General features: G+C 74.0%; 49 protein-coding genes (2 of these 49 only partly in view). 18 read left to right on the forward strand and 31 right to left on the reverse strand.

Annotated elements, in window-relative coordinates; genetic code table 11:
* Positions 1–375, forward strand: the 3' portion of a protein-coding gene (locus ACI8AP_RS07385; RefSeq protein ID WP_456588694.1) for an SSI family serine proteinase inhibitor. 108 nt of this gene lie to the left of the window's left edge; only the last 375 of its 483 coding nucleotides appear in the window; its start codon lies off the left edge, out of view; it ends in the stop codon at positions 373–375.
* Positions 376–381: 6 nt separating this feature from the next.
* On the opposite strand, the gene ACI8AP_RS07390 is transcribed toward ACI8AP_RS07385, so the two are convergent.
* Positions 382–1374 (reverse strand): DUF2877 domain-containing protein, encoded by a 993-nt coding sequence (locus ACI8AP_RS07390; RefSeq protein WP_456588695.1) that lies wholly within the window; start codon positions 1372–1374, stop codon positions 382–384.
* Between the two features lie 393 nt (positions 1375–1767).
* Here ACI8AP_RS07390 and ACI8AP_RS07395 point away from each other — a divergent pair, with 393 nt between their 5' ends.
* Positions 1768–3573 (forward strand): PucR family transcriptional regulator, encoded by a 1806-nt coding sequence (locus ACI8AP_RS07395; RefSeq protein WP_456588696.1) that lies wholly within the window; start codon positions 1768–1770, stop codon positions 3571–3573.
* 57 nt (positions 3574–3630) lie between these two features.
* Positions 3631–4389 carry an SDR family NAD(P)-dependent oxidoreductase gene (locus ACI8AP_RS07400; RefSeq protein WP_456588697.1) on the forward strand — a complete coding sequence of 253 codons (759 nt, stop codon included), beginning with the start codon at positions 3631–3633 and terminating at the stop codon, positions 4387–4389.
* 59 nt (positions 4390–4448) lie between these two features.
* Here ACI8AP_RS07400 and ACI8AP_RS07405 read toward each other — a convergent pair whose 3' ends face one another.
* Positions 4449–5993: a helix-turn-helix domain-containing protein gene (locus ACI8AP_RS07405; RefSeq protein ID WP_456588698.1), complete on the reverse strand. Its 1545-nt coding sequence runs from the start codon at positions 5991–5993 to the stop codon at positions 4449–4451.
* Positions 5994–6068: 75 nt separating this feature from the next.
* Between ACI8AP_RS07405 and ACI8AP_RS07410 the strand changes: the two genes are divergently transcribed.
* From ACI8AP_RS07410 to ACI8AP_RS07420, 3 genes are all read left to right on the forward strand, one after another.
* Complete coding sequence (locus tag ACI8AP_RS07410) at positions 6069–6815, forward strand: SDR family oxidoreductase (RefSeq protein WP_456588699.1); 747 nt, start codon at positions 6069–6071, stop codon at positions 6813–6815.
* 103 nt (positions 6816–6918) lie between these two features.
* Positions 6919–7854, forward strand: coding sequence for a DMT family transporter (locus ACI8AP_RS07415; protein WP_456588700.1), 936 nt, complete (start codon positions 6919–6921; stop codon positions 7852–7854).
* Positions 7855–7935: 81 nt separating this feature from the next.
* Positions 7936–8457 (forward strand): hypothetical protein, encoded by a 522-nt coding sequence (locus tag ACI8AP_RS07420; RefSeq protein ID WP_456588701.1) that lies wholly within the window; start codon positions 7936–7938, stop codon positions 8455–8457.
* Between the two features lie 8 nt (positions 8458–8465).
* On the opposite strand, the gene ACI8AP_RS07425 is transcribed toward ACI8AP_RS07420, so the two are convergent.
* The 4 genes from ACI8AP_RS07425 to ACI8AP_RS07440 all read right to left on the reverse strand — a co-directional run bounded on the left by ACI8AP_RS07425 (position 8466) and on the right by ACI8AP_RS07440 (position 10335).
* Positions 8466–9281, reverse strand: a complete 816-nt coding sequence (locus ACI8AP_RS07425; protein WP_456588702.1) for a DUF998 domain-containing protein — start codon at positions 9279–9281, stop codon at positions 8466–8468.
* Positions 9269–9595, reverse strand: a complete 327-nt coding sequence (locus ACI8AP_RS07430) for a hypothetical protein (protein WP_456588703.1) — start codon at positions 9593–9595, stop codon at positions 9269–9271. The genes ACI8AP_RS07425 and ACI8AP_RS07430 overlap by 13 nt, the downstream gene beginning before the upstream one ends.
* Before the next feature lie 140 nt (positions 9596–9735).
* Positions 9736–9936 (reverse strand): hypothetical protein, encoded by a 201-nt coding sequence (locus ACI8AP_RS07435; protein WP_456588704.1) that lies wholly within the window; start codon positions 9934–9936, stop codon positions 9736–9738.
* A 78-nt stretch (positions 9937–10014) separates the two neighbouring features.
* Positions 10015–10335: a hypothetical protein gene (locus ACI8AP_RS07440; RefSeq protein WP_456588705.1), complete on the reverse strand. Its 321-nt coding sequence runs from the start codon at positions 10333–10335 to the stop codon at positions 10015–10017.
* Positions 10336–10656: 321 nt separating this feature from the next.
* Here ACI8AP_RS07440 and ACI8AP_RS07445 point away from each other — a divergent pair, with 321 nt between their 5' ends.
* Positions 10657–15162, forward strand: a complete 4506-nt coding sequence (locus ACI8AP_RS07445) for an ExeM/NucH family extracellular endonuclease (RefSeq protein WP_456588706.1) — start codon at positions 10657–10659, stop codon at positions 15160–15162.
* A 112-nt stretch (positions 15163–15274) separates the two neighbouring features.
* On the opposite strand, the gene malQ is transcribed toward ACI8AP_RS07445, so the two are convergent.
* On the reverse strand, positions 15275–17113 hold the full coding sequence (malQ, locus tag ACI8AP_RS07450) for a 4-alpha-glucanotransferase (protein WP_456588707.1): 1839 nt from the start codon (positions 17111–17113) through the stop codon (positions 15275–15277).
* 136 nt (positions 17114–17249) lie between these two features.
* Between malQ and ACI8AP_RS07455 the strand changes: the two genes are divergently transcribed.
* From ACI8AP_RS07455 to ACI8AP_RS07465, 3 genes are all read left to right on the forward strand, one after another.
* Positions 17250–18242: a TIGR03885 family FMN-dependent LLM class oxidoreductase gene (locus ACI8AP_RS07455; protein WP_456588708.1), complete on the forward strand. Its 993-nt coding sequence runs from the start codon at positions 17250–17252 to the stop codon at positions 18240–18242.
* Positions 18239–19906: an alpha-amylase family protein gene (locus ACI8AP_RS07460; RefSeq protein ID WP_456588709.1), complete on the forward strand. Its 1668-nt coding sequence runs from the start codon at positions 18239–18241 to the stop codon at positions 19904–19906. The genes ACI8AP_RS07455 and ACI8AP_RS07460 overlap by 4 nt, the downstream gene beginning before the upstream one ends.
* Before the next feature lie 152 nt (positions 19907–20058).
* Positions 20059–20598, forward strand: coding sequence for a hypothetical protein (locus ACI8AP_RS07465; RefSeq protein ID WP_456588710.1), 540 nt, complete (start codon positions 20059–20061; stop codon positions 20596–20598).
* Positions 20599–20676: 78 nt separating this feature from the next.
* Here ACI8AP_RS07465 and ACI8AP_RS07470 read toward each other — a convergent pair whose 3' ends face one another.
* Both ACI8AP_RS07470 and ACI8AP_RS07475 read right to left on the reverse strand, forming a co-directional pair.
* A complete protein-coding gene (locus ACI8AP_RS07470; RefSeq protein WP_456588711.1) occupies positions 20677–21444 on the reverse strand; it encodes a sulfite exporter TauE/SafE family protein in 768 nt (255 codons plus the stop codon).
* Positions 21441–22220 (reverse strand): sulfite exporter TauE/SafE family protein, encoded by a 780-nt coding sequence (locus tag ACI8AP_RS07475; RefSeq protein WP_456588712.1) that lies wholly within the window; start codon positions 22218–22220, stop codon positions 21441–21443. The genes ACI8AP_RS07470 and ACI8AP_RS07475 overlap by 4 nt, the downstream gene beginning before the upstream one ends.
* Before the next feature lie 153 nt (positions 22221–22373).
* On the opposite strand from ACI8AP_RS07475, the gene mgtE reads away from it, so the two are divergent.
* Entirely contained in the window at positions 22374–23705 is a 1332-nt protein-coding gene (mgtE, locus tag ACI8AP_RS07480) for a magnesium transporter (protein WP_456588713.1), read from the forward strand.
* 15 nt (positions 23706–23720) lie between these two features.
* Here the strand turns inward: mgtE and ACI8AP_RS07485 are convergent, their stop codons facing one another.
* Positions 23721–24110: a universal stress protein gene (locus ACI8AP_RS07485; protein ID WP_456588714.1), complete on the reverse strand. Its 390-nt coding sequence runs from the start codon at positions 24108–24110 to the stop codon at positions 23721–23723.
* Between the two features lie 140 nt (positions 24111–24250).
* Here ACI8AP_RS07485 and ACI8AP_RS07490 point away from each other — a divergent pair, with 140 nt between their 5' ends.
* From ACI8AP_RS07490 to ACI8AP_RS07500, 3 genes are all read left to right on the forward strand, one after another.
* Complete coding sequence (locus tag ACI8AP_RS07490) at positions 24251–25141, forward strand: LysR substrate-binding domain-containing protein (protein ID WP_456588715.1); 891 nt, start codon at positions 24251–24253, stop codon at positions 25139–25141.
* A 153-nt stretch (positions 25142–25294) separates the two neighbouring features.
* Entirely contained in the window at positions 25295–26209 is a 915-nt protein-coding gene (gene kdgD / locus ACI8AP_RS07495) for a 5-dehydro-4-deoxyglucarate dehydratase (RefSeq protein ID WP_456588716.1), read from the forward strand.
* A 55-nt stretch (positions 26210–26264) separates the two neighbouring features.
* The gene (locus ACI8AP_RS07500; protein ID WP_456588717.1) at positions 26265–27779 is read left to right on the forward strand and encodes an aldehyde dehydrogenase (NADP(+)); all 1515 of its coding nucleotides are present in this window, start codon (positions 26265–26267) and stop codon (positions 27777–27779) included.
* A gap of 47 nt (positions 27780–27826) precedes the next feature.
* On the opposite strand, the gene ACI8AP_RS07505 is transcribed toward ACI8AP_RS07500, so the two are convergent.
* Positions 27827–30382: a DEAD/DEAH box helicase gene (locus tag ACI8AP_RS07505; protein WP_456588718.1), complete on the reverse strand. Its 2556-nt coding sequence runs from the start codon at positions 30380–30382 to the stop codon at positions 27827–27829.
* 171 nt (positions 30383–30553) lie between these two features.
* On the opposite strand from ACI8AP_RS07505, the gene ACI8AP_RS07510 reads away from it, so the two are divergent.
* Complete coding sequence (locus ACI8AP_RS07510; protein WP_456588719.1) at positions 30554–30685, forward strand: hypothetical protein; 132 nt, start codon at positions 30554–30556, stop codon at positions 30683–30685.
* Positions 30686–30902: 217 nt separating this feature from the next.
* A complete protein-coding gene (locus ACI8AP_RS07515) occupies positions 30903–31760 on the forward strand; it encodes an SDR family oxidoreductase (protein WP_456588720.1) in 858 nt (285 codons plus the stop codon).
* A gap of 67 nt (positions 31761–31827) precedes the next feature.
* On the opposite strand, the gene ACI8AP_RS07520 is transcribed toward ACI8AP_RS07515, so the two are convergent.
* Together ACI8AP_RS07520 and ACI8AP_RS07525 are read right to left on the reverse strand one after the other, a co-directional pair.
* Complete coding sequence (locus ACI8AP_RS07520; protein WP_456588721.1) at positions 31828–32187, reverse strand: homocysteine S-methyltransferase family protein; 360 nt, start codon at positions 32185–32187, stop codon at positions 31828–31830.
* Positions 32188–32322: 135 nt separating this feature from the next.
* A complete protein-coding gene (locus tag ACI8AP_RS07525) occupies positions 32323–34656 on the reverse strand; it encodes a M28 family peptidase (protein ID WP_456588722.1) in 2334 nt (777 codons plus the stop codon).
* A gap of 102 nt (positions 34657–34758) precedes the next feature.
* Between ACI8AP_RS07525 and ACI8AP_RS07530 the strand changes: the two genes are divergently transcribed.
* Complete coding sequence (locus ACI8AP_RS07530; protein ID WP_456588723.1) at positions 34759–35523, forward strand: SDR family NAD(P)-dependent oxidoreductase; 765 nt, start codon at positions 34759–34761, stop codon at positions 35521–35523.
* A gap of 10 nt (positions 35524–35533) precedes the next feature.
* Here the strand turns inward: ACI8AP_RS07530 and hisH are convergent, their stop codons facing one another.
* The 5 genes from hisH to hisD are packed head-to-tail and all read right to left on the reverse strand — an operon-like array spanning position 35534 to position 39440.
* Entirely contained in the window at positions 35534–36172 is a 639-nt protein-coding gene (gene hisH, locus ACI8AP_RS07535; protein WP_456588724.1) for an imidazole glycerol phosphate synthase subunit HisH, read from the reverse strand.
* A 59-nt stretch (positions 36173–36231) separates the two neighbouring features.
* The gene (locus ACI8AP_RS07540) at positions 36232–36408 is read right to left on the reverse strand and encodes a hypothetical protein (RefSeq protein WP_456588725.1); all 177 of its coding nucleotides are present in this window, start codon (positions 36406–36408) and stop codon (positions 36232–36234) included.
* Positions 36409–36424: 16 nt separating this feature from the next.
* Positions 36425–37021 (reverse strand): imidazoleglycerol-phosphate dehydratase HisB, encoded by a 597-nt coding sequence (gene hisB / locus ACI8AP_RS07545; RefSeq protein WP_456588726.1) that lies wholly within the window; start codon positions 37019–37021, stop codon positions 36425–36427.
* Between the two features lie 5 nt (positions 37022–37026).
* Entirely contained in the window at positions 37027–38139 is a 1113-nt protein-coding gene (locus ACI8AP_RS07550) for a histidinol-phosphate transaminase (RefSeq protein WP_456588727.1), read from the reverse strand.
* On the reverse strand, positions 38136–39440 hold the full coding sequence (hisD, locus tag ACI8AP_RS07555; protein WP_456588728.1) for a histidinol dehydrogenase: 1305 nt from the start codon (positions 39438–39440) through the stop codon (positions 38136–38138). Before hisD ends, ACI8AP_RS07550 begins: the two co-directional genes overlap by 4 nt.
* Positions 39441–39557: 117 nt before the next feature.
* Between hisD and ACI8AP_RS07560 the strand changes: the two genes are divergently transcribed.
* Positions 39558–40358 (forward strand): LON peptidase substrate-binding domain-containing protein, encoded by an 801-nt coding sequence (locus ACI8AP_RS07560; protein ID WP_456588729.1) that lies wholly within the window; start codon positions 39558–39560, stop codon positions 40356–40358.
* Positions 40359–40362: 4 nt separating this feature from the next.
* Here the strand turns inward: ACI8AP_RS07560 and ACI8AP_RS07565 are convergent, their stop codons facing one another.
* The 13 genes from ACI8AP_RS07565 to ACI8AP_RS07625 all read right to left on the reverse strand — a co-directional run.
* Positions 40363–41685 (reverse strand): PucR family transcriptional regulator, encoded by a 1323-nt coding sequence (locus ACI8AP_RS07565; protein WP_456588730.1) that lies wholly within the window; start codon positions 41683–41685, stop codon positions 40363–40365.
* A 50-nt stretch (positions 41686–41735) separates the two neighbouring features.
* Positions 41736–43151, reverse strand: a complete 1416-nt coding sequence (locus ACI8AP_RS07570) for a phytoene desaturase family protein (protein ID WP_456588731.1) — start codon at positions 43149–43151, stop codon at positions 41736–41738.
* Complete coding sequence (locus ACI8AP_RS07575; RefSeq protein ID WP_456588732.1) at positions 43148–44953, reverse strand: DUF3556 domain-containing protein; 1806 nt, start codon at positions 44951–44953, stop codon at positions 43148–43150. Before ACI8AP_RS07575 ends, ACI8AP_RS07570 begins: the two co-directional genes overlap by 4 nt.
* 89 nt (positions 44954–45042) lie before the next feature.
* Positions 45043–46509 carry a class I adenylate-forming enzyme family protein gene (locus ACI8AP_RS07580; protein ID WP_456588733.1) on the reverse strand — a complete coding sequence of 489 codons (1467 nt, stop codon included), beginning with the start codon at positions 46507–46509 and terminating at the stop codon, positions 45043–45045.
* A 149-nt stretch (positions 46510–46658) separates the two neighbouring features.
* Positions 46659–47264 (reverse strand): DUF2567 domain-containing protein, encoded by a 606-nt coding sequence (locus ACI8AP_RS07585; RefSeq protein WP_456588734.1) that lies wholly within the window; start codon positions 47262–47264, stop codon positions 46659–46661.
* 85 nt (positions 47265–47349) lie between these two features.
* A complete protein-coding gene (dnaE, locus tag ACI8AP_RS07590) occupies positions 47350–50910 on the reverse strand; it encodes a DNA polymerase III subunit alpha (protein ID WP_456588735.1) in 3561 nt (1186 codons plus the stop codon).
* A 185-nt stretch (positions 50911–51095) separates the two neighbouring features.
* Positions 51096–51551: a GNAT family N-acetyltransferase gene (locus ACI8AP_RS07595; RefSeq protein ID WP_456588736.1), complete on the reverse strand. Its 456-nt coding sequence runs from the start codon at positions 51549–51551 to the stop codon at positions 51096–51098.
* Between the two features lie 35 nt (positions 51552–51586).
* A complete protein-coding gene (locus tag ACI8AP_RS07600; protein ID WP_456588737.1) occupies positions 51587–52405 on the reverse strand; it encodes a CPBP family intramembrane glutamic endopeptidase in 819 nt (272 codons plus the stop codon).
* 10 nt (positions 52406–52415) lie between these two features.
* A complete protein-coding gene (locus ACI8AP_RS07605) occupies positions 52416–53363 on the reverse strand; it encodes an RluA family pseudouridine synthase (protein WP_456588738.1) in 948 nt (315 codons plus the stop codon).
* 38 nt (positions 53364–53401) lie between these two features.
* Positions 53402–53932, reverse strand: a complete 531-nt coding sequence (lspA, locus tag ACI8AP_RS07610; protein ID WP_456588739.1) for a signal peptidase II — start codon at positions 53930–53932, stop codon at positions 53402–53404.
* A gap of 196 nt (positions 53933–54128) precedes the next feature.
* Positions 54129–55781: a glycoside hydrolase family 13 protein gene (locus ACI8AP_RS07615; protein ID WP_456588740.1), complete on the reverse strand. Its 1653-nt coding sequence runs from the start codon at positions 55779–55781 to the stop codon at positions 54129–54131.
* Positions 55782–55867: 86 nt separating this feature from the next.
* The gene (locus ACI8AP_RS07620) at positions 55868–57175 is read right to left on the reverse strand and encodes an ABC transporter ATP-binding protein (protein ID WP_456588741.1); all 1308 of its coding nucleotides are present in this window, start codon (positions 57173–57175) and stop codon (positions 55868–55870) included.
* A 55-nt stretch (positions 57176–57230) separates the two neighbouring features.
* Positions 57231–57535, reverse strand: partial view of a carbohydrate ABC transporter permease gene (locus tag ACI8AP_RS07625; RefSeq protein ID WP_456588742.1) — the final stretch only. 529 nt of this gene lie beyond the right edge of the window; only the last 305 of its 834 coding nucleotides appear in the window; the start codon falls outside the window, past its right edge; its stop codon occupies positions 57231–57233.

The following is a 57535-nucleotide window of genomic DNA, read 5'->3' on the forward strand; positions in this document are numbered from 1 at the left end:
GCGACCGGCGGTGGCCCGTCGGGCATCGCGCAGGCGGCGAACGACCTGCGGATCGTGGTCGACCGCGGGGACGGGACGCCGCCGGAGACCTGGACGCTGACCTGCGCCGGCGTCGCGGAGGGCACCCACCCGCGGGCGGAGGAGGCCTGCGCCCACCTCGAGGACATGGCCGAGCCGTTCGCGCCGCTGCCGGACGACCGGGTCTGCACCGAGCAGTACGGCGGTCCGCAGACGGCCCGCATCACCGGGCGCTGGAACGGCGCGCCGGTCGACCTGGAGCTGTCCCGCGTCGACGGCTGCCGCATCGCGCAGTGGGACGCCCTGGGTCCCGTCCTGCCCGTACCGGTGGGGGAGGCGGCGACGCCGCTCGGCTGACGCCGGTCAGCGGACGCGCGCGGTGCGATCCACCAGGTCGATGGCGGTGCACAGACCCAGTGCCATGGCCCGGCCGCTGGTGGCCCCGGTGGCCAGCAGGCGGCCGATCGCCGGCCCGAGCGGGCGCTCGCCGACCAGCCCGCGGAGCACGGCGGCGTACTCACCGCTGACCTGTCCCGCTGCCGCGTGCCGCAGGAGCGCGCGGGACAGCTCGGTGGTGCGGCCACCGGCCAGCGAGCACACGCCCGCGGCGAAGCGCTCCGCCGCCGGGTGCCCGAGGAGCACCAGGCCCGCGATCGTCCCGGCCACGACGTCGTCACCGGCCGGCGTCAGCCCGGGGCCGAGGCCGATGAGCCGGGTGGCGGTGCGCAGCGCGGCCTCGAGGTCGGCGCGACGCACCGCGCCGCGCAGGGCGGCCAGCGGGCCACCGGGCCCCGTGGGCAGCCCGGGCAGGGTGAAGGCGCTGTGCGGGACGCCCTCGCCGTAGAGGGCGGTGCGCAGCTGCCGGACCCCCTCGGGCAGGAGCGCGGGCCGTCCACCGGGCAGCCGCGGCCGCGGGTCCCACCAGGCCGACGCGCTGACCGCGAGGTCCCCGACGACGATCCGCCCGGCCCCCACCTCGGCGGGGGCGCCCGCCGGGAGCCCGGTCAGCGGGCGCCCGTTGCTCGGGCGGAAGAGGACGCAGCCCAGCGGCAGCCGGGCCGCATCGCTGGTCAGGACGCCGACGACCTCACCGAGGCCGCGCTCACCGGCCACCTGCACGTAGAGGGCGGCGGGGAGGCTCAGCAGCACGCGCGCCGGGCGGACGGGGCCGCGCAGCACGTCCGCGACGGCGGTGCTCGCCGCGGCGGGCACCGCCGACGGCGCCGCCGTCGGCAGGGTGCGGGCGGCTCGCGCCGACTCCCGGGGCAGGGGGATCGTCGGGACCCCGGCGCGACCCCGCCCGGCGAGGTGTCCGCTCGAGCCGCTCCGGACCTCGGTGTCGTCGATCGCGCGCATGGGCCGCCCTCCACCCCTCGGGACGACGGAGGCCGGTGGATCGGCGCTCCGCCCCTCGGTCCACCGGCCGCGAGGAGGGTGCACACGCCCCTGCACGGAGCGCCTACGATCCAGCGAGCAGGTGGAACGAGGTCGAACCTAAGCGGCGCGTCGCACGCCCTCTTATGGCGGATGTCGCCAAGAATGGATGGCGGCGTCCGGGGACACCTGACAGGCCGCTGCCGTGTGGCACCCTGGACGACGACTGGAAGGGGATGCCTTGTGACACAGAGTGATTCGTCACTCCTGGCGTCTACTCGCGGTAGTGGAACCACCCCGTTCCGTCGCAACTGGTCGGTCGACGAGTCGCCCCGGGCCGAGCGGCGCGGCGAGCGCGCGAGCTGGCAGCAGCGGATGGGCCTGACCGTGGAGGAGGCGCTGGACCTCCCCGTCCTCGCGGGGAGCACCGTGACCAGCGGCTCGGCCGGGCTCGGCCGGGTGATCCGCCACATGGTCGTCGACGACCCTGCGGAGCCGCTGGCCGCCGCGGGCCCCGACGTGCTCGTCGTCCTCGGCGCCCGCCTCCCTCCCGCCGACCCGGCCAGCTGCCGGGCGCTGGTCGAGCGGCTCGAGGCCGCCGGCACCGCGGCGCTGGCCTACCGGCGCGTCGACGGGCCACCGCCGCTGCCCGCCGAGGTCCTGGCCGAGTCGGAGCGCCGCGGTCTCCCGGTGCTCGCGCTGCCGCCGACGGCACGGCTCGACGAGGTCGTCTCCGGCGTGCTGGGCGCCGTCGTCGCCAAGCAGGGGCAGGCCCTCGCCCTGTCCTCGCGCATGGACGACGAGTTCACCGAGGTGGCGCTCACCGGTGGCGGCCTGGCCGAGGTGACCCAGCGCCTCGCCGTGATGCTCGAGGGCGCCGCGGTGCTGGGCCTCGGCCCGGACCGGGAGGTCGTCACCAGCGCCGGCCCCGCCGACGACGTCGCCGAGATCAGCGACTGGCTGTGGCTCCTCGACGCCGCCGCCGACGACGAGCTGGCCGCCATGGCGCCGTCGCTGCGGCTCTCCGGGGTCCGCGCGGACCAGACGGTGGTCACGCCGGCCGACCTGAACGCGGACCTCTCACCCGCCGACGGCATCCTGCTCGTGCCCGGGCACCACGAGCTGCCCGGCGGGATCGGCGAGTACGCGGTGGCGCCGATCATGGCGGGCGACCAGCGGCACGGCTGGCTCGTCGCCGTCCACCGGACCGGCGCGATGATGCTGGGCGCCGGCGGCGTGCTGGAGCGGGCGGCGGTCATCGCCGCGCTGTCGGTGATCCGGCTGCAGGCGGTCCACTCGGTGGAGCTGCGTTTCCAGGGGGACCTGGTCCGCCGGCTGGTGGGGGGCGCGGTGGGCCACACCGAGCGGACGCTGGCCTACACCCGCTCGTTCGGCTGGCGGCTGGACGGACCGGTCGCGGTGCTGGTGACCGCCACCGAGACCGTGGCCGACGCGGCGGCCGACCCCACCCGCGCCCTCGACGTCCTGGACCGGCTGGCCGACGGCTGGCGCGCCGCGTTGGAGTCGGAGGTGGCCGGCGCGGCCGTCGCGGGGCTGGCCACGGAGATCGTGACGCTGCTGCCCCTGGACGGGCGCACGCCGGAGGAGCTGTCGGCCCTGGTCTCCGCCGTGACCTCTCGGGTCAACGGGCGGCTGCGCCGGGTGGGCCGGTTGCTGGGCACCGGCATCGGCCGGCCGGCCGGATCGCTCTCGGAGCTGGCCGAGGTGCACCGGCAGGCGCAGCGCGCGCTCGGTGTCGGGCAGGAGATCCACGGCGCGTCGTCGGTCGTCCACTTCGACCAGCTCGGGGTGTTCCGGCTGCTGTCGCTGATCCCCGACAGCACCGAGCTGCGTTCCTACGTCGACGAGGTGCTCGGCCCGCTGGCCGACGCCGTCGACGCCGATGCCGCCGACCTCCGGGAGACCCTGCGGGTGCTGCTGGAGACGAACCTGAACGTCGCGGAGTCCGCCCGGCGGCTGCACTTCCACTACAACACGATGCGCTACCGGATCGGGAAGCTGGAACGGATGCTCGGGCCGTTCACCACCGACCCGACGCTGCGGCTGAACCTCCTGCTGGCGCTGCACGCCGCCCGCATGCGCGGCCTGGACCAGCCGGCGCGCCCGCCGCTGGACGGCGGCCTCGGCCCGCTCGACGACGGGTTCGACGCCCTCCTCTGAGAACCGCGCTGCGCGGCCGACGTGCGCCGCCGGGTGCTGCGTGGGAAGGATGTCCGCATGACCCAGGTCGATCGCCCCCTCGCCGGCACGGTGGCCCTCGTGACGGGCGCGTCCTCGGGGATCGGCGAGGCCACGGCGGTCGCCCTGGCCGGGGCCGGGGCTGCCGTCGCCCTCGGAGCGCGGCGGAGCGACCGGGTCGAGACGCTCGCCGGTCGGCTGCGCGACGGCGGGACGGCGGTGCTGCCGCTGGCCCTGGACGTCACCGACGAGCGGGCGTGCGCCGATGCCGTCGCGCGCACCCGGTCGGAACTGGGCGGCCTCGACGTCCTGGTGAACAACGCCGGCGTCATGCTCCTGGGCACGATCGCCGGGGCGGACACCGAGGACTGGCGCCGGATGATCGACACCAACGTCATGGGCGTGCTCTACATGACCCACGCGGCCCTCGACGGGATGCTCGAGCAGGGGTCGGGCGACATCGTGAACATCTCCAGCGTCGCCGGGCGGCAGGCCCGCAAGGGCGCCGGGGTGTACAACGCCAGCAAGTGGGCGGTGAACGCCTTCAGCGAGTCGCTGCGCCAGGAGGTCACCGGCCGCGGGGTGCGGATCGGCCTGGTCGAGCCCGGCGCGGTCAGCACCGAGCTCACCGACCACATCACCCAGCCCGCGGCGAAGGCCGCCTCGGTGCAGATGTACTCGAGCATGCGGGCGCTGCACGCCGAGGACATCGCCCGCGCCGTCCTCTACCTGGTGACCCAGCCGCCGCACGTCGCGGTCAACGAGGTGCTCGTCCGCCCCACCGACCAGGAGAGGTGAGAAAGGACCCCGTCCTCCCCACCGCTCGCAGGCTCGCGGCGGTGCCCTGGACGGGGCCGTTAGTCGCGGAAGACCTCGATGTCGGCGCCCATCTCGACCAGCCGCTCGTAGAGCTGCTCGTACCCGCGGGCGATGATGTCGACGTTGCGCAGCACCGACGTGCCCTTGGCCGCCAGCATCGCCAGCAGTATGCAGACCGCCGGGCGCAGCGCGGGCGGGCAGACGACCTCCGCGGCCCGCCAGCGGGTCGGGCCGGTGACCAGCACCCGGTGCGGGTCCAGCAGGCGGACGTCGGCGCCGAGCCGGGTGAGGTCGGAGAGGTGGATCGCCCGGTTGTCGTAGACCCAGTCGTGGATCAGCGTCGACCCCTGCGCCTGGGCGGCGATCACCGCGAAGAACGGCAGGTTGTCGATGTTGAGCCCCGGGAACGGCATCGGGTGCACCTTGTCCAGCGGCGCCCGCAGCTCCGACGGGTGGATGGTGATGTCGGCCAGCCGGGTGTGCCCGTTGTCGGCGAGGTACTCGGCGGAGAGCTCGTAGCGCAGCCCCATCTCGGCGAGCACCGCGAGCTCCACCTCGAGGAAGTCCACCGGGGCCCGGGTGACGGTCAGCTCCGAGCCCGTGACGATCCCGGCGGTCAGCAGGCTCATCGCCTCCACCGGGTCCTCGCTGATCGTGTAGTCGACGTCGGCGTCGAGCACGGGGCGTCCGCGCACCACCAGCGTCGTCGTCCCCAGGCCCGTCACCTCGACGCCGAGCAGCTGCAGGTACAGGCACAGGTCCTGGACCATGTAGTTGGAGCTCGCGTTGCGGATGGTGGTGGTGCCGTCGGTGCGGGCCGCGGCCAGGAGCGCGTTCTCGGTGACGGTGTCCCCCCGCTCGGTGAGCACGATCGTCCGATCCGCGGCGGCCGGTCCCTCCACCGTGGCCTGGTACTCACCGGCGTGCGCCTCGACGGCCAGCCCGAACGGCCGGAGGGCGATCATGTGCGGCTGCACGGTCCGCGTCCCCAGGTCGCAGCCGCCGGCGTAGGGCAGCCGGAACGCGCCGGCCCGGTGCAGCAGCGGGCCCAGGAACATGATGATGCTGCGGGTCCGCCGGGCCGCGTCGGCGTCGATGCCGTCGAGGTCGAGCTCGTCGGGGACGACGAGGGTGAGGTCGTGCCCGTGCTCGTCCCAGGTCGCGGAGACGCCGATGGACCGCAGCACGTCGAGGATGCGCTCGACCTCCACGATGCGGGACACGTTGCGCAGGGTCGTGCGGCCCCGGTTCAGCAGCGCCGCGCAGAGCAGGGCGACGGCGGCGTTCTTGGAGGACTTCACCGCCACCCGGCCGCGGAGGAGGCGCCCACCGGTCACCCGCAGGTGTGCCGGCCCGGCGGGACCCAGCCGGATGAGCTCGCTGTCGAGCGCGGCGGAGAGGCGGCCCAGGAACTCCAGCGTGAGGTTCTGGCTGCCCTGCTCGATGCGGGCGACCGCGCTCTGGCTGGTGCCGAGCCGTTCGGCCAGCTGTTGCTGGGTGAGGCCCCGGTGGCGGCGGGCATCGCGGACGAGCGCCCCGATGCGCCGCATGGCTTCGTCGGCAGGCAGGTCGGTGAGCGTCACCGGGACACGATATCTCGTATCTGAGATGTCGGCCGCCCCGTGCGCAGACGTGGCGCCTCCGGGGAGACTGCACCCGTGGACGTACTGGTCACCGGCGGCACGGGCCGCCTGGGGCGGCACCTGGTGCCGCAGCTGCGGGACGCCGGGCACCAGGTGCGGCAGATGTCGCGCCGGGGCGCCGGCCCGGGAGGGGTGCGGGGTGACCTCGCCACCGGGCGGGACCTGGCGCACGCGGTGGCGCGGGCGGAGGTGGTGGTGCACGCGGCGAGCGCCCCCCGGGGCGACCCCTGGGAGGTCGACGTCGCCGGCACCCGACGGCTGGTCGAGGCGGTCGACCGGTCCCGGCCGCCGCACCTCGTGTACGTCTCCATCGTCGGGGTGGACCGGGTTCCCCTGAGCTACTACCGGGCCAAGTACGCCGCCGAACAGGTGCTGCTGGCCTCGGGCCTGCCGGTCACGCTGGTCCGCATCACCCAGTTCCACGGCTTCGTCGACGAACTGCTGGGCACGGCGCGCCGCGGGCCGCTGCTGCCGGTGCCCATGGGCTGGCGGGTGCAGCCGGTGGACGTCACCGACGCCGCGGCGCACCTGGTGGAGCGCGTGAGCGCCCCGCCGTCCGGCGGCGTGGTGGAGCTCGGCGGACCCGAGGAGCACTCGGTGGCCGACCTCGCGCGGACCTGGGCAGAGGTGCGCGCTCCGGGGGCGCGGGTCATCGCGACCCCCGTTCCGGGCCGGCTCGGCACGGCGCTGCGCGACGGCGCGGCGCTGCCCACCCGCGGTGCGCGTGGCCGGCGCACGTGGGCCGAGCACTTGCGGGGCTGAGGACCGCAGCGTTCCTGCCAGTTCCCGGCGGCCGGGTGCCAGTCACGTGCCGCGGCCGGAAACCGCCGGATCGGGTCGGCAGCCGGCCCTAGGTTCTGCGGACGTGACCACTCCCGCTGCTCCGGACGGGCGAACGCTGCTCGCCGTCGTCGTCACCGTGCTCGCCTGGGCATCGGCCTTCGTGGGCATCCGCGGGGTCGGCCAGGACCTGTCGCCCGGCGCGCTGGCCCTCGGCCGGCTGCTGATCGGCGGGATCGTGCTGGGCCTGCTCGTCGCCCGCCGCGGCTGGGTGCGCCCCACGCCCGGTGAGTGGCGGTTGCTGGCCGTCTGCGGGATCGGCTGGTTCGCCGTCTACAACCTGGCGCTGAACGCCGCGGAGCGGCACCTGGACGCTGGCACGACGGCGATGCTGGTCAACATCGGGCCGATCCTCATCGCCGTGCTCGCCGGCTTCTGGCTCGGGGAGGGCTTCCCGCGCTGGCTGGTCGTCGGCATCACCGTCGCCTTCGGTGGCGTGGTGCTGATCGGCGTCGGGACCCGCGGCGCGGACGCCGATCTGGTCGGCGTCGCGCTGTGCGTGGTCGCGGCGGTCACCTACGCGGTGGGCGTGGTGGCCCAGAAGCCGCTGCTGCGGCGGCTGCCCGGGCTGCAGGTCACGTTCACGGCGTGCGCGATCGGCGCGGTCGCCTGCCTGCCCTGGGCCGGCGCCCTGGTGACCGATGTCGGCCGCGCGCCCGCGGGCTCGGTCGCCGGGATGGTGTACCTCGGTGTCGTCCCGACGGCGCTGGCCTTCAGCACCTGGGCCTACGCGCTGTCGCGGATGGACGCCGGTCGCCTCGGGGTCACCACGTACCTGGTGCCCCCGCTGGTCGTCCTGCTCAGCTGGCTGCTGCTGGGGGAGGCGCCCCCGCTGCTGGCGGTGGCCGGCGGTGCGGTGTGCCTGGCCGGCGTGGCGGTGTCCCGGCGGCGGACCCGGCCCGCGCTGGTCCCCGCGGCCGGCGCTCCGCCGGCACCGGCCGGAGCGGCCGGTCAGCGGTAGGCGGACCGATCGACGACCGGGTGTGCGGACGGCTGCGGCCATGGGGTAGGCACGCACCGGGGCCACCGCCGGTGGTCCTCCGTGGAGACCGGCCGGGAGGGTTCGTGGTGGAGGAGCAGGACCTGGCTGCGCACCGACCCGGCCGCCGAGGACGGGGTGCCGCTGGGCGCGGTGCCCAGCGGTGATCCTTCCGAGCGGGCATCGAACTGGCTGATCCGGGACTTCGTGGCCGGACACCGCGAGCACCACCCGTTCCGGGCCGCCGGGGACCCCGCGGCCCCGCCACCGGAGGTCGAGCGGCCGGCCGTCGTGCTCGTGGGCACCGACGGCGACGACCGAGCCGACTGGTTGCGCTCGGGGCGGGCCCTGGGGCGCCTGCTGCTCCGGGTGACCGCGGCCGGCCTGGTCGCCTCACCCCTGACGCAGGCCCTGGACCGGCCGGCGACCCGCGTGCGCATGCAGTCACGGCTGTCGCTCGTCGGGTACCCCCAGATGCTGCTGCGGCTGGGGTACCCGCAGCCGTCGGTCCCCGGGGCCGCGACCCCGGCGGTGAGCGGACGGCGCCCCGTGGGCGACGTGCTCCGGTTCGAGCCGGCCGGCTGAACCCCCGCTCAGCCGCGCCGGTGGGGAGGCGCCCACGGGTCCTCCGGGTCGGCGTCCTCCCCGTCGCCGGACGTCTCCCCGTCGGCGCCGCTCGTCGCGCCGGTCCGCCGGTCGCGGCCGGCGGCGGCCTCCAGGGCCTCGTCGCGTGCCCGCGCCTGCTCCGCCCGCCGCGCCTGCTCCTGCGCCCGTGCCGCGTGCAGGGACGACTCCGCGGGCGCGACGTCGCCGCGCCGGTCGAGCCACCACAGCCCCAGCCCGGTGAGCGCCAGGGCGATCGGCAGCGGGTACGCCGCGGCGCGCTCGACGCCCCCTTCCCCGAGGTACCGGGTGACACCGGTCAGGAAGAAGGCGGTCGCGGCGGTGGCCAGGATGCCCAGCAGCACCACGGTCGTGCCGAGTGCCTCCGACAGGGGGCGCACGGCGTAGGCCAGGGCGATCAGCCCGAGGGCGCCGCCGACCAGGTGCAGGACCGCCCCGAGCGCGTGCAGCGTGCCGTTGCCGTCGGTGGGGAAGACGCCCACGAGCAGCACACCGGCGGCGGAGGCGCCGAGCAGCACGGCCATCGCACGGGCGGCCCCGCCACGCAGCGCGGGAAGCAGCAGCAGGGCCCCGCCCAGGATGAGGGCGGCCTGCACGACGAACGAGGCGTTCATCAGCTGCTGGCCGGCGGAGTCGGCGGCGCCCAGGGCGCTGATCACGTCGTCCGTGCGGGAGTAGGGCCCGGCGTAGCGGGCCTGGGCCACCGCCTCCGCCAGGAAGAACTGCAGGGTCAGCACCCACGCGAGGGCGCCCCAGCGGAGGCGGTGGGCAGTCACGGCAGCCATGATCCCAGCTGGTCGCGGGGAACCCGGTCGAGGACGGCGGACAGCTGCGCGCTCGACAGCCACGACGGGTTGCTGCCGGCGGGCATGCGCAGCACCTCGGCGTCCGCGAAGGCCGGATCGGCCCGCAGCCCGGCGCGGTCCACCGGCGTGTCGAGGCGGAGCAGGCGGACCGGCAGCACCGGCCCGTCCGCGGTCTCGTGGACCGGGGCGGTGACCCGGCCGACGGCGTGGACGCCGGCCGCGGCGCGCCCGCTCACCCACAGGACCACCGGCTGCCCGGCCGCGACGAGGTCGAGGCGGTAGCTCCGGCGCACGCAGCGCGCCAGGTCGCGGGTGGTACCGGGCAGCCAGGCCGCGTCGACGGACGCCGGCGGCCGGGTGCTCTTGAGCAGCCAGCAGGCGACGTCGCCGGCGCGCAGCCGCGCCGGCGTCGCCGGCCGGGCCGACCGCTCGGTCAGTCGGTGGCCGAGTGGACGTCGGCGCCCGCGGGGTCGGCGTCGTCGGAGCCGACGGCCTGCCGCTCCTTCTCGGTGCGGTACTCCAGCACCTCGTCGGCCGGGTGCGGGTCCTTCGCGTGTTGCGTGCGGTCCCGGGTCGGGTGCTCCTCCGGCGTGATGACGTCGTCGAGGGTGGGGCGGTCATGGGGATCGGTCATCGTGACGTCCTCCGGTCTGTCGGGATGCGGTCGGCAGGAGCCATAGCCCCCACCCGCGCCCGCTAACCGGGACGGAGCTCACCGCGGCTCGAGTCGGGCGGCCGGCAGCCACGCCTCGACCAGTGCGGGCCCGTGCGGACCGGCAACGGCGTAGGTCACCCGGCCGTGCCAGCCGCCGCCACGCTGCTGCCACTCCACCAGCAGCCCGGGCCACGTGCCGGGCGCCTCCGGGGGGTCGTGCACCCAGCAGTGCCGGCCGGCCTCCGCCTGCCCGTCCAGCCGGGGGGCGCCCGCACGGGCGGGCCGAGGTGCCGCGGCCCCCTGGGCCAGTGCACCGGAACGGGCCGCCCGGTCGCTGAGCGAACGCCCGGAGCGGCCTGGGTGCATGCCGCCGGCCATGGCAGCAGTCTCGCACGTCGGTCGAACATACGTTCGACGGGCCGCGCCGGGTGGTGCCGGCGATTCCGGGTGAACAGTTCGTGCCAGTGGGGAGTGGCGAGCGTCACCGGATCCGGTGGTGGTCCGACCTGTCCCGGAGGGCGTATGCGACCTCGGTCGTGGCGCCCATCCCATTGCAGTGCGCATATCTCCGATGACGCCGGGTAGTTACGGCGCCCGGGGGGTCGATCGCGTCGGCGCCGACGTCACCCGTTCGTCACCGAGTGGTCACAACCGCTTCCTACGGTTCCGGCGTCCACCCGCACTCTGGAAGGAACCTGCGTGCCTGATCCAGCCGGCACTCCACCGCAGCGACGCACCGCCGGTGCGATCGCCCGCCGTGCCTGCCTCGGTACCGCCGCCGCGTCCGTCGCGGTCGTCGGCATGCCCGCCGTCGCCCACGCGGCGCCCACGGCCCCCGTCATCTCCGAGATCCACTACGACAACGACGGCGCTGACACCGGCGAGTTCGTCGAGGTCCACCTGCCTCCCGGCGGGAGCTCCGCGGACCTCTCGGTCGTGCTCTACAACGGCAACGACCGCGCCCCGTACGGGACCATCGACCTCGGGGACGTGACCGCGCCCGCGGACGCCCCCGCCGTGGTGGCCGTCGACGCGCCGGGGCTGCAGAACGGCGCGCCGGACGGCCTGGCCCTCCTCGACGGGAGCACCGTCGTCGAGTTCCTCTCCTACGAGGGGAGCTTCGTCGCCACCTCCGGTCCGGCCGCCGGGATGGTGAGCAGCGACATCGGAGTGGCGGAGGGCAGCAGCACGCCGGCCGGGTGGTCGCTCTCCCGGAACCTCGACACGGACGAGTGGACGGGCCCGTCCCCGTCCACCCGCGGGGTCGTCAACGGTGCCGGGCCGGAGGAGCCCGAGGAGCCTGGCGACGCCTGCGGGGTCACGCCCACGCACGAGATCGGCGCCGTGCAGGGCGAGGGGGACGCCACCCCGCTCGCCGGCCAGCAGGTCACCGTGCGGGGCGTCGTCGTCGGCGACCTGCCGGGCATGTCCGGCTTCTTCCTGCAGGACGCCGACGGGGACGGGGACGACGCCACGTCCGACGGCATCTTCGTGTTCAGCCCGCTGGAGGTCGACCTCGGCGACACCGTCGCCGTGACCGGCCCGGCGGAGGAGTACTTCGCGCAGACCCAGATCGGCGACGGCAACACCGCCGAGGTGTGTGCCGAGGGGACCGCCGCGGACCTGCCGCCGGCGGCGCCGCTCGACCTGCCCGCCGACGAGGCCGCCCGCGAGCGCCTCGAGGGGATGCTCGTCGAGCCGGTCGACCAGCTCACGGTCAGCGAGGTCTACGACCTCACCCGCTTCGGTGACCTGACCCTGTCCGAGGGCGGTCTGCTGGTGCAGCCGACGGAGCTCGCGCGCCCCGGTGAGGCGGCCGAGGCGATCGCCGAGGAGAACGCGCTGCGCCGCATCGTGCTCGACGACGCCGTCGGCGGGCGGGTCACGCCCGAGACGGCGCCCTACCTGACGCCGGAGACCCCCGTGCGGGTGGGCGACCCGGTCCAGTTCACCGAGCCGCTGGTCCTGGGCTACGGCTTCGACTACTGGCGGCTGTTCCCGGCCGACGGAACGGCCGAAGGGGTCTTCGCCCCGCAGAACACCCGGCCGGAGTCGCCCGACGAGGTCGGCGGTGACATCCAGGTCGGCGCCTTCAACGTGCTGAACTACTTCCTGACCTTCGGCGACAGCAGCACCGCTCGCGGCGCCGAGACCGCCGAGGCCTTCGAGCTGCAGGCCGCCAAGATCGTCGCCGCCATCAACGAGATGGACGCGGACGTCCTGGCCCTCATGGAGATCGAGGACACCGCCTCCACCGGCTACGGCGACGGCACGCCGGACCAGGCGGTCGCCGACCTGGTGTCCCGGCTGAACGAGGACGCCGGCACCGACAAGTGGGCGTTCACGGCGTTCCCGGACGAGCTCCTGGCCGTCGATCGCGACGTCATCCGCAACGCGATCATCTACCAGCCCGCCTCCGTGTCGCCGGTGGGCGAGCCGGTCGGGCTGGTCGACGAGGAGAACTTCGACAACGCCCGCGAGCCCCTCGCGCAGACGTTCGAGGCCGAGGGCGACGCGTTCACCGTCATCGCCAACCACTTCAAGTCCAAGGGCAGCGGGGAGGGGGCCAATGCGGACCAGGGCGACGGGCAGGGTGCCTCGAACCCGGACCGCATCGGCCAGGCGGAGGCGCTGGCCGGCTTCGTCGAGAGCCTGCGGGAGACCACCGGCGACGACGACGTGATGGTGCTCGGTGACCTCAACGCCTACTCCCAGGAGGACCCGATCCAGGTGCTCCGGGAGGCCGGGCTGACCGACCTGGGCACCCAGTTCGACGAGGGCCGCTACAGCTACGTCTTCGACGACATGTCCGGCTCGCTGGACCACGCCATGGCCACCGACAGCCTGACGGCCAAGGTGACCGACGTCGCTCACTGGAACATCAACTCGGTGGAGTCGTTCGCCTACCAGTACGACGGCGCGCCTGCGCTCTACGCGGCGGACGAGTTCCGGTCCAGCGACCACGACCCGATCCTGGTCGGGCTCGACCTGGGCGGTCCGGGCGAGCCCGGACCGGGGGTCGGCGACCCGACCGGGGAGGCCAGTGGCAACAGCTGGGTGCACCCGCAGGACCAGGTCGCCTACATCGCCGGTCACTTCCGGAACACCGACAGCGTGCCGGTGCAGGCGCGGCTGCTCACCGACTACGGCCAGTCGGAGGCGCAGACGGTGGCTCCCGGCGCCGCGGCGTACTTCACCGTGAACACACAGCTGGCCGAGCTGCCGGCGGGCACCGCCACGATCCGCGTCTACAAGAACGTGGACGGGCAGGGCTACCAGTCGCTGTTCCCGATTTCCTACCCGGGGCAGACCGCCGGGGGTGGCGACGAGGACGGCGTCACGGAGCTGCAGCTGCTGGGGATCAACGACTTCCACGGCCGGCTGGGCGAGGCGGTCGCTCTCGCGGGCACGATCGAGGAGCAGCGGGCCCGGGAGGACGTCGACGCGACGCTGCTGCTGTCCTCCGGTGACAACGTCGGCGCCTCGCCGTTCGTCTCCTCCGTCCAGCAGGACGTGCCGACCCTCGAGGTGCTGAACGAGATGGGGCTGCAGGCCTCGGCGGTCGGCAACCACGAGTTCGACCGCGGGTTCGACGACCTGACCGGCCGGGTCGGCGTCGACGGGGAGAGCGGCCTGGCCGGCTTCCCCTACCTCGGCGCCAACGTCTACGGCGAGGACGGGGCCCCGGCGCTGCCGGAGTACGCGCTGCTCGACGCCGACGGCGTGACGGTCGGTGTGATCGGTGTCGTCACCGAGGAGACCCGCTCGCTGGTCTCGCCGGCGGGTATCGAGGGCATCACCTTCGGTGACCCGGTCGAGGCGACCAACCGCGTCGTCGAGGAGCTCACCGACGGGTCCGGGGACGAGGCGGACGTGCTCGTCCTGGTGGCCCACGAGGGCGCTCCGGGCAGCGACTCCCTGGAGGAGCAGCTCGCCGCCGACACCGCGTTCGCCGCGATCGTCACCGGCGTCGACGACGAGGTGGACGCGATCTTCACCGGTCACACCCACCAGAGCTACGCGTGGGAGGCGCCGGTCCCCGGCGGCGAGGGCACCCGACCGGTGATCCAGACCGGGTCCTACGGGGACGCGCTCGGGCGCATCGCGCTGACCTACGAGGAGTCGACCGACGAGGTCACCGCCTTCACGGTCGAGAACCTGCCGCTCACCGAGCGGCCGGCCGAGGAGCTCGTCGCCGCGTACCCGAGCGTCGCCGAGGTCGCCGAGATCGTGGCGGCGGCGGAGGCATACGCCGACGAGGTGGGTAGCCAGGTGGTCGGGCAGGTGACGGGCGACATCACCCGGGCCTTCACCGACGACGGGACCGAGGACCGCGGGTCGTACTCGGCCCTCGGCGGGCTGGTGGCCGATACCTACGTCTACGGGACCGAGCTCAGCGCGATCGAGCCGGCCGACCTCGGCCTGGTGAACCCGGGTGGCCTGCGGGCCGACCTGCTGTACGAGGAGGACGGTGAGATCACCCTGGCCGAGGCCAACGCGGTCACGCCGTTCGCCAACGACCTGGTCGTCGTCTCGCTGACCGGTGCCCAGCTGGTGCAGGTACTCGAGCAGCAGTGGCAGCCCGCCGGTGCCTCCCGGCCGTTCCTGGCGCTGGGCACGTCGGAGGAGCTCACCTGGTCCTACGACCCGGAGGCGCCCGCTGGTGCGCGGATCATCGTCGACAGCATCCACATCTCCGGTGAGCCGATCGACCTCGGCGCGACCTACCGGGTGGCGACGAACAGCTTCCTGGCCTCCGGCGGTGACAACTTCACCGTCTTCGCCGAGGGCGTCACGGAGGGGACGGGTCTGATCGACTTCGACTCCTTCCAGGCGTACCTGGAGGACAACTCGCCGCTGAGCCCGGAGGACTACACCGGCCGGGTCAGCCTCGGTGAGGCGGAGGAGCCGGGTGCGCCCGCCGCAGAGGTGACCGTGTCGGACACCACCGTCACCGCACGTGACCGGGTCACGGTGTCGATCACCGGCTTCGCGGCGCACGAGCGGGTCGTCCTGTCCCTGGGTGGTGCCCGCCTGGGCGCCCTGCGGACCGACGCCGACGGGGCGGGCGCGGCGCTGGTGCGCATCCCGCAGCGGGTTCCGGCCGGTGCGGGCGAGATCGTCGCGACGGCCCCCAGGTCGGGCGTGACCGCCACGGTGCAGGTCGAGGTGACCGAGCTGGTCCGCAGCCGCGCCGGCGGCTGAGCCCGGGGCCGGCCGGCCGCCGAGGTCGGCCGGCCCCGTTCCTGCACGACGGCTGGAGGCCGGCCCCCATGAGGGGCCGGCCTCCGGCTGTCGGTGCCCCGGGCCTGGTGGCTCAGTCCGCGTGGGCGGGCGCCACACCGGCTCGCAGGGTCCGGGCGACCGTCTGCAGCAGGGGGTGGCCCGGCAGGTCCTCGACGAGCACGGGCAGCGGCAGCGACCAGTTGGGACGGTCGTCGGCGCCGGGCATGTTCGGCCGGCGCTGCTCCCCGACGGCGTCGTCCAGCGTCGAGGACAGCAGCAACGACGGCGCCGTCGCCAGCAGTGCGTGCGCCTGCTCCACCGCCTGCTCGACCGTGGCGTCGTCGGAGAGCCCCGGGAGGTGCGCCAGCAGCGACTGCCGGCCGCGCTCCAGCTCCTCCTCGGTGCCCGTGCCGTGCTCCCGCTGCTCGTCGACGTCGGCCTCGGTCCACAGCCCCGCCACGGTGGGCAGGTCGTGGGTGGTGATCGCCGCCATGGCCTCGGCCGGCCATTCCGCGGGGGCGTCGTCCTCGAACCACAGCAGCCGGTAGGACAGCACCCCGTGCTCGGCCATCGCCTCGCGGACCCCGTCCTCGACGGTGCCGAGGTCCTCACCCACCACCAGCGCCTGGGCGCGGTGGCTCTCGAGGGCGACGATGTTCAGCAGGTCCTCGGCCGGATAGCGGACGTAGGCGCCGTCCGCCGCGCTCCCGTCGGCCGGCACCCACCACAGCCGGAACAGGCCCATGACGTGGTCGATCCGCAGGCCACCGGCACCGGCCATGGTGGCCCGGATCGACTGGATGAACGGTTCGTAGTCGGCGTCGCGGAGCCGCCAGGGGATCAGCGGCGGGGAGCCCCAGTCCTGGCCGGCCGAGTTGAACGCGTCCGGCGGCGCGCCGACGCTGACCCCGTCGGCCAGCACCTCCTGCCACGTCCATGCGTCCGCGCCGCCGCCGGCGAAGCCGATCGGCAGGTCCTGGATGACGGTCATGCCCTCGGCGGCGGCGGTGAACTGCAGCTCCAGCGCCCACTGCAGCCAGGCGTGGAAGGCCACGACGGCGCCGTGCCGCTCGGCGTAGGCCGCGACGGCCGGGCCGTCCGGGCGCCGCAGCTCCTCGGGCCAGGCGTGCCAGTCGGCGCCGTGCTCCTCGGTGATCGCCGCCCACGTCGCCCAGTCCTGCAGCGTCCGCCCGCGCTCCTCCCGCCAGCGGGCGAAGGCCTCCCCGCCGCCGTGGGCGAAGAAGATCCGCATGAGCACCTCGCGCTTGCGCGCCCAGATCGCGTCGCGGTCGATCAGCGGCCCCTCGGACAGCGCGCGGCCGGCGTCGGCCTCGAGGTCGACCGCGTCGGCCCCGGGCACCTCGTCCACCCGCAGGTAGATCGGGTTGCGGAACCGGCGGGTGGCCGGCAGGTAGGGGCTGGCCTCCTGCTGCGCGATGGGGGCGACGGCGTGCAGCGGGTTGATCAGCAGGAACCCTGCCCCCTGCTCGTCGGCCATCTGCCGGAGGGCCCGCAGGTCGCCGAGGTCGCCGATGCCCCAGCTGTCCCGGCCGCGGGCGGCGTACAGCTGCACCGCCCAGCCCCACGCGCGGTCCTCGGGCAGCCAGCAGCGTCCGGGCGACACGATCAGCCGGCGCCGGCGGCCCTCCGGGGACTGCAGCCAGTGGTAGCCCAGCGGGAAGTCCTCCGGCAGCTCGCCGTCGATGTGCCGGACCTCGCCGTCCTCGCAGACGACGTCGGCCTCGTCCACCTCGAGCGCATCCCCGGGCCGGGCGACGATCGGCGCCCGGTCCTCCAGGTCGGCCGGCGGCTCGCCGATGACGGCGCGCAGCTGCTCGATCGTCTCCTGGGCTACCTGGTGCTCCTCGTCCAGCGCGTCCAGCCAGCTCGCATCGATGCCCCAGTCGTCTGTGGTCGGCTTCGTCGTCACCCCGCGATCCTCGCCGGGTGCGCCCCGGCTCGCAGTCCGGACCGGCGTGGCGCCGCTCTCGTCCGGCGCCGGCTCGTGATCGACCCCGACGCGTCCCACGTGGCCGCGCCGTCGGGACTCGGGTAGGCATCGGGCCATGCCGGTGATCGGGTTCCACAACTCCCACGAGCAGGTGCACCCCGCCGCGTTGCTGGACGCCGTCCGGCACGCCGAGGAGGTCGGGTTCACCGCCGCGATGTGCTCGGACCACCTCACCCCCTGGAACCCGCGGCAGGGCGAGTCGGGGTTCGCGTGGTCGTGGCTGGGGGCGGCGATGGCGACGACGTCGCTGCCGTTCGGCGCCGTGAACGCGCCCGGGCAGCGCTACCACCCGGTGATCGTGGCCCAGGCGATCGCCACCCTGGGCGCGATGTTCCCGGGGCGCTTCTGGGTCGCCCTGGGCAGCGGCGAGGCGATGAACGAGCACGTCACCGGCGACGCCTGGCCGCGCAAGTCGGTGCGGGACGCCCGGCTGCTGGAGTGCGTGGCGGTCATCCGGGCGCTGCTCGCGGGGGAGGAGGTCAGCCACGACGGGCTGGTCACCGTCGACCGGGCCAGGATCCACACGCTGCCCGAGCAGTCTCCGGCGCTGATCGCCCCGGCCGTCAGCGTGGCCACCGCACGCAACGGCGCGGCATGGGCCGATGGGCTGGTGACCATCAACCAGCCGCACGACAAGCTCCGCGAGGTGGTGGCCGCCTACCGCGACGCCGGCGGGCGCGGCACGCTGGCCCTGCAGGTGCACCTGTCCTGGGACCCCGACCCCGACCGGGCCCTGGCGATCGCGCACGACCAGTGGCGCAGCAACGTCTTCCCGCCGCCGCTGTGCTGGGACCTCGACAGCCCGGAGGCCTTCGAGCAGGCCAGCGCGCACGTGCGGCCGGGCGACGTCATCGGACCGGTCCGGGTATCGGCCGACCTGGGGCAGCACACCGCCTGGCTGCAGGAGTACCTGGAGCTCGGTTTCGACGCGGTGTACCTGCACCACGTCGGCAAGGAGCAGCGGCCGTTCCTGGATGCGTTCGGCGAGCACGTGCTGCCGCAGCTCGGGGTCACCGCCCCCGGCCCCGTCGAGGCGGTGCAGGCGTGAGGATCACCGACACCAGCGACCTGTGGTGGAAGAACGCCGTCGTCTACTGCCTCGACGTCGAGACCTACCTGGACTGGGACGGCGACGGCTGCGGCGACTTCGCGGGCCTCGCCCAGCGGATCGACCACCTGGCCGACCTCGGCGTCACCTGCCTGTGGCTGATGCCCTTCTACCCCACCGCCGAGCGCGACGACGGCTACGACATCACCGACTTCTACGGCGTCGACCCGCGGCTGGGCACCCACGGCGACCTGGTCGAGGTGATCCGGACGGCGAACGACCGCGGCATCCGGGTGATCGCCGACCTGGTGGTGAACCACACCTCCATCCACCACCCGTGGTTCGAGTCGGCGCGCCGGAGCACCGACGCCCCGTTCCGCGACTTCTACGTGTGGCGCGCGGACGAGCCGCCGGACACCAGCGACCAGGTGGTCTTCCCCGACCAGGAGGACAGCATCTGGACGCTCTCGGAGGAGACGGGGGAGTGGTACCTGCACCGCTTCTACCAGGAGCAGCCCGACCTGGACGTGACCAACCCGCGGGTCCGGGACGAGATCGCCAAGATCATGGGCTTCTGGCTCCAGCTGGGGCTCTCGGGGTTCCGCGTGGACGCGGTGCCGTACTTCCTGGAGACCCAGCACGCCGCCGCCGACGACCTGCCGCAGCCGCACGAGTACCTGCGGGCGCTGCGCCGGTTCCTCACCCGGCGGTCGGGGCCGGCGATCCTGCTCGGCGAGGTGAACCTGCCCTACGAGGAGCAGGTGACGTTCTTCGGCGGCCCGGACGGCGACGAGCTGACCATGCAGTTCGACTTCGTCGGCATGCAGGCGATGTACCTGTCCCTGGCGCGCTGTGACGCCGGCCCGCTCACCGAGGCCCTCCGGTCGCGGCCGTCGATCGCCTCGGACACCCAGTGGGCCACGTTCGTGCGCAACCACGACGAGCTGACCCTCGACAAGCTCTCCGAGGACGAGCGCGCGGAGGTCTTCGCCGCCTTCGGCCCGGACCCGCGGATGCAGCTCTACGGCCGCGGGCTGCGCCGGCGGCTGCCGCCGATGCTGGCCGGTGACCCGCGCCGGATCCGGCTGGTCTACAGCCTCATGTTCGCCCTGCCCGGCACCCCGGTGCTCTTCTACGGGGAGGAGATCGGCATGGGGGAGGAGCTCTCCGCCGACGGGCGGCAGTCGGTGCGGACGCCGATGCAGTGGGACGACGGGGTCAACGGCGGCTTCTCGACGGCCGGGCCCGACCGGCTGCCCGGACCCGTGGTCCGCGGCGGGTTCGCTCCCGAGTTCGTCAACGTCGCCGACCAGCGGCGCGACCCGGATTCGCTGCTGTCGTTCATGAAGCTGCTGATCCGCCGGTACCGGGAGTCGCCGGAGCTGGGCTGGGGGAGCTTCGAGCTGCTGGACCAGCCGCACGCGGCCGTGCTGGCGCACCGCTGCGCCTGGGACGACGGGGCGCTGATCGCCGTCCACAACCTGGGCGCCGAGCCGTGCACGGTCCCGCTGCGGTTGCCCGACCTCGGCGGTGCGGGGCTGCACGACCTGTTGCAGGAGGGTGCCACCCCGGTGGCCGACGACGGCGCGGTGGAGCTGGCGCTGGACGGCTACGGGCACCGCTGGCTGCGGGTGGTGCGGCAGGGGAGCCGCCGGCTGCTCTGAGCGCGGCGGTGGCCGACTGCACCCGGCCGGTCACGCGCTGACCTGCGTTCCCGTGCCCGGGGAGGGTGAGGGATGACCCACGCCGCGGCGGCGGGGTGTCCTGCGGCGTTCGCGGTGCACCTGTGCCTAGCGTGGCCCGTGAGGTGAGTGCGATGAGCGAACGAGACCAGACCATGTCCCTGCCCGAGCCGAGCGCCGACGGCGCCGGCGCCGGTGCCACCGCAGCGGGAGCCGCCGGGCCCGTCCCGCCGCTGCCCGACCCGACACCGGTCGACGACCCGGGAGGCACGCCCACGGTCGGGCACGCCACCGCACCGGTGAGCGTGCGACCGGCCCCCCGCAAGCCACGGCGCGGCCCGATGACCGTCATGGGCCCCTGGGCCCCGGTCGCCGGCGGCCTGCTCGGACTGTTCCTCGGCCTGGTCGTCGTGCTGCTGCTCGCCGGCTCGGCGGACGCCTTCGACGACCGGCTGGCGCTGGCGTTCGCCGTCGTCGGCCTCGGCCTGCTCGGCGCCGCCGGCGTCCTGCTCGCCGACGAGGTGCGGATCGTGCGCCAGCGCTCCCGGGAGGCCGGGGTGCGGCCGCAGTGGGTGGAGGCGACGGCGGGGCTGGTGAACGGGCTGACGCCCGCCCGGCTGCTGCTGCTGGTCAGCGCGTTCGTGCTGTTCCTCTCGGCCTACGTCGCCGGCTGACCGAGCCGGCGGGCGCCGGTCGTGGTCATGGCGCGGCCTGACCACGACCGGGCTGCACCCGCCGGGCGCGGGGCTCGTTCAGAGGTAGGCCTGGACGCCCAGGTGGACGGCGAGCCCCAGGCCGGCCAACGCGATGAGCCGGCGCAGCAGCGTCTGCGGTGCCCGGCGCACGACGCGCGGCCCCAGGCGCCCGCCGGCGAACAGCCCGAGGGCCAGCGGCAGCGCCGCGGTCCAGGCGACCGGGGCCAGCACCACGAACGCGACGGCGGCCACCGCGTTGGCCATGCCGAGCATGACGTTCTTCAGCGCGTTGCTGCGGGCCAGCCCCTCGCCGGTGCCGAGGAGGAACAGCGCGAGCAGCATGACGCCGGCGGCGGCGCCGAAGTACCCGCCGTACACGGCGACGGCGAAGGTGGCCACGGGCAGCCACCGCGGGTCGGGGGTCGCCGCCTGCGCGGCCATCCCCTCGACGGCGAGCTCGCGCGGCGAGCGCTGCAGGAGGAGGACGAGGGACGCCCCGGCGACCAGCCAGGGGACGATCCGCTCGAACGCCGCGGACGGGGTGAGCAGGAGCAGCGTGGCGCCGGCGGCGCCGCCCAGCACCGCCCCCACGGCCAGCCGCCCCACCCGTCGTCCCTGGCCGCGCAGCTCCGGCCCGGAGGCGCTGACCGACCCGGCGCTGTTCAGCACGAGCGCCACGGTGTTGGTGACGTTGGCGGCGACCGGAGAGAGGCCGGTGGCCAGCAGCGCGGGGTAGCTCACCAGCGAGGCGAGCCCGGCGATGCTGCCGGTCAGCCCGGCCCCCACGCCGGCGGCCACGAGGAAGAGGAATTCGAGGACGCTCACCGGGAGACGAGCACCCCGATCGCCACCACGCCCAGGACGACGATCGCCGTCCGCAGCACCGGCTCGGGCAGTCGCCGTCCGTAGCGGGCGCCGACGTGCCCGCCGGCCAGCGAGCCGACGGCCAGCAGCCCGGCCGCCGACCAGACCACCCGGTCGGTGGCGACCACCACGTAGGCGCCGGCCGCCACCGAGTTCACCGTCAGGGTCAGCACGTTCTTGATCGCGTTGAGCCGCTGCAGGGGCTCCCGCAGCAGAAGGCCGAAGACGCCGATCTGGATCACGCCCTGGCTGGCGGCGAAGTAGCCGCCGTAGGTGCCGGTCAGGTAGGCGGTGCCGACGAGGGCCGCGTGCCGTCCCGGGCCGATGCGGGGAGTGCGTCGCTCGTCCGCCCCCCGCCGGGCCAGCCGGCGCCGGACCAGCGGGTGCGCGGCCACCAGGACGACGGCGAGCGCGATCAGCACCGGCACCACCGCCTCGAACGTCGCGGCGGGCAGGTGCAGCAGGAGGAAGGCGCCGGTGAGCCCGCCGAGGACGGAGGCGGGGATCAGCCGCAGCAGCAGGGGCCACTGCCCGCGCAGCTCACGCCGGTAGCCGATCGAGCCGGTCAGGTTGCCGGCGATCAGGCCCAGCGAGTTGCTGATCGTGGCCGGGACCGGGGGGATGCCCACCCCGACGAGCACCGGGAAGGAGACCAGCGTCCCGGAACCGATGACGGCGTTGATGCCACCGGCCGCGACGCCCGCCACCGCGACGGCCACCATCTCCCACGCGGTCATGCGGTCATCGCCGACGAGCCTGGCACGCCAGGACCCCGCCCGGGCGGGCAGGTGGGTGTGATCGTCGCCGCGCCGCGCCGCGCCGCGCCGCGCTACCGGTGCCCGTCGGCTCCTGAGGGGCAGGACCCCGGCCGGGGCCGGTAGACAGGGGCCATGGACACCACCGCCGATCTCGGCGAGCTCGCCCGGGCGGGTGATCTGCGCGCGCTGCACGAGGTGCTCGCCGAGCTGGACGTCCCCAGCACGGTCGACGAGCTGGAACGGGTCGATCCCACGACGCGGGCGGTGGTGTTCCGCCTGTTGCCCAAGGACCGCTCCCTGGCGGTGTTCGAGGACCTCGACCCCGCGCTCCAGCGGGAACTGCTGGACACGCTGCGTGAGGAGTCGACCCGGGAGCTGATCACGGGGCTGGACCCCGACGACCGGGCGAACCTCTTCGACGAGCTGCCGGCCACCGTCGCCGCGCGGCTGCTCTCCGGGCTCGATGCCCGGGAGAGCGCCATGACCACGGAGCTGCTCGGGTACCCACAGGAGTCCGCGGGCCGGCGCATGACCCCCGAGGTGGTCTCCGTCCCGGTGGGCAGCACGGTCGCCGATGCGCTGGCGATCGCCCGCAGCGAGGAGCCGCACGCCGAGACGATCTACACCCTGCCGGTGATCGGGGCGGGACGGTGCGTCGTCGGGGTGGTGTCCCTGCGCCGGCTGTTCGTCAGCGACCCCGACGCGCGGGTCGACGACGTGATGAGCGAGCCCGTGGTGGTGCGCACCGAGGACGACCAGGAGGTGGCCGCGCGGGTGCTGCGCGACCACGGGCTGGTCGCGGTGCCGGTGGTCGACCGGGAGGGCCGGCTGGTCGGGCTCTTCACCGTCGACGACGCCATGCGCGTGCTCGAGGCGGAGGAGAGCGAGGACATCGCCCGTGCCGGCGGTGCCGAACCGCTCGACCGGCCCTACCTCACGGCGGGCGTCGTGGGCCTGGCGCGCAGCCGGGTGGGCTGGCTGCTGGTGCTCATCGCCGCGGCCACGCTGACGGTCAACGTGCTCGACTACTTCGAGGACGTCCTCGCCGAGGTGGTGGCGCTGGCGCTGTTCGTCCCGCTGCTGATCGGCACCGGGGGGAACACCGGTGCCCAGGCGGCGACCACGGTCATCCGGGCCATGGCCGTCGGCGACGTGCGGTTCGGCGACCTGCCGCGCGTGGTGGGTCGCGAGATGGCCACCGGCGCGCTGCTGGGGGCGCTGCTCGGGCTCGTGGGCTTCGCGCCGGCCGCCTGGCTGGTGGGGGTGGAGATCGCCGTGGTGCTGTGCTCCGCGCTGCTGGTGGTCTGCACGCTCGCCACCACCGCCGGGGCCCTGACGCCGATGCTCGCCCGGCGGGTGGGGGTGGACCCGGCAGTCGTCAGCGCGCCGTTCATCACCACGTTCGTGGACGCGACCGGCCTGATCGTCTACTTCCTCATCGCCCGCGCGGTCCTCGGGATCTGACGGTCGCGGAGCGGCTCACGGCTTGACGGCGAGGACCGGACGGTCGGCGTCGAGGAGGATCCGCTGCGCGCTGCTGCCCATGAGCAGCTTGCCGACGGGGGAGCGCTTGCGCAGCCCGATCACGATCACCGACGCGTCCACCTCCCGCGCCACGCGCAGCACCTCGTCGGCCGCCTCGCCGTCGCGCATCCCCTGCCGGAGCTCGAGTGCGACACCGGCGCGTTCGGCCCGCTCGGTGATGTCGCGGACGGTGTCCTCGTCGGCGACCTCCACACTGACCGGGGCGCCGCCGCGCGCGGAGTTGAGCACCAGCACTCCCTCGCCGCGGCGGGCCGCCTCGGCGATCCCTGCGTCGAGCGCAGCGCGCCCCTCCGGGGTGGGGACGAATCCGACGAGGACGGTCATGCGGGCTCCTTGGCGGGACGGGCGGGGGACGAGGAGCAGTGTCCCCGAGAGCCCGGGTGAGGAAACCGTGGAGAGCCCCGGCGACGGCGTGCTCCATTCCAGTGCTGCAGAGAAGCCCCGAGGATCGATACCTTGCGTGCATGGGCTTCACGTTGGAGCAGCTCCGCGGCTTCGTGACCGTCGCTGACGAGCTGCACTTCGGCCGGGCCGCGGCCCGGCTCGCGATGACGCAGCCTCCGCTGAGCCGGCAGATCCAGAAGCTCGAGCGCGCGGTCGGCGCACAGCTGCTGGAGCGCGACAACCGGCGAGTCGCCCTGACGGCGGCGGGGCAGGTGTTCCTGGCCGAGGCGCGGCGCCTGCTGGCGCTGGCGGACTCGGCGCCCGAGCTGGCCCGCCGGGTGTCGTCGGGGTCCAGTGGCGTCGTCCGGATCGGGTTCACAGCCGCCTCGACCTACGGCGTCCTGGGCGGTCTGCTCAACGAACTGGCGCGCGAGCTGCCCGACGTCGACGTCGACCTGGCCGAGATGGTGACGCGCGAGCAGGTGGCCGCGCTGCTCGACGAGGAGATCGACCTCGGCCTGGCCCGCCCGCCGTTCGACGCCGAGACCTTCCAGTCCCGCCTGCTGCACCGCGAGCCGATGCTCGTGGCCGCCCCCGTCGGCCACCGGCTGCTGGAGCTCGGACGACCGGCCACCGCCGCCGACCTCGCCACCGAGCCGGTGGTCATGCACTCGCCGACCCGGGCCCGGTACTTCTACGACCTCGTGGTGGGCGTCGTCCCGGTTGCCTCGGAGAACGCCGTGCACGTGGTGGGTCAGGTGCTCACGATGCTGTGGCTCGTGGCGGCCCGTCGCGGCATCGCCTTCGTCCCCGGCTCGGCCGCCCGGTTGCCTATCGACGGCGTCGGGTTCGTGCGGCTGGAGACGGCGGTGCCCGAGCCGGTGGAGCTGCACCTGCTGTGGGCGAAGCAGGCCAAGAACCCGGCGCTCCGGCGGGTGCTGGAGGTCCTCGAACGGCGAACCACCGGGTGACGGTGTCGGCCTGACCATGCTCTGAGGGCATCGAGCGATACGCAATCGCTCTTGGACACGCATCCATCCGCCTTCCTACCGTGATGCCGACCGCCGCCACCCGGTGCGCCGTAGCGCCCCCGGAGCGGACCCGCCGGACCCGAGGACCCACCCGTGACGCTGCTTGCCCCGGATGCTCTCGCCGACCGGCTGAAGTCCGGCCTGCTCTCCTTCCCGGTGACCCACTTCGACGCCGACCTGCAGTTCGACGAGCCCCGGTACCGGAAGCACCTGGCCTGGCAGGCGAGCTTCGACGTGGCCGGCCTGTTCGCGGCCGGCGGCACCGGCGAGGGCTTCTCGCTGACCTCCGCGGAGCTGGACCGGGTCGTGCGTGTCGCCGTCGACGAGGTCGCCGGGCGGGTCCCCGTCATCGCCCCGGCGACCGGCGGGACGGCGGTGTCCGCGGCGCAGGCACGCGCGGCCGAGGCAGCCGGGGCATCCGGGCTGCTGCTGTTTCCGCCCTATCTGACCGAGGCCAGCCAGCGTGGCCTGGTCGAGCACATCAGCGCGGTGTGCCGGTCCACCGACCTGGGCGTCATCGTCTACAGCCGGGCCAACGCGGTGCTCAGCGACACCACGGTGGCCGAGGTGGCCGAACGCAACCCCAACCTGATCGGGCTCAAGGACGGCGTCGGGGACATCGAGCAGATGACGCGCACCTACGCGCGCGTCGGTGACCGGCTGATCTACATCGGCGGGCTGCCCACCGCCGAGACGTTCGCGCTGCCGCTCCTCCAGCTGGGCGTGACCACGTACTCCTCGGCGCTCTACAACTTCCTCCCGGAGTTCGCGCTCAGGTTCTACGCCGCCGTGCGCGCGCAGGACAGGGGCGCCGTGTACGGCATGCTCAACGACTTCGTGCTGCCCTACACCGAGATCCGCGACCGGGCCAAGGGCTATGCGGTCTCGATCGTGAAGGCCGGGCTGACCGCCGTCGGCCGGGACGGCGGCCGGGTGCGCCCGCCCCTGACCGACCTGACCGAGGCGGAGCTGGCCGAGCTGACGGCCCTGGTCTCCAAGGTCTCCTGAGCCCGCACCTGCCTCGACGCGCCCCGCTGAACCCCGCACCCCTGAGGAGCACCCCATGGACGTCGTCAGCATCGACCCCCGAACCGGCGAGGCCGCCGAGGTCGTCGCCCAGGAGACCACCACCGAGGAGGTCGACCGCCTCTGCGCCGCGGCGCTGGCCGCCGCGCCCGCCCTCGACGAGCTCGGCCGGGCAGGCCGTGCCGCCCTGCTGCGCGCCCTCGCCGACGCCCTGGAGGGGCGCCGGGAGGACGTCGTGGCCGTCGCCGACCGCGAGACGGCGCTGGGCACCACCCGGCTGAACGGCGAGCTGACCCGGACCTGCTACCAGCTCCGGCTGTTCGCCGAGGTGCTCGAGGAGGGCAGCTACCTCGAGGCGGCCATCGACCACGCGGGTGACAGCCCCATGGGCCCGCGGCCGGACCTCCGCCGGATGCTCGTGCCGATCGGTCCGGTGGCCGTGTTCGGCGCGAGCAACTTCCCGCTCGCCTTCTCGGTGCCCGGCGGTGACACCGCGTCGGCGCTGGCCGCCGGCTGCCCCGTCGTCGTCAAGGCGCACGGCTCCCACCCGGCGACGTCGCAGCTGGTGTTCGAGGTGCTCGTCGAGGCCGCCGGCAAGGCCGGAGCGCCCGAGGGCACCCTCGGCATCGTGCACGGGCTGCAGGCCGGGGCCGACCTCGTCGCCCACCCGGCGATCCGCGCGGTCGGCTTCACCGGCTCGGTCAACGGCGGGCGCGCGCTGCTGGAGATCATCGAGCGGCGTCCCGACCCGGTGCCGTTCTTCGGCGAGCTGTCCAGCCTCAACCCGCTGGTCGTCACCCCGCAGGCCGCCGTCGAGCGCGGCGAGACCATCGGCCGCGAGCTGGTCGGCTCCTTCACGCTCGGCGGCGGCCAGTTCTGCACCAAGCCCGGGCTGGCCTTCGTGCCGGCCGGCCCCGAGGGCGACCGGGTCGTCGACGCGATGGCCGAGGCGGTCCGCTCGGCGCCGGCACCGGTGCTGCTCAACGAGGGCATCGCCGCCGCATACGGCCGCATCTCCGACGGCCTGGCCGCCGCACCGGGCGTCGAGGAGGTGGCCCGGGGCGAGCAGGCCCCGGACGAGGGTTTCCGCGCCGTCCCCCGGCTGCTCACCACCGCCGCCGCCGACCTGCCGGAGGAGGTCACCGAGGAGTGCTTCGGACCGGTGAGCGTCGTCGCCCGCTACGACGGCGAGGACGAGTTGTTCGCCGCCTTCGCCGCTCTTCCCTCGTCCCTGACCGCCACGGTGCTGCGCGGTGGCGGCGAGACCGAGCTGCCGCTCGCCGTCTCGCAGCAGCTGCGCACGCTCGCCGGCCGGATCGTCTACGACGCCTACCCGACCGGCGTCGCCGTCTCCTGGGCCCAGCACCACGGCGGGCCGTGGCCGTCGACCAACTCCCAGCACACCTCGGTGGGGACGACGGCGATCCGCCGGTTCCTCCGGCCGGTCACCTGGCAGGGCGCTCCCGCCGAGGTGCTGCCGGAGGAGCTGACGGACGGCTACCAGGGCATCCCGCGGCGGGTCGACGGGAAGCTGCAGCTGCCCCGGGGCTGAGCGGGTCGCCGCCGATCAGTCGTGCGCGGTGCCGCAGATCCACCGCTTCAGTCCCTGCGGCCGGCGTCCACGAGCCGGATGACGGCTGCGCCCTCCTCGTCGGAGGCCGCGAGGTCGACCTCGACGTCGAAGCCCCAGTCGTGGTTGCCCTCGGGGTCGTCGACGATCTGCCGCACGTGCCAGACGTCCGGGCGCTTGTCCCAGATCAGCAGCGCGGGACCGCGGGCGTCCGCGCCGGTGTTCACCTCGCCGTGCTCGGCGAAGTAGGCCTGCACCACCTCGCCCCAGCGCTCGGCGTCCCAGCCCGAGCCGGCGTCCAGCTCGCCCAGGTCGTACCAGCGGCGGCGGGCCCACAGCTCGACGCGGCGGAACAGCGCGTTGCGGACCATCGCGGTGAACGCCCGCTCGTTGCCGGTCAGCGGGCGCGGCCGGGCGGGGACGGCGACCTCCGCCACCGGCCCCTGGTCGGCATCGGTGAGCGCCTCCCACTCGTCCAGCAGCGAGGAGTCGACCTGGCGCACCAGCTCGCCGAGCCACTCGACGAGGTCGGTGACCTCCTCGGTGCGCGCCGCGGCCGGCACCCCCGAGCGCAGCGCCTTGAACGCGTCGGAGAGGTAGCGCAGCACCGCCCCCTCGGCGCGGGTCAGCCCGTAGGTGTTCACGAACTCCCGGAAGGTGAACGCCCGCTCCCACATCTCCCGGACCACCGACTTCGGCGACAGCGCACCGTCGGCGGCCCACGGGTTGGACTGCCGGTAGACCTCGAAGGCGTGCCCGAGCAGCTCCTCCAGCGGCTTGGGATAGCTGATCTCCTCGAGCAGCTCCATCCGCTCGTCGTACTCGATGCCCTCGGCCTTCATCTGCGCGACCGCCTCGCCCTTGGCCTTGTTGAGCTGGGCGGCGAGGATCTGGCGCGGGTCGTCGAGCGTGGCCTCGATGACGCTGACGACGTCGAGCGCGTAGGTGTCCGAGTCGGGGTCGAGCAGGTCGATGGCGGCCAGCGCGAAGGTGGACAGCGGCTGGTTGAGCGCGAAGTCCGGCGGCAGGTCCAGCGTCAGGTCGTAGCGGCGGCCGTCGGGCTCCGGCTCGGGCAGCCGCTCCAGGACGCCGGCCTGCAGCAGGGAGCGGGCGATGCCGATCGCGTCGCGGATCAGCTTCAGCTGCTTCTTGCGCGGCTCGTGGTTCTCGGTGAGCAGCCGGCGCATCGCGGTGAACGGGTCACCCGGCCGGTCGACGACGTCGAGGATCATCGCCGTCGTCACCCGCATGTGGCTGGTCAGCTTCTCGGGTTCCCCCTCGACCAGCCGGTTCATCGTCGACTCGCTCCACGGCACCATGCCGTCGGGGACCTTCTTGCGCACCAGCTTGCGGCGCTTCTTCGGGTCGTCGGCCACCTTGGCGAACTGCTTGAGGTTCTCCACCTCGTGCTCGGGCGCCTGGACGACGACGGTGCCCGCGGTGTCGTAGCCCGCGCGGCCGGCCCGGCCGGCGATCTGGTGGAACTCGCGCACCTGCAGCAGCCGGGTGCGGGTGCCGTCGTACTTCGACAGCGCGCTGAAGACGACGGTGCGGATCGGCACGTTGATGCCGACGCCGAGGGTGTCGGTGCCGCAGATGACCTTGAGCAGCCCGGCCTGGGCGAGCTGCTCGACCAGCCGCCGGTACTTGGGCAGCATCCCGGCGTGGTGGACGCCGATGCCGTGGCGGACCAGCCGCGACAGCGTCGTCCCGAAGGCCGACGAGAACCGGAAGCCGCCGATCATCTCGGCGATCGCCGCCTTCTCCTCCTTGCTGCAGACGTTGACGCTCATGAGCGCCTGTGCGCGCTCCAGCGCGGAGGCCTGGGTGAAGTGGACGACGTAGACCGGCGCCTGCTGGGTGTCGAGCAGCTCCTGGATCGTCTCGTGCATCGGCGTCGTCGCGTAGTAGTGGTGCAGCGGCACCGGGCGCACGGCGTTGGCCACCAGCGCGGTCGGCCGGCCGGTGCGCCGCGTCAGGTCCTCGCGCAGGAAGGTGACGTCGCCCAGGGTGGCGCTCATCAGGAGGAACTGCGCCTTCGGCAGCTCCAGCAGGGGGACCTGCCAGGCCCAGCCGCGGTCGGGGTCGCCGTAGAAGTGGAACTCGTCCATCACGACGAGCGCGTCCGCGAGCTGCTCCGATTCGCTGCCCTCGCGCAGCGCGATGTTGGCCAGGACCTCGGCGGTGCAGGCGATGATCGGGGCATCCCGGTTGACCGCCGCGTCGCCGGTGAGCATGCCGACGTTCTGCGCGCCGAAGATGCCGCAGAGCGCGAAGAACTTCTCGCTGACCAGCGCCTTGATCGGTGCGGTGTAGTAGCTGCGCCGGCCGGCGGCCAGCGCGGCGTACTGCGCGCCGGTGGCGACCAGCGACTTGCCGGAGCCGGTCGGGGTGGCGAGGACGACGTTGGCGCCGCTCACCAGCTCGATCAGCGCCTCCTCCTGGGCCGGGTACAGCGGCGTGCCGCCGGCCTCGGCCCAGGCGGCGAAGGCCGCGAACAGCTCGTCGGGATCGCCGCCCCTCGCGCGCAGCGCGGAGAGGTCGGCGGGGTCGTCGAGCAGCGGGGGAGCGGCGGTCGTGGTCATCAGGGCTACCAGCGTGCCCGACGACCTGCTGCTTCCGCTGAGCCAGGTCCGGTAGGGCGTTCGTGTCCGAGAGACGGTAACGATCCGGTAACGACGAGTGTGGCCATGTGTGGGGTGCGTCGTAATCGGAGAGGAAGGTGAACAATAGGTAAACGGAAGGTGGCTGGGACCATGCGTGAACGTTTCTGCCCGGAGTGCCGGTGGACCGTGGTGACCGACCCCGCGGGCCGGCGTCGGCTCGAGATGCGCTGGGTGCCGCTCGGCGCCACGGCCAACCAGGCCCCGGTGGCGCGCGCGGCGTGACGGAGGGCCGCGTCCTCCCCGGGACGTGGCGGAGCGAGACACCCGACCCGGGCGGTAGGAGGGGTGCACAACGACGTGCGCCTCTCCCACCGCCCGGGTCGTGTGCTGTGCAGCCGGCACCCACCGGTTCCGCGGGGATCCGCCGGGGTAGCGCGCGGAGCAGGAAGTGCGGGCCGCAGGGGCCCGCACCCGCTGCCAGTCGCTCCGGAGGACCGTCATGTCATCACCCCGTCCCGAGACCCAGCCCGCCCAGCAGCAGAGCGTTCCGGGCACGCTCGGGGAGATGGACCCGAAGCCGGACCACGGCGAGGAGAGCTACCAGGGTTCCGGAAGGCTCACCGGCAAGGCCGCGGTCATCACCGGTGGGGACAGCGGCATCGGCCGCGCCGTCGCCATCGCCTTCGCCCGCGAGGGCGCCGACGTCCTGATCTCCTACCTCAACGAGCACGAGGACGCGCAGGACACCGCGAAGTACGTGGAGCAGGCCGGCCGGAAGTGCGTGCTCGTGCCCGGCGACATCTCCGACCGGGCGCACTGCAAGACGATCATCCCGAAGGCCGTCGAGGAGTTCGGCCGGGTCGACATCCTGGTCAACAACGCCGCCTTCCAGATGAGCCACGACTCGCTGGAGGAGATCTCCGACGAGGAGTGGGACTTCACCGTCGCCACGAACCTCTCGGCGATGTTCACCCTGACCAAGGACGCCATCCCCCACATGCAGCCGGGTGCCTCGATCATCAACTCGTCGTCGGTGAACTCGGACAACCCGAGCCCCAACCTCATCGCCTACGCCATGACCAAGGCCGGCATCGCGAACTTCACCGCCAGCCTCGCGCAGCTGTACGCAGAGAAGGGCATCCGGGCCAACAGCGTCGCCCCCGGCCCGGTCTGGACGCCGCTGATCCCCTCGACGATGCCCGAGGAGAAGGTCGACAGCTTCGGCCAGCAGGTGCCGCTGGGCCGCCCCGCGCAGCCGGCCGAGCTGGCGCCCGTCTACGTGATGCTGGCCAGCGACGAGGCCTCCTACGTCTCCGGCGCGCGGATCGCCGTCACCGGCGGCAAGCCCATCCTCTGAGAAAGGGCCCCGGTGCCCCCCACCCGCTCGCAGGCTCGCGGTGGGGCCCTGCACCGGGGCCGCTCCGTCACGTCATCGTCGCGATGCGGGCGATGTCGGCCGGGCGGACGCGGCAGCAGCCGCCGACCAGCCGGGCGCCCGCGGCCTGCCACTCCGCGAGGGCATGCCCGGGGATCCCCGGGGGGGGGGGGGGGGGGCGGGCGCGCGCGGGGGGCCCGCCGGACCCGGAGGGGGGGGGGGGGGGGGGGGCGGGCGGGGGGGCGGGCGGGGCGGCGCGGGGCGGGGGGGGGGGGCGGGCGCGCCCACCCCCCGCGCGCCCCCCCCCCCCCCCCCCCCCCCCCCCCCCCCCCCCCCCCCCCCCCCCCCCCCCCCCCCCCCCCCCCCCCCCCCCCCCCACCGGCGGGCCCCAGCACCGCCCAGCCTGCACCGGCTACCAGCAGCACGGCCACCGCTCCGGCGAGCACTGCGACGAACGGGCGACGATGCACGGCTCAGAGCCTGCGCTCCACCGGTGACGGCGTCGTGAGAGCCGGATGAGAGAGCTCTCATCCGGCCGCGCCCGTCACCCCAGGTCGGTGACCGCCGTGACGACCAGCAGGTCCGCACCGTGCGTACCGGCGACGTCCACGCCCGCGGGCCGCGGCTCGTACCCCGGCAGACCGGTGAGCCCGTCGCTGGCGTCCGCGGCGCGCAACCGCACCGGCCCGTCGCCCTCGACCGTGAAGGCGGCCTGCAACCCGTCGGGGGGCGGCGCGTGGAAGGTGATCCGCAGCCCCGACTCCCCCAGCGCGGCGTCGGGCACGCCGCGGCCGCCGAACCGGCCGCGGACGACGGTGCCGCCCTCGGCGGTGAGGTCCAGCTGGACCAGCCGGACCCCCGCCCGCTGCGGCGTGACCCGGACGGTGATCTCCCGCCGTTCGCCGAGGACCTGGTCGGAGACGACGACGACCTCCGGCGCCGGCAGGTCGGCGGTTTCGGCAGGTCCGGTGAGCAGATCGCGGCCGGCGAGGTACGGGAGGTCCGCGCCCAGGGTCCCGGGGCCGTCGACGAACCGGCCGGTCCACTCGCCCGGCGTCGTCTCGGTGGTCACCCACCGCGCCCGGTCCCGGTCGGTGTCCAGCACGTAGGCCAGCCGGCTGGGCACCGGGTGGTCGGCGTCGAAGCGGTCGACCGCCAGCCCCGCGGCCACGCAGGCCCCTGCGGCTCCTAGCGCGACGGCCGGGACGGCGGCCGCCGCCAGCCGGCCGCGCGCCCCGGGCGGCGCGGCGGGGTCGGGGAACAGCAGTTCCAGCGCCGGCAGCAGGGCCAGCGCGCCGAGCACGACGACGACCGACGGCGCGAGCACCTGCGACATGCCGAGCGCGGGGAGGAAGAGCGCGGCGGTCGGGGCGAGGACGAGGACCGCCGTCGCGCCGGTGAGCGACGCGGCGACGGCGCACACCGCGCGCGAGCGGGCGAGCACGGCGACGGCGCCGCTGAGCGCACCGACCAGGGCCGGCCAGGCCGCGAGGTAGGAGCCGCCCGGCGCCACCGCGGCGAGCACCGCCGCCACCACGGCGAGCCAGAGCAGCGCGCCCGCGGCCAGTGGGGCCGCGCCGACCGGCCGGCGCAGCAGCGCGTACCAGATCAGGACGACGGCCAGCACAACCGCGACGGCCGCCAGCCGGAACCAGCCCGGCCGCCAGGGGTCGAGCATCGTGGCGTACCCGGGGCGGAGGACGACCAGCGCCTCCCACAGCCCCTGCGCGGCCAGCGGCCCCGCCACGAGCGGGACGAGCGCCAGCGCGGCGGCCCCGGCGGTGCGCCGCAACGGGCTGATCCCCCGGCGGCGCAGCGTCCAGGCCAGGCCGGCGACGGCGACCAGCGCCGCACCGGCCAGCGGCCACACCAGCGAGCCCGGGTAGCGCACCAGCAGCCCGGGGAGCGGGAAGTAGGTCGCGTCCTCGGCGGCGGGCTCGGCGAGGACGGCCAGGTCCCGGTCCCCCAGCTCCCGGGCCAGCGCCAGGGTGTTGTCGCCGAGGGCCTGCAGGCTGCCGCGGTCCAGCCGCTCGGGGGTGTCCTGCGGCGAGTGGTAGGCCGCGGCGCCGTCGATGAAGGCGGTGTTCATGCCGGTGTAGCCGCCGTCCTCGAGGAACACGCTGAAGTCCGTGTCGTTGGGCAGCGCCCGGTAGACCTCGACGGCGAAGCTGCTGGCGACCGGGTGGGGGGCGGCGTCGGCGAACGCCGCCGCGAGCTCGGCGTTCCCGAGCGACGTCTCGAACATGATCGGTGGGCCGCCGGTGCCGCGGGCCTCCAGGTTGAGCGCCACCCCGCCGCCGGCCAGCGGGTGCGAGGCGACGAACGCCTCGGCTCCGCAGAGGCAGGCCTCCTCGGCGTCGGTCAGGACGGCGACGACGTCGTTGCGCAGCTGCGGGCCCTCGGTCAGCGCCCGGACGGACTCCAGCAGCGCGGCCACCCCGGCGGCGTCGTCGGCCGCCCCCGGCCCGCCCTCCACCGAGTCGTGGTGCGCCACCAGGTACAGCCGGCCGGTGGGATCGGTGCCGGGCAGGACGGCGACCACGTTGCGCACCCGCGCCATGCGGGCCTCCCCCGCGCCACCGGCCCGGGCGCCGACGGCGTTCTGCACGCGGGTGTCCAGACCGAGGTCGGTCAGGGCGCGCACGAGCCCGTCGACCACCTCGTCGCTCTCCGGGCTCCCCGCCACGTGCGGCTCGGCCGCGATGCGCTCGACGTGCGCGAAGGCACGGGCCGCGCTGAACTCCGTGGCCGGGGCGCCGACGGGGCGCGGGTCCGGCGGCCGGAGCCCTGCCACGGTCCAGCCGGTGAGCGCCAGCAGCAGCGCGACGACGGCCAGCCCGACGAGCCGGCCGGGGCGGGACGGACGCTCGGCGGGCACGCGACCTCCTTGGACGGCGACCCGCGCACCTTAGGGCGCGGGCGCCTCCCGGCCGTGCAGCACCGCCCGCGGCGCGCCGTCGCTGGCTGGTTGACTGCTGCCATGACCAGCGCCGCAGCACCCCGCGCCGTCCTCGTCACCGGCGCCTCCCGCGGCATCGGGCGAGCGATCGCGCACGCCTTCGCCGCCCGGGGGGACCGGGTGGCGGTGCACTCCGGCAGCTCCCGGGAGGCGGCCGAGCGGGTCGCCGCCGAGCTGCCCGGGGCCGGGCACACCGTCGTGCAGGCGGACGTGGCCGACGCCGAGGCGGTCGGGGCGATGGTCGACGACGCGGCGACGGCGCTGGGCGGGCTGCAGGTGCTCGTCAACAACGCCGGCGTCTACACGCCGCACCCGCCGCTGGAGACGTCCTGGACCGACTGGCAGGCGGCCGTGGCGCGCACGCTGCAGGTGAACCTGGTCGGCGCGATGCACGTCACCTTCCGCGCGGTGCCGCACCTGGTCGCGGCCGGTGGCGGCGCCGTGGTGAACGTGACCAGCCGGGGCGCCTTCCGCGGCGAGCCGGGCACACCGGCCTACGGCGCGGCGAAGGCGGGCCTGAACGCCTTCGGGCAGTCGATGGCCCAGGCCCTGGCCCCGCACGGGATCAGCGTGGGCAGCGTCGCCCCGGGGTTCGTGCAGACCGAGATGGCTCGCGAGATCCTCGACGGGCCCAGCGGCGACGCCGTCCGCGCGCAGTCCCCCTACGGGCGGGTGGCGCGACCGGAGGAGGTCGCCGCGGCCGTGCTCTGGCTGGCGTCCCCGGAGGCCCGCTTCTCCACCGGCACGATCATCGACGTCAACGGGGCCAGCTACCTGCGCAGCTGACCTGCGCGCCTCAGTTCAGCGTGCCGAGCCAGTTGGTGAGCAGCTGCGCGCCGGCGTCGCCGCTCTTCTCGGGGTGGAACTGGGTGGCCGACAGCGCGGCGTTCTCCACACCGGCGACGAACCGGTCGCCGTGCTCGGCCCAGGTGACCAACGGCGGCGCCAGCGGGGAGGGCACGCCGTCCTGGCCCAGCGGGAAGGTGCGCACCCCGTAGGAGTGCACGAAGTAGAAGCGCTGGTCCGCGAGCCCCGCGAACAGCACGCTGTCCTGCGGCGCCTGGACGGTGTTCCAGCCCATGTGCGGCAGCACCGGCGCCTCGAGCGGCTCGACGACGCCGGGCCACTCGCCGCAGCCCTCGGCGTCCACGCCGTGCTCCACGCCGCGCTCGAAGAGGATCTGCATGCCGACGCAGATGCCGAGCACCGGCCGGCCCCCGGCGAGCCGGCGGCCGATGATCCGGCGGCCGTCGACGGCGTCCAGGCCCGCCATGCAGGCGGCAAACGCGCCCACCCCGGGCACGACCAGGCCGTCGGCGTCCAGCGCGGTCCGCGCGTCGGAGGTCACCGTCACCTCGGCACCGACCCGCTGCAGCGCGCGCTCCGCGGAACGCAGGTTGCCCGAGCCGTAGTCGAGGACCGCCACCTTCTTCACGCCTGCCACGCTACCGACCAGCGCCGGAGCCCCTCGATGTGTTCCCGGGCAGCGCCGGCTCAGACGAGCCGCAGGATGCCCGCCGCGCTGGCCAGCAGGGCCGCGATCAGCAGGATGGCGGCGAACGCGACCTGCGGCCCGGTGCGCCGGCCGTCGGCGGTGTCCGCCCGCCAGATGCTCCACGCACCACCGAGCAGGAAGCCGCCGAGCAGCAGGAGGGGCAGCCCCGAGCTCACCGCCGGCCGCGCAGGATCACAGGGCGCCCTTGGTGGAGGGGACGTCGGTGACCCGCGGGTCGATCGCGACGGCCGCACGCAGCGCCCGCGCCAGCGCCTTGAACTGCGCCTCCACGATGTGGTGCGCGTCGCGCCCGGCGTACAGCACCCGCACGTGCAGGCTGATCCGCGCGTTGAACGCGAAGGACTCCAGCACGTGCTTGGTCAGCGAGGTCGGGTAGTCCGGCCCGATCATCGGCGTCATGTTCTCGGGCTCGGCGTGCACGAAGTACGGCCGGCCGGAGAGGTCGACCGCGGCCTGCGCGAGCACCTCGTCCATCGGGATGGTGGCGTCGCCGTAGCGGGTGATGCCCCGCTTGTCGCCCAGCGCCTCGGCGAACGCCTGCCCCAGCGCGATGGCGACGTCCTCCACCGTGTGGTGGGCGTCGATGTGCAGGTCACCGTCGGCCCGCACGGTCAGGTCGATGCCGCTGTGCTTGGACAGCGCGGTGAGCATGTGGTCGTAGAAGCCCACGCCCGTGCTGATCGAGCTGCTGCCGGTGCCGTCGAGGTCGAGCTCCACCACGAGCTTGGTCTCGCTGGTCTGGCGCTCGACGCGTGCGGTGCGGGTCATGGGCGTCAGTCTCCCAGAGTCGTGCGGTGGGCCGGCGCGACCTCACCCAGGGCGGTGAGGAAGGCGTCGGTCTCCTCGGCGGTACCGGCGGTCACCCGCAGCCATCCCGGGAGACCGACGTCCCGCACGAGCACCCCCCGGTCCAGCAGCGCCCGCCAGGCGGCGGGCGCGTCGGCGAAGTGCCCGAAGAGGACGAAGTTGGCGTCGCTGGGCACGCTCGTGAGCCCCAGGCCCGGCAGCGCCGCCACGATGCGGTCGCGCTGCGCCTTGACCGCGTCGACGGTCGCCAGCAGGGCATCCGTGTGCGCCAGCGCGGCCCGGGCGGCGGCCTGGGTGAGCGAGCTCAGGTGGTAGGGCAGCCGCACCAGCTGGATGGCGTCCACGACGGCCGGGTCCGCGGCCAGGTAGCCCAGCCGCAGCCCCGCCATGCCGAAGGCCTTGCTCATCGTCCGGCTCACGATCAGCCGGGGCCGGCCGGGGAGCAGGGTGAGCGACGACGGGGTACCGGTCCGCGCGAACTCCGCGTACGCCTCGTCGACGACGAGCACACCGTCGGTGGCGTCGTAGAGGGCGGCCACCGTGTCCAGGTCGACCGCGGTGCCGGTGGGGTTGTTCGGGCTGGTCACGAAGACGACGTCGGGCCGAACCTCGCGCACCTGCGCCACGGCGGCCTCTGTGTCGATCGTGAAGTCGGCGGCCCGGTGCCCGTCGACCCACGACGTGCCGGTGCCGGCCGCGATGATCGGGTGCATCGAGTACGACGGCGTGAACCCGAGCGCAGTGCGCCCCGCTCCCCCGAACGCCTGCAGGATCTGCTGCAGCACCTCGTTGGAGCCGTTGGCCGCCCACACCTGCGCCGGCTCCAGCGGCCGGCCGCCGGTCCGGGACAGGTAGGCGGCGAGGTCGGCCCGCAGCGCCACGGCGTCCCGGTCGGGGTAGCGGTTGAGCTCCAGCGCCGCGCGCCCGAGCGCCTCGCCGAGGTCGGCGAGCAGCTCGGCCGGCAGCGGGTGCGGGTTCTCGTTGGTGTTGAGCCGGTGGGTGGCCGGCAGCTGCGGGGCGCCGTAGGGCGTGCGGCCGCGCAGCTCCGGCCGCAGCGGGAGCTCCTCGAGCGACGTCACGGGCGCTGCCGGACCCGCACCGCGGCCGCGTGCGCCGGGAGGTCCTCGGCGCCGGCGAGGGCGTCGATGTGCCGGGCGACGTCGGCCAGCGCCTGCTCGTCGTACTCGACGACGTGGATGCCGCGCAGGAACGACTGCACGCTCAACCCGCTGGAGTGCCGCGCGCACCCGCCGGTCGGCAGCACGTGGTTGGACCCGGCGCAGTAGTCGCCCAGGGAGACCGGCGACCAGGCGCCGACGAAGATCGCGCCCGCGTTCCGCACCCGCATCGCGACGGCACGCGCGTCGCGGGTCTGGATCTCCAGGTGCTCGGCGGCGTAGGCGTCGACCACCCGCAGCCCGGCGTCCAGGTCGTCGACCAGGACGATGCCGGACTGGCTGCCGTCCAGCGCGGTGGTGATCCGCTCGGAATGCTTGGTGGCGGCCACCTGCCCGGGCACCAGGGCCAGCACGGCGTCGGCCAGCTCCTCGCTGTCGGTCACCAGCACCGCGCCGGCCAGGGGGTCGTGCTCGGCCTGGCTGATCAGGTCGGCGGCGACGTGGGCGGGGTCGGCGGTGTCGTCGGCGAGGATCGCGACCTCGGTGGGGCCCGCCTCGGAGTCGATGCCGATCAGCCCGCGCAGCAGCCGCTTCGCGGCGGTCACGTAGACGTTGCCGGGACCGGTGACCATGTCGACCGGCTCGCACGAGCCGGCGCCGTACCCGAAGACGGCGATGGCCTGGGCACCTCCGACGGCGTAGACCTCGGTGACGCCCAGCAGCGCGCAGGCGGCCAGGACCCCGGGGTCGGGCAGGCCACCGTTGTCCCGCTGCGGCGGGGAGGCCACCGCGATCGACTCGACGCCGGCGATCTGCGCGGGGACCACGTTCATCACGACGCTGGACAGCAGCGGCGCCAGGCCGCCGGGCACGTACAGCCCCACGCGGCGGACCGGGAGCCAGCGCTCGGTGACCGTGCCGCCGGCCGCGACCTCCGTGGTGACGTCGGTGCGCCGCTGGTCGCCGTGCACCTTCCGCACCCGGGCGATGGCCTCCTCCAGGGCCTCCCGCAGCGTCGGGTCGCACTCGGCGAGCGCGCGGTCGAGCGCCTCCTGCGGCACCGCGAAGTCCTCGGCGTCCACGCCGTCGAGGCGGGCGGTGATCTCCCGCACCGCCTGGGCGCCGCGGATGCGCACGTCCTCGCAGAGCGGGCGGACGGTGGCGAGCACCGAGTCGATGTCGGTGGCGGCGCGCGGCAGCAGCCCGGTGAGCTCCCGGACGCCGGGCAACGCGTGTCCGCGCAGGTCGATGCGTGCCAGCACGGGAGGCCTCCGGGGTCGGATCGGTGGTACGACGCGGATCCCAGGGTATCCAGCGCCCCGCGACGGGCCCGGGGCGCCCACACGGGCAGGCGGCCGGGGGGCCGTACGCTTCCCCGGATGGGTGAGCTGATCCCGCTGTTCCCGCTGGGACGGCCCCTCTTCCCCGGGGTCGTGCTGCCCCTGCAGATCTTCGAGCCCCGCTACCGGCGCCTGATGCGCGACCTGATGGACCTGCCCGAGCTCGGCGACCGCAGGTTCTTCGGGGTCGTGGCGATCCGGCAGGGGTGGGAGGTCGAGCGGGTGGCCCCCGCGGCGGCGCTCTACGACATCGGGTGCACCGCGCGGCTGCAGCGCGTGCAACCGCAGTCCGACGGCGGATTCCGCATCGTGACCGTCGGTGGTGAGCGGTTCCGGCTGCTCGACGTCGTGGTCGGCGACGACCCGCCCTACCTGCAGGCGGAGGTGGAGTGGCTGGCCGAGGAGGAGGCCGCGGAGGAGGCCGCCGGGGACGCCGAGGTGGCCACCGGCGACTCCGCCGGGCTGGCCCCGCCGACGGACGAGCTCGCCAGCTCGGTCGCCCGCGGATCGCTCGACCTCCTCGCGCACGGGGTCGGTGACCTCTTCACCCGGTACGTCGCGGAGGTGGCGGCGCTGGGCGCCGGCGCGCACGGGGACGGCGCGGAGGCCGCGGTGCGGCTCGCGGCGGCGTCCGACGACCCGACCGCGCTGTCCTGGCTGGTCGCCTCCTCGGCGCTGCTGACCACCGAGGACAGGCAGGCGCTGCTGGCGGAGTCCGCGACCCGCCGCCGCCTGGCCGCGGAGTCCCGGTTGCTGCGCCGGGAGCTGACGCTGCTGCAGACCCTCGGCGCGGTCCCGGCGCCGCTGCAGCAGTTCGCCGTCCCGATGACGGTGAACTGACCCGTCAGGCCGGCGGCGCGTCGGCCCGGGCGCCGGCGTCGAGCACGGCGGACCCCAGGAAATGGCAGGCGTTCAGGGCCACCGCCAGGTCCACCCGGTGCGACCGCGCTGCGGGCTGCCGCAGCTCCAGCGCTCGGGACACCCGGTACTTCACCGTGTTGCGGTGCAGCCGCATGATCTCTGCGGTCTCGGTGTAGCTCTCCCCCGTGAGGTAGAAGACCCGCAACGTCTCGCGCAGCACCTGGGACGCATCGTTGTCCACCGCGAGCGGACCGAGCACCTCGTGGATCCACGCCCGCGCGGAGTCGAGATCGCCGGCCAGCATCGACGTGATCGCAACGCCTTCGTCGCCGAAGCCCGTGACGGGCGTGGTGGCGCCCGAGGCCATGGCGACCCGACGGGCCGCCCGGGCCTGTTCGTGGGTGCGCCGGAAGCCGTCCACACCCGACCCGGAGAGCCCCAGGGCGGCCCGGCAGGTGCGCGCCTGCTCGACGAGCCGGCATATCTGAGTGGTGTCCACCTCCCCCGGCCGGACCGCGAAGGGCAGCCACGCCCAGGCGGTCTCTCGGTCGACCGCCGTCACCAGGGGCGGCCCCGAGCAGCCGGCTCCCGTCGCGACCTTCGACACGACGGAGGTGAGCAACCGGAGCTCGTCCGGCGCCGGCGCCGCGTCCACGGACCAGATGATCATCCCGAGGTGGTGCGCCGTCAGGCGGTAGCCGGTCTCGCGCTCGAAGCGCCCGGGCGCGACCTTCTGCCCGGCCAGCACGTCGTGGATGAGCGCCGCGCGCACGGTCCCCTGCGTGCTCAGCCAGCGTTCGCGTTCGGCCTCGTATGCCTCGAAGACGTACTGGGAGATCCAGTCGATGTACCGCCCGACCACGGTGGCCATGTGGTGCAGGACCTCGAACTTCTCCTCCGCCGTGCAGTCGAGCGCCTGGACGTCGGGGAACATCTGCTCGATGAAGTCGTCCTTGCCGATGCTGTAGGCGCGGACGAGGGAGTTGGCCGGGATCTCCCGCTGGGCCAGCCGCAGGGCGTACTCGACCGCGGCCGTCGTGGGCATCAGGTGCTCGATCGGGATGTGGTTGGTCAGGATGTGCGTGAGCGTCTTGGTGTTGGCGTCCACGCTGGCCCGGAGCAGCTCCATGAACTGCGGGTCCACGTCCAGACTCCTGATGTGCCGGGCGATGAGCTCGGTCATGTCCCGGGCGATCTGGGGCTGACGGCGGTCCAGCCGCCTGCCCGCCTGCGACACCAGGGCGAGCACCCGCTCGCCGCCCTCGGGGCCCGGCGCCCCGTGCCCTGGCCCCGCCGCCGCGCTCATCCCCGCCTCCTGCCGCCGTCCCGTCCGTGCACGTCCGTCCTGCCCCGCGCTCAGCGTGCGACCCGCGACAGGGCCGACCGGGCGGCGTTGTACCCGCACAGCCCGTGGGCGCCGGCGCCGGGCGGTGTGGCCGCCGAGCAGAGGTAGACCCCGTCGACCCCGAGGGAGTAGGGGTCCAGCGCCACCCGCGGGCGGAAGACCAGCTGCAGCGGGTCGTTGGCGCCGGTGACGACGTCCCCTCCGACGTAGTTGGCGTTGTGCGCCTCCAGTCCCGCGGCCGAGGTCACGTGCCGGGCCAGCACGCGCTCGAGGAAACCGGGGGCGAACCGTTCGATCTGCTGCTCGATGGCCCGCGTCGCGTCCCCCGTGTAGCCGGCCGGCACGTGGGCGTAGGTGTACAGCGGGTGGACGTCGCCGGCCGAGCGGCTCGGATCGGCGACGTACTGCTGCCCGACGAGGACGAAGGGACGCTCGGGCATGCGGCCGCGGGTGATGTCCCTCTCCGCCGCGGCGATCTCCTCGAACGTGCCCCCGACGTGGACGGTCCCGGCCCGCCGCGACTCCTCGTGGGCCCACGGAACGCCGCCCTGGACGGCGAACTCGACCTTGAACGACCCCGGCCCGTGCCGGTAGCGGGTCAGCGCGCGCGCGACCCGCCGGGGCATCCGGTCGCCGACGAGCCGGGCCGCGGCACGGGGCGCGAGGTCCAGCATGACGATGTCCGGCTCCCCCAGCTCGGCCATCGAGCCGACGGTCACCCCGGTCTCCACCTTCGCGCCGTACCGGGCGAGGAGGGTGGACACCGCCCGGCTGATGGCCGCCGATCCTCCTTCGGCCACCGGCCAGCCGTAGCGGTGCGCGGCGGTGCCGAGGGCCACGCCGATGGCCGACGACGCCGGGGAGCCCAACGGCCGGAAGGCGTGCGCGGCGACGCCGGCGAACAGGGCGCGCGCCTCCTCCGTGGACCAGCGCCGGGCGAGGACCGCCGCCGGGAGCAGGGAGTAGGCGCCGAACCGCGCGAGCTTCACGGGATGCGCCGGGACGTGCAGCAGCGGCTGCAGGAAGTCCTCGGCGATGTCGCCGAAGCGCTCCGTCAGCGGGCCGAAGAGGCTGCGGTACCGGCCGGCGTCGGCGCCCAGGTGGTCGGCGGTCGCGTCCACCGACCGCTGGACGGCGGCGCCGCGGCCGCCGTCCAGCGGGTGGGAGTACTCGATGCCCGCCCACCGCCACGTCAGCCCCTGCGCGCCGAGGTCGAACGCGCGGGAGAACGGGGTGTCCACGGCGAGCGGGTGGAAGCCGGCGCACTCGTCGTGGACCAGACCCGGCAGCGTGAGGGCGCTGCTGCGGGTCCCTCCCCCGATGGTGTCCGCGGCCTCCAGGACCGTGACGTGCACGCCGGCGGCGGCGAGGGTGAGGGCGGCAGCGAGCCCGTTGGGCCCGCTGCCGACCACGACGGCGTCGGTCATGCACTCACACTGGCACGGACGACGGGGTGCGGGTGCTCACCGGCCGGGGTGTAGCCGGGGCTCCGCCACGTGACCGTGTGCGCGATCGGGCCGTTCGGCAGCCAGGGCTGCTCCGCGACCGCGTCGCTCACCTTCCAGTAGCCCCGCTCCACCACGCCCAGCGCCGCGTCGATGACCTTGTACTCCTGCGTCGAGCGGTGGATCGGCTGCGACTCGACCCAGACGACGATGCACTCCCCCGGCTCGAACCCGCAGCGCTTCTGCACGGCCGTGACGGTCTGCTCGTTGTGCAGGTGGGCGTCGCCGAACTGCCAGCCGACCAGCGTGGTGCAGACGAACTCACCCTCCCGGATGCGGTAGTTCTCCATGCGGTCCAGGTGCCGCATCATCAGCGACAGCAGGCCCCGGCCCTGGCTGTGCATCGTCCGCCAGGCCACCGCCTTCTGCATGAAGATTTCCGCGATCTCCTTGCCGAACGCACCGGAGAGCTGGTCGATCTGGTTGGGGTTGAACTTCACCAGGTGCTGGTTCAGCTTGTCCTCGGCCTCGTCGCCCCGGAAGGCCCAGGTGGCCGAGGCCCAGTTGCCGGCGTACTGCCGCATCGACGGCAGGAACGACACCAGGTCCGGCCGCAGGTTGCCCAGGATGGGGAAGGCCACGAACACGGCGACGATGGGCAGCAGCAGCCACGGCGAGCTGATGTCGCCGATGCCGTAGCCCTCGCCGGCCGGGAAGCCGCCGAACAGCCACGCGGTGGCGAACATGAAGAAGACGTTCCACTCCAGCGGCACTGCCAGGGGGAAGGTCGAGGTGATGAAGATGTGGAACACGATCATCCCGACGATCGCGAGCCAGGTGATCGTGGTGTTGGTCGAGAACAGCAGGACCAGCGGGAGCACCAGCTCGACGACCGTGCCGCCGATGTGCGCGAAGGCCCAGGCGACCTTGGACGGCCGCAGGTCGTTCGGGTAGTCGCGGTACAGCGCCCGCTTGAACCGCAGCGACGTCAGCCAGGGCGTGTTGCTCATCATCGGCGGGACCACGTTGGTGAAGTGGTGCCCGAACTTCGAGACGCCGGCGCCCATCCAGATGGTGACCATGGCGATCTTGGCCGCGATGATCATGTCGACGTGGTTGCCGAGGATGCCGAAGAAGAAGAGCACCGCGATGTACTGCTCGGAGCGAGCCGCCAGGAAGACGACGCGGTCGCGCAGCCCCATCACGATGATGAGCGCCACGAAGGTCAGCAGCGCCCACTGCGGCAGCAGGCCGGCCTCGCTGCCGGGCAGGGCGTCGGTGCGCACCCCGGGGCCGATCAGCAGGAACACCAGCGTGGCCAGGATGCAGAAGTACAGGCCCACGTCGAAAGCGGTGCGGTGGTCACCCGCGGTGAACGGGACCTTGCCCGGCCACGGGGGGAGCCGGAGCGTGCCGCGCTTCGACCAGTAGAGGAAGCCGCCGATGAACGGCTTGAACTTGAAAGCCAGCGGGCCGGAGGACGACGCCCACCCGGTGATCTCGAACAGGATCGTCCAGATGATCAGCTTCTGGTAGACGATCGGCTCGCCCCACCACGCCCCGAGGTCCCCGAAGCCCAGTCCCGGCGTCGTCAGACCGACGACCGCGAACCCGCCGAACACGTAGAAGGCGAGCTTGTAGACGTAGAGCATGTGGTTGGTCTTCGGGCCGCCGAAGCCGTACTCGCACCAGTGGGTGGCGAGCATCCGCATGCGCTCCATGAAGGGCATCGATTCGAACTGCGCCGGGTCCACCGGCGGCATGTCTGCGGTCTTGAAGCCCATGGTTGCTCCTTCGTACGGGCAGGGGTGATCAGCGAGAGGGGTGCTCTCGCTGCTGGCGGACGTGCAGAAGGGCGCGGGAAAGCTGTCGGTCAGGCCGGTTGGGGCTGCAACGACCGGCGGATGGCGGGTTTGTCGGTCTTCCCCACCGGGTTCTTGGGCAGGCCGTCGACGATCTCGATCCGCTCCGGGACCTTCACCCGGGTGAGGTGGCGCCGGCAGTGCTCGAGCAGGTGCTCCTCGGTGACCCGGGCGTCCGGGTAGAGGCTCACGTAGGCCACGGGCGACTCCCCGAGGACGGCGTCGGGTCGGCCCACGACCGCGGCCTCGAGGACGCCGGGCACGGTGGTGAGGACGGCCTCGATCTCCTTGGGGTAGATGTTCTCCCCGCCGCGGATGATCATGTCCTTCACACGGTCGACGATGGTGAGGTAGCCGTCGTCGTCCAGCCGGCCCACGTCGCCGGTGCGCAGCCAGCCGTCGACCAGCGTCTCCGCCGTCGCCTCGGGCCGGCCGAGGTATCCGCGCATGACGGTGGGCCCCGCGATCACGACCTCGCCGATCGCACCGGTGGGCACGGGGGCACCGTCCTCACCCCGGATCTCGATGCGCTGGCCGGGCAGCGCGGGGCCGACGCTCCCGAGCTTGCGCACGCCGTCGACCGGGTTGCACGCCGAGGCGCAGGTGCCCTCGGTGAGCCCGTAGCCCTCGACCATCCGGAACCCGAACCGCTCCTCGCAGCGGTCGAGGAGCTCCGCCGGCACGGGAGCGGCGCCGCAGACGACGAAGCGCAGCGACGAGGTGTCGGGGCGGACGTCGTCGGGCAGCGAGGCCAGCAGCGCGTAGATGGTCGGGACGGCGGAGAAGTACGTCGGCCGCAGCCGCTCCACCTGCTCGAAGAAGCGGCTCGCGGAGAAGCTGCCCACGATGCTCAGCTGCCCGCCGGCCCGGAACGTCGCGAGTGCGCTCACCATGAGCGCGTTGGCGTGGAAGAGCGGGAGCACCAGCAGGCAGTGGTCCCGCTCGGTGAGGGAGAAGTGGTCGGCCATGGTGCTCGACATGGCCTCGACGTTGGCGTGGTCGAGCATGACGCCCTTCGGGCGCCCGGTGGAGCCGCTGGTGTAGATCAGCAGGGCCAGGTCGTGCCCCTCCAGGGCGACCGGCGGGAGCTGCGCCCCGGAGCCGGCGACCCGCATGTCGTCGACACCGATCGCCGGCCGGCCGGCCGTCGGCGCACCCGGCCCGAGGTTCACCACGAGCGTGGCGCCCGAGTCGGCGATCTGGTGGTCCGCCTCGCTCGCCGTGAACACCGGGTTCACCGGCGTCGCGGCGCCGCCGAGCCGCCACGCCGCGAAGAGCGCCACGAGGAGCTCGACCCGGTTGGGCAGCATGACGGCGAGGACGTCGCCGCGACCGAACCCGTGCTCCGCGAGCTGACCGGCGAACGCGGCGACCCGGACGTCGAGCTCCGCGTAGGTCAGGGCGACGACCTCGTCGCGGACGCAGGGCGCGTCACCCGAGGATGCCGGCCGCGCCCAGGGCAGGTAACCGAAGCTCATGCGTCGCCGTCTCCTCGGTGGTCGCACGCTGTGATCCGCACCACGCAGATCCTGTGACCGCCGACACTAGGAACGATCCCCCGACCTGCCCACGGCCACCGCGCACCAACTTGGCCACGGCCTTTGTGCACCGTGCACGGTGCGTCCGCTCAGCGCACAGGAGGCGGCGCGACGGTCCCCGGATCACCGCCCCCGCGCCGGCCGAGGCCGTCGTCGGCGGCCACCAGCGCGCAGCCCAGGTAGACGAGCAGCGCGGCGAACGGGGCGGCGGCGAGACCGGGCAGGGAACCAAGCACCAGCCCCGTGGTGACCTCAGCGCCGACCTGGGAGAGCTGGGCCTCGGTGGGTGAGGGCCCGAGCAGCTCCCCGACCTGCCAGGCGAGGACGGCCGCCGCCGACGTACCGGCCACGAGGACCACCAGCATGCCCACCCCCCGGCCGCGGCGGACCTGCCACGCCGCGGCGCCGGCCAGCAGCCCCAGGCCCAGCAGCACGAGCACGAGCACGGTGTCGTCGGCGATCCGCACCTCCGCCGCCGGCGGGCCGACGGCGACCGGGCCGGTCTCGGTCACCTGGAACTCCGCCCGGGGGGCCAGCAGCCACCAGAGCGCACCCGCGGGCAGGCCGGCGAGGACGAGCCCGACCAGGAGCGCGCGGCCCGCGCGCAGGTCCTCCCGGACCTCCGGTCGGCCCCGCCAGTAGGCGTGCGGGGGCACCCCCGGCACGGGCTGGACGGGCAGCGGTGGGGTGCTCACCCCACCAGTGAACAACCTCCCGAGCCCGGCCCCCTGCAGGGGCCCGCCGCGAGCGTGCGAGCGGTGGGGGGCAGGGGGTCCTCTTTCAGAGCAGCGCCACGCTCGTCGGGCCGAGGAGTGCCTTGATGTCGCCCATCAGGGCGGTGCTGGGCTGCACCCGCAGCCCCTGGTCGAGCCGCAGCACCGTCTCCCTGCTGCCGTTCACCAGCTTGAGCCGCACCTCCGTGGTGCCCGGGTGGCTGCCCAGCACCTCCCGCAGCCGCTCCACGACCGGTGGGGTGCACCGGGCGGCGGCCATCGAGACCAGCACGGGCCCGCGCGCGCCCTCGGTGAGCTCCGGGACGATGACCTCCGAGCCGAACAGCGAGGGCTGGTCGTCGCGCCGGCTGATCCGGCCCTTGACCACGACGATCTGGTCGCGGACCACCTTCTCCGAGACCTCGGCCCACGTCTTCGGGAAGAACAGCACCTCGATGCCGGACTCGAGGTCCTCCAGCGTCGCGATCGCCCACGGCGCGCCCTGCTTGTTCGTGCGCGGCGAGACGGCGGTGAGGATGCCCGCGATGGTCACGTTGGCGCCGTCCTCGACCCCGCCCGCGTTGATCTCGGCGATGGGGGTGTCGGCGTTGGCGGCGAGCACGTGCTCGACGCCGTGCAGCGGGTGGTCGGAGACGTAGAGACCGAGCATGTCGCGCTCGAACATCAGCCGCTCGCTCTTGGACCAGTCGGCGGTCGGGATGGTGATGTCGAGGGCGCCGGCGAACGGGTCGTCGGCCGCCCCATCCCCGCCGAAGCTGCCGAACAGGTCGAACTGGCCCTCGGCCTCCTTGCGCTTGAGTCCCATCGCGGAGTCGACGGCCTGGGCGTGGACGGCGACGATGCCCTGGCGGGAGTGGCCGAGCGAGTCGAAGGCCCCGGCCTTGGCCAGGGACTCGATGACCTTCTTGTTGCAGGCGACCGTGTCGATCTTGCGCATGAAGTCGGCGAAGTCCTTGAAGGCGCCCTTCTCCTCGCGCGCCCGGACGATGGACTCCACGACGTTGGTGCCGACGTTGCGCACCGAGGCCAGCCCGAAGCGGATGTCGGTGCCGACCGCGGTGAAGTCCCACGAGGACTCGTTGACGTCGGGCGGGAGCACCTTGATGCCCATCCGGCGGCACTCGGCCAGGTAGATGGGCCGACGGTCCTTGTCGTCCTGGACGCTGGTGAGCAGGCCGGCCATGTACTCGGCCGGGTAGTTGGCCTTGAGGTAGGCGGTCCAGTACGAGACCAGGCCGTAGGCGGCGGAGTGGGCCTTGTTGAACGCGTAGTCGGCGAAGGGGACGAGGATGTCCCACAGGGTCTTGATGGCGGCGCTGGAGAACCCGTTGGCCTTCATGCCGGCCTCGAAGCCGACGAACTCGGCGTCCAGCACCGACTTCTTCTTCTTGCCCATGGCGCGGCGCAGCAGGTCGGCCTTGCCGAGCGAGTAGCCGGCGACCTTCTGCGCGATTGCCATGACCTGCTCCTGGTAGACGATCAGGCCGTAGGTCTGGCCGAGGATCTCCTCCAGCGGCTCGGCCAGCTCCGGGTGGATCGGGGTGATCTCCTGCTGGCCGTTCTTGCGCAGCGCGTAGTTGGTGTGCGAGTTCGCACCCATCGGGCCCGGGCGGTAGAGCGCGCCGACGGCGGAGATGTCCTCGAAGTTGTCCGGCCGCATGAGCCGCAGCAGCGACCGCATCGGCCCGCCGTCGAACTGGAAGACCCCGAGCGTGTCACCGCGGGAGAGCAGGGCGTAGGTGGCCGGGTCGGTGAGGTCCTTGCTGATCTCGTCGAGGTCGACCGGCTCCTTGCCGTTGATCACGATGTTGCGCAGGGCGTCGTCGATGACGGTGAGGTTGCGCAGGCCCAGGAAGTCCATCTTCAGCAGGCCGAGCGTCTCGCAGGTCGGGTAGTCGAACTGCGTGATGATGGCGCCGTCGGCCTCGCGGCGCATGATCGGGATGCTGTCGATCAGCGGGTAGCGGCCGATGATGACGCCGGCGGCGTGCACGCCCCACTGGCGCTTCAGGCCTTCGAGCTTGCGGGCCTGGTCGACGACCTCGGCCGCCCCGGGGTCGGACTCGTAGCGGGCGCGGAACTCCGCGGCCTCCTTGTAGCGCGGGTGGGCCGGGTCGAAGACCCCCGACAGCGGGATGCCCTTGCCCATGACGTCCGGCGGCATGAGCTTGGTCAGCTCGTCGCCCACCGAGTAGGGCCGGTCGAGCACGCGGGCGGCGTCCTTGATCGCTGCCTTCGCCTTGATCGTCCCGTAGGTGACGATCTGGCTGACCCGCTCCTCGCCGTACTTCTTGGAGACGTACTGGATCACCTCGCCCCGGCGGCGGTCGTCGAAGTCGATGTCGACGTCGGGCATGGAGACGCGCTCGGGGTTGAGGAACCGCTCGAAGATCAGCCCGTGCTGCAGCGGGTCGAGGTCGGTGATGCCCATGGCGTAGGCCGCCAGCGAGCCCGCGGCCGAGCCACGACCCGGGCCCACCCGGATGCCGTTGTCCTTGGCCCAGTTGATGAAGTCGGCGACCACGAGGAAGTAGCCCGGGAAGCCCATCTGGCAGATGATCCCGACCTCGTAGTCGGCCTGCTTGCGCACGTGGTCGGGGATGCCGTTCGGATAGCGCTTGTGCAGGCCGCGCTCGACCTCCTTCACGAACCAGGAGGTCTCGTCCTCCCCCGGTGGCAGGGGGAACCGGGGCATGAGGTCGGCGCCCTCGGTGAACGTCACCTCGCACTGCTCGGCGACCAGGAGGGTGTTGTCGCAGGCCTCCCGCAGGTCGCCGGTGAACAGCGCCCGCATCTCGGCGGCGGACTTCAGGTAGTAGCCGTCACCGTTGAACTTGAAGCGGTTGGGCTCGTTGAGCCGCGAGCCGGTCTGGATGCACAGCAGGGCGTCATGGGCCTCGGCGTCCTCCTTGTGCGTGTAGTGCAGGTCGTTGGTGGCCAGCAGCGGGATGCCGAGGTCCTTGGCGATCGCCAGCAGGGCGGGCCGGGTCTTCTTCTCGATGGCCAGGCCGTGGTCCATCAGCTCGGCGTAGAAGTTCTCCCGCCCGAAGATGTCCTGGAAGTCCGCGGCCGCCTGGCGCGCCTTGTCCTCCTTGCCGGCGCGCAGCCACATGTTCACCTCGCCCGACGGGCAGCCGGTGGTGGCGATGAGGCCCTTGCCGTAGCGCTCCAGCAGGTCCCGGTCGAACCGGGGCTTGCGGTACTGCCCCTCGAGGCTGGCCAGCGAGGAGATGCGGAAGAGGTTGTGCATCCCCTCCGTGCTGCGGGCCAGCAGCGTCATGTGGGTGTACGCGGCCTTCCCCCGGTTGGAGCCGCCGTCGCCCTCCTCGTCGATGAGGTTGTCGCCGAAGTCGAAGGGCGCCCGGTCGAACCGCGAGCCCGGCGTGTAGTAGCCCTCCATGCCGATGATCGGCTTCACGCCGGCCGCGTGCGCCTGCTTGTAGAAGTCGTAGGCGCCGAACACGTTCCCGTGGTCGGTCATGGCCAGCGCCGGCATCCCCTGCTCCGCCGCGGCCTTGGTGACCTCAGGCAGCTTCGCGGCGCCGTCGAGCATCGAGTACTCGGTGTGTACGTGCAGGTGCACGAACGAATCGGACGGGCTGCTCACTGTGCGGGATGCTCCTCACGGGTCGTGCGTGCCCGGCCGGCGTCACGCGGCGGGCGACCGGCGGGGAAGACCGGCAGTGCATGCGGGGTGTCGGGCACCGGCGGGCCGGTGGGTCGATCCTCGCACTGGTTCGGTTCTACGCCGAGGGTCTGACACGACGTGTCTGCTCACAGTGGACCGATCCGTCACAGCGGTCCGGATTCGGCTGAGGACAGCGCGCGCCGCATGGTGACGTGCGCGATGCCGGCCTCCTCGTAGACCTCGCCGACGGCCGCGTACCCGGCGCGCTCGTAGAAGCGGCGGGCCGGCAGCTGGGCGTGCAGCTCGACCGCCCGCGCCCCGCGCGCGACGGCCTGCCGGTGCAGCTCGGCGAGGACGGCGGCCCCGTGCCCCCTGCCCCGGACCTCGGCCGCGGCGGCCATCCGGCCGATGCGCGCCGTGGCCCCGTCCAGCAGCAGCCGCCCGGTGGCGACCACGCGGCCGGAGACGTCGCGGCTGAGCACGTGCACGGCCACCGCGTCGGCGTCGTCCTGCTCGATCTCGGGCGGGACGCCCTGCTCCTCGACGAACACGCGGCTCCGCAGCGCCGCCACCTCCGGCCAGTCGGCGGTGGTGGCGACCTGGGCGGTGGGGCTGGGCACGACCTCCATTCTGGCGACGCCGGCGAGCGGGCCGGTCAGCGGCCGGGGGCCTCGCGCCGTTCGTGCACCGACGCCGGCAGGGCGCTGGCCGGCACGAGCAGGAAGCGCAGGTCGATCAGCGCGTGCAGCAGCACCGGCAGCAGCAAGGACCCGGTGTCCAGGTAGAACGCGGCCATGATCCCGCCCAGCACACCGGTCAGGACGATGCCCGCGCGCCCCTGGTAGGCGTGCGCCAGGCCGAACGCGGCCGCGGCGACGACCACGAGCAGCCAGGTGGGCAGGCCTCCGGTCACGGCGGCGACCACGGCGAGGAAGAACCCCCGGTACAGCCACTCCTCGCACACCCCCGCCGTGACGCCGACGAGGGTGAACAGCCGCCGCTCGCCCCCGGTGCGGGGCAGCAGCGCCAGGGTGGACTGCCCGGGCGGCTCGGCGTGCCGGCCGTGGGCGGGCGGGGAATGACCCGCCCGCCGCGCCGGTCGGGCCGCTTCCAGCAGGGCGCCGGCCCGCAGCTGGCGGGTGGAGGCGACGACGAACAGCAGGACCAGGACGACGACCGCCGCGGTGACCGGCCCGGGCCACTCCCGCGGCCAGACCAGCCCCACGGCCGCGGCGTCGACCCCGGGAGCGGCGAGCCAGACGACGGCGGCGACCGCGGCCAGCCCCCACTCGAGCACGAGCAGCCGCCGGTAGAACGAGCGGCGGGCGCCCGCGTCGGTGCGCAGCCGCCCCTCGAACCGGCGGTGCAGCACGTGCCCGACGACGGGCTCCCCCGCCACCAGGTAGACGGCGACCACGACCGCGGCGAACGCCGCCGGGCCGAAGTCGCCCAGCGCGACCGGCAGACCCGTCACCGTCGCGGGGTCAGGCCTCGGCGCGCAGCAGGGCCAGCGCGCCGGCGAGGTCGGGCGGGTACTCGCTGGTGACCTCGATCCACTGCCCGTCGGCCGGGTGCGGGAAGCCCAGCCGCACCGCGTGCAGCCACTGGCGGGAGACCCCCAGCCGGGCGGCGAGGGTCGGGTCGGCGCCGTAGGTGGTGTCCCCGACGCAGGGGTGGCGCAGGGCGGAGAAGTGCACCCGGATCTGGTGGGTGCGCCCCGTCTCGAGCCGGATGTCGACGAGGCTGGCGGCGGCGAATGCCTCGGTCACCTCGTAGTGGGTGACCGACGGCCGCCCCCCGCTCACGACGGCGAACTTCCAGTCGTGCCGAGGGTGCCGGTCGATCGGTGCGTCGATGGTGCCGCGCGACGGGTCGGGGTGGCCCTGCACGAGCGCGTGGTAGCCCTTCTCGACCGTCCGTTCCTTGAACGCGGCCTTGAGCGCGGTGTAGGCGCGCTCGCTCTTGGCGACCACCATCACGCCGGTGGTGGCCGCGTCGAGCCGGTGCACGACACCCTGCCGCTCGGCCGCACCCGACGTGGAGATGCGGTACCCGGCGGCGGCCAGTCCGCCGATGACCGTGGGCCCGTCCCAGCCGGGGCTGGGGTGCGCGGCGACGCCCACCGGCTTGTCGACGACCACCAGGTCGTCGTCGTCGAACAGGATCGTCATCCCCTCGACCGGCCTGGGCGGCGCGGGCTCGCCCGGCGGGGGCGGCAGCTCGACCTCCAGCCAGCTGCCCCCGGCGAGCCGGTCGCCCTTGCCGCGCACCCGGCCGTCGACGACGACGTGGCCGGCGTCGGCGAGCTCGGCCGCCGCCGTGCGGGACAGGCCGAAGAGCCGGGACAGGGCCTGGTCCACCCGCTGCCCCTCCAGCCCGTCGGGCACCGGAAGGGCGCGGTGCAGGCCGGGAGCGCTGGTCACGCCCCCCATTGTGCGGGTCGGGCCGGACGGGACGGCGGAGCCGGACCTCAGACGGCCCGGGGCCGCTCCTCCGCACCGCTGCGGGTGCCGTCGAACTCGATGCCCCGGAGCGCCAGCACCGCGCCCAGGATGCCGCCGCAGACGATCGCCGAGTCGGCGACGTTGAAGGCCGGGAACACGCTCCCGCCCGGGCCGAACACCGAGACGAAGTCCACGACCCCGCCGCGCAGGAAGCCGGGGTCGCGGAAGATGCGGTCGATCAGGTTGCCCACCGCGCCGCCCAGCACCAGCCCCAGCGCCACGGCCCAGCCGGTCGAGCGCAGCCGGCGGGCGGTGCGGACGATGACGACGGCCACGACGATCGCGATGAGGCTGAACACGACCGTGGCCCCCTGCGCGAAGGAGAAGGCGGCGCCGGTGTTGCGCAGGTGGGTCAGGTACAGCGCGCCACCGAGCAGCCGGATGTCCTCACCCGGCTCGATGGTCGCGACGACCACGAGCTTGGTCACGAGGTCGGCCAGGAGGACGACGGCGGCCAGCGTCAGCAGCAGCCGGGTGCGCGGCCGGCCGGGCGGCACGACGGCGGAGGAGCCGGCGGACGGGTCGTCGTGCTCGGACAGCTCGGGCTCCTCGGTTCGGCGGGATCGCGGGGGGGGGGGGGGGGGGGGGGGGGGGGGGGGGGGGGGGGGGGGGGGGGGGGGGGGGGGGGGGGGGGGGGGGGCGGGGGGGGCCCCCCCGGCCACCGCCGACGACGATAGCCGCGGGGAAGGCTGCCTACGTGGCGCCGAGTTCGAGCCAGACCGCGGTGTCCGGGGGCAGCAGGTCTGCGCAGGGCTCGCTGGACAGGAGTCGGCGGCCCGCACCGCGCAGGTCCAGCGGCTCGTCCGACAGGTTCACCACACACCGGAACGCCGGTCCGCGGTCGAAGGCGAGGACGCCGGAGGCGGACCGGCACCAGGAGAAGTCCCCGCTGCCCAGGCCCGGGACGCGCTGGCGGAGGTCGAGCGCCGCGCGGTAAAGGGAGAGGGTCGACGTCGGGTCCACCAGTTGCGCGGCGACGGTGACGCGCGCCCACTCCGCGGGCTGCGGCAGCCAGGGGTCGACATCGTCGCCGGTGAACCCGAACGGGGGGCGGTCACCCGACCACGGCAGGGGGACGCGGCACCCGTCACGACCCCGGGCGGTGCGGCCGGACCGTTGCCAGGTCGGATCCTGCAGCACCTCCTCCGGCAGGTCCTCCACCTCGGCCAGGCCGAGCTCCTCGCCCTGGTAGACGTAGGCGGAGCCGGGCAGGGCAAGGGTGAGCAGCGCGGCCGCGCGGGCCCGGCGGAGCCCGACGTCCAGGTCCGCGGCCGGCGCACCGGTGTCGAAGCCCATGGTGGCCGCCGCGCTCCGGGCGCGGCCGAAGCGGGTCACGTGCCGGGTCTCGTCATGGCTGGACAGCACCCAGGTGGCCGGCGCCCCTACCGGTTCGAGGGCGGCCAGGCTGGCGTCGATCACGGCGCGCAGCCGGCGCGCGTCCCACGGGCAGGCGAGGTAGTCGAAGTTGAAACTGGTGTGCATCTCGTCCGGCCGCACGTAGCGGCTGAGCCGCTCGGGTCCGTTGACCACGGCTTCCGTGACGAACAGCCGACCGCCCTCGTAGCCGTCCCCGATCCGCCGCCAGCGACGGAGGATGTCGTGCACCGCGTCGACGTCCCAGTGCGGGTTGCCCACCCAGGTGCGGGACTCGAACAGGGCTCCTGGTCGGTGGCCGGCGTCGGGCAGGCCGGGCACCTTTGCCATCGCCGGCGCGGCGTCGACCCGGATCCCGTCGATCCCCCGGTCGAACCAGAACCTCAGGATGGCGTCGAAGTCGTCCCGGACACCGGGGTGGTCCCAGTCGAGGTCGGGCTGCTCCGGGGCGAACAGGTGCAGGTACCACTGCCCCGGCGAACCGTCGGGTTCGCGCACCCGGGTCCAGGCGGGGCCGCCGAAGGCGCTGATCCAGTCGTTGGGCGGCGTGGAGCCGCCTGACCGGCCGTCGCGGAAGAAGTATCTGCTCCGCTCGGGCGCGCCGGGCCCGGCGGCCAGGGCCGCACGGAACCACGGGTGCTGGTCGGAGGTGTGGTTGGGGACCAGGTCGGTGATGACGCGCAGCCCGAGCCCGTGGGCTTCAGCGAGGAACGCATCGGCGTCCGCGAGCGTGCCGAAGCGCGGATCGATGTCGCAGTAGTCGGCGACGTCGTACCCGCCGTCGGCCATGGGCGAGGGGTACCAGGGAGTGATCCACAGGGCGTCGACGCCGAGCTCGGCGAGGTAGGGCAACCGGCGGCGCAGGCCGCCGAGATCGCCGATCCCGTCCCCGTCGGAATCGGCGAAGCTCCGCAGGTACACCTCGTAGACCACGGCGTTCCGCCACCACGTGTCCCACCCCATCGTCGCCATCTCCGAGCCTGGTGAGGTGCTGGAACGGCCGCCCTTCAGGGTCCCGTGCCGAGCCTGCGAGGCGTGGGGGGAAGGGTGGTTCTTCCTCAGGCCGAGGCCGCCGTGGCCCCACCCACCTGCGCCCCGCGCACGGGTGCACCGCCCTCGGGCCCACTGCCCGCCTGCGCCTGCGAGCCCTCGAGCTGCTCGACGCGGTCCTGTGCCGCCATCCGGGTGAGCTCGGCCCCGGCCTCCGCGTCCCGGGTCAGGTTCTCCCCGGTCTCCGGGTCGAAGACGTGCACCTTGCGGCTGTCCAGCCAGAACTCCGCCTCCCGGCCCTCCCGGATCCGGCTGGTCGCGTCGATGGAGACGATGGCCTGGGTGCGCAGCTCCTCGGAGTCCAGCTCCTTGGACAGCTCGCGCAGCTGGGTCTTGATCGACTCCGGGGCCTCGTACGGGATGTAGGCGTACTGCGAGTCCCCCAGCCACTCGGTGACGTCGACCCGCGCCCGGAACGTCGAGCCGAGCGGGCGCTTGGCCTCGTCGACCAAGGAGGCGTCCTCGAAGTACTCCGGCCGGATGCCGACCAGCAGCAGCTCGCGGCCGGCCACCTTGGCGGCGCGGCCGGCGTCCAGCTCGATCGTCCCGAACGGCGTCTTCAGCGTGTTGCCCTCGGGCGTCGCCGGCAGGAAGTTCATCGGGGGCGACCCGATGAATCCGGCCACGAAGAGGTTGACCGGCTGCTCGTACAGCTCGCGCGGCGACGCGACCTGCTGGATCTGGCCCTTGCGCAGGACGCAGACCCGGTCGCCGAGGGTCATGGCCTCGGTCTGGTCGTGGGTGACGTAGACGGTGGTGATCCCCAGCCGGCGCTGCAGCCGCGAGATCTCGGTGCGCATCTGACCGCGGAGCTTGGCGTCGAGGTTCGACAGCGGCTCGTCGAAGAGGAACGCCTCGGCCTGCCGGACGATGGCCCGGCCCATCGCGACGCGCTGCCGCTGACCACCCGAGAGGTTGGCAGGCTTGCGCTCCAGGTGCTCCTTGAGCTCCAGCACGTCCGAGGCCTCGTCCACCCGGCGACGCACCTCGTCATCGGGCATCTTCGCCAGCCGTAGCGGGAAGGCGATGTTCTCGAACACCGTCATGTGCGGGTACAGCGCGTAGTTCTGGAACACCATCGACAGGTTGCGGTCGCGCGGCGCCAGGTCGTTGACCCGCTTACCGCCGATGATCATGTCGCCGCTGGTGATGTCCTCGAGGCCGACGATCATCCGCAGCAGCGTCGACTTCCCGCAGCCGGAGGGGCCGACGAGGATCATGAACTCCCCATCGGCGATGTCCAGGCTCACGTCGTTGACGGCCTGGAACCCGTCGCCGTACTCCTTGACGATGTTCTTCATCTCGATGGAGGCCATCAGTGTTCGTCCTCTCGGGAGGTCGATGCGGTGGAGCGGGTGGGGATCATGACGGTCAGCCCTTGACCGCGCCGTTGGTGAGACCGGCGACGATGCGCCGCTGGAAGAGGAGCACGAGGACGACGACCGGGATGGTGACGATCAGAGCGGCCGCCGCGATCGCGCCCGTCGGGTCCTCGAACTGGGAGGCGCCGCTGAACAGGCCGAGCGCTGCCGGCACCGGCCGGGCCGCCTCGGTGGAGGTCAGGACGATTCCGTAGACGAAGTCGTTCCAGGCGATGAAGAACGCGATGATCGCCGTGGTGAACACCCCGGGAGCGGCCAACGGCACGATCACCTTGCGGAACGCCTGCCACGTCG

This window comes from Blastococcus sp. SYSU DS1021, assembly GCF_054050995.1.

Excerpts from the sequence above, each read along its gene's own strand:
- ACI8AP_RS07490 (WP_456588715.1), top strand. The coding sequence starts at position 24,251 with ATGGGCTTCACGTTGGAGCAGCTCCGCGGCTTCGTGACCGTCGCTGAC.
- ACI8AP_RS07440 (WP_456588705.1), bottom strand. The coding sequence starts at position 10,335 with ATGGCCGGCGGCATGCACCCAGGCCGCTCCGGGCGTTCGCTCAGCGAC.
- ACI8AP_RS07515 (WP_456588720.1), top strand. The coding sequence starts at position 30,903 with ATGTCATCACCCCGTCCCGAGACCCAGCCCGCCCAGCAGCAGAGCGTT.
- ACI8AP_RS07570 (WP_456588731.1), bottom strand. The coding sequence starts at position 43,151 with ATGACCGACGCCGTCGTGGTCGGCAGCGGGCCCAACGGGCTCGCTGCC.
- hisB (WP_456588726.1), bottom strand. The coding sequence starts at position 37,021 with ATGACCCGCACCGCACGCGTCGAGCGCCAGACCAGCGAGACCAAGCTC.
- ACI8AP_RS07400 (WP_456588697.1), top strand. The coding sequence starts at position 3,631 with ATGACCCAGGTCGATCGCCCCCTCGCCGGCACGGTGGCCCTCGTGACG.
- ACI8AP_RS07485 (WP_456588714.1), bottom strand. The coding sequence starts at position 24,110 with ATGACCGTCCTCGTCGGATTCGTCCCCACCCCGGAGGGGCGCGCTGCG.
- ACI8AP_RS07605 (WP_456588738.1), bottom strand. The coding sequence starts at position 53,363 with ATGGGGGGCGTGACCAGCGCTCCCGGCCTGCACCGCGCCCTTCCGGTG.
- ACI8AP_RS07510 (WP_456588719.1), top strand. The coding sequence starts at position 30,554 with ATGCGTGAACGTTTCTGCCCGGAGTGCCGGTGGACCGTGGTGACCGAC.
- ACI8AP_RS07530 (WP_456588723.1), top strand. The coding sequence starts at position 34,759 with ATGACCAGCGCCGCAGCACCCCGCGCCGTCCTCGTCACCGGCGCCTCC.
- ACI8AP_RS07505 (WP_456588718.1), bottom strand. The coding sequence starts at position 30,382 with ATGACCACGACCGCCGCTCCCCCGCTGCTCGACGACCCCGCCGACCTC.
- ACI8AP_RS07565 (WP_456588730.1), bottom strand. The coding sequence starts at position 41,685 with ATGAGCGCGGCGGCGGGGCCAGGGCACGGGGCGCCGGGCCCCGAGGGC.
- ACI8AP_RS07560 (WP_456588729.1), top strand. The coding sequence starts at position 39,558 with ATGGGTGAGCTGATCCCGCTGTTCCCGCTGGGACGGCCCCTCTTCCCC.
- ACI8AP_RS07465 (WP_456588710.1), top strand. The coding sequence starts at position 20,059 with ATGAGCGAACGAGACCAGACCATGTCCCTGCCCGAGCCGAGCGCCGAC.
- ACI8AP_RS07500 (WP_456588717.1), top strand. The coding sequence starts at position 26,265 with ATGGACGTCGTCAGCATCGACCCCCGAACCGGCGAGGCCGCCGAGGTC.
- ACI8AP_RS07455 (WP_456588708.1), top strand. The coding sequence starts at position 17,250 with ATGCCGGTGATCGGGTTCCACAACTCCCACGAGCAGGTGCACCCCGCC.
- ACI8AP_RS07435 (WP_456588704.1), bottom strand. The coding sequence starts at position 9,936 with ATGACCGATCCCCATGACCGCCCCACCCTCGACGACGTCATCACGCCG.
- ACI8AP_RS07615 (WP_456588740.1), bottom strand. The coding sequence starts at position 55,781 with ATGGCGACGATGGGGTGGGACACGTGGTGGCGGAACGCCGTGGTCTAC.
- ACI8AP_RS07620 (WP_456588741.1), bottom strand. The coding sequence starts at position 57,175 with ATGGCCTCCATCGAGATGAAGAACATCGTCAAGGAGTACGGCGACGGG.
- ACI8AP_RS07580 (WP_456588733.1), bottom strand. The coding sequence starts at position 46,509 with ATGAGCTTCGGTTACCTGCCCTGGGCGCGGCCGGCATCCTCGGGTGAC.
- ACI8AP_RS07425 (WP_456588702.1), bottom strand. The coding sequence starts at position 9,281 with ATGGCTGCCGTGACTGCCCACCGCCTCCGCTGGGGCGCCCTCGCGTGG.
- mgtE (WP_456588713.1), top strand. The coding sequence starts at position 22,374 with ATGGACACCACCGCCGATCTCGGCGAGCTCGCCCGGGCGGGTGATCTG.
- ACI8AP_RS07475 (WP_456588712.1), bottom strand. The coding sequence starts at position 22,220 with ATGACCGCGTGGGAGATGGTGGCCGTCGCGGTGGCGGGCGTCGCGGCC.
- ACI8AP_RS07390 (WP_456588695.1), bottom strand. The coding sequence starts at position 1,374 with ATGCGCGCGATCGACGACACCGAGGTCCGGAGCGGCTCGAGCGGACAC.
- ACI8AP_RS07575 (WP_456588732.1), bottom strand. The coding sequence starts at position 44,953 with ATGGGCTTCAAGACCGCAGACATGCCGCCGGTGGACCCGGCGCAGTTC.
- ACI8AP_RS07395 (WP_456588696.1), top strand. The coding sequence starts at position 1,768 with ATGGGCCTGACCGTGGAGGAGGCGCTGGACCTCCCCGTCCTCGCGGGG.